Annotated in this window: 47 protein-coding genes and 2 pseudogenes (2 of these 49 only partly in view); 23 read left to right on the top strand and 26 right to left on the bottom strand. The window is 39.3% G+C overall.

Features of this window, described 5'->3' with window-relative positions; all coding sequences use genetic code 11:
- The 3 genes in view from sapC to CZ809_RS07040 are tightly spaced (at most 1 nt apart) and all read left to right on the top strand, a layout consistent with a single transcriptional unit that may run on beyond the window.
- On the top strand, positions 1-419 hold the 3' portion of the coding sequence (sapC, locus tag CZ809_RS07030; protein ID WP_080156719.1) for a putrescine export ABC transporter permease SapC. It extends 469 nt beyond the left edge of the window; 419 of the gene's 888 nt are visible here — the last part of the coding sequence; the start codon falls outside the window, past its left edge; its stop codon occupies positions 417-419.
- 1 nt (position 420) lies between these two features.
- Entirely contained in the window at positions 421-1,419 is a 999-nt protein-coding gene (locus CZ809_RS07035) for a peptide ABC transporter ATP-binding protein (RefSeq protein WP_080156720.1), read from the top strand.
- Entirely contained in the window at positions 1,416-2,240 is an 825-nt protein-coding gene (locus CZ809_RS07040) for a peptide ABC transporter ATP-binding protein (protein WP_080156721.1), read from the top strand. Before CZ809_RS07035 ends, CZ809_RS07040 begins: the two co-directional genes overlap by 4 nt.
- Before the next feature lie 77 nt (positions 2,241-2,317).
- On the opposite strand, the gene pyrF is transcribed toward CZ809_RS07040, so the two are convergent.
- From pyrF to aroA, 7 genes are all read right to left on the bottom strand, one after another.
- On the bottom strand, positions 2,318-3,028 hold the full coding sequence (gene pyrF / locus CZ809_RS07045) for an orotidine-5'-phosphate decarboxylase (RefSeq protein WP_080156722.1): 711 nt from the start codon (positions 3,026-3,028) through the stop codon (positions 2,318-2,320).
- A gap of 153 nt (positions 3,029-3,181) precedes the next feature.
- Positions 3,182-4,351 (bottom strand): lipopolysaccharide assembly protein LapB, encoded by a 1,170-nt coding sequence (gene lapB, locus CZ809_RS07050; protein WP_080156723.1) that lies wholly within the window; start codon positions 4,349-4,351, stop codon positions 3,182-3,184.
- 6 nt (positions 4,352-4,357) lie between these two features.
- Positions 4,358-4,642 (bottom strand): LapA family protein, encoded by a 285-nt coding sequence (locus CZ809_RS07055; RefSeq protein WP_080156724.1) that lies wholly within the window; start codon positions 4,640-4,642, stop codon positions 4,358-4,360.
- Between the two features lie 128 nt (positions 4,643-4,770).
- A complete protein-coding gene (gene ihfB, locus CZ809_RS07060; protein ID WP_036795301.1) occupies positions 4,771-5,061 on the bottom strand; it encodes an integration host factor subunit beta in 291 nt (96 codons plus the stop codon).
- Between the two features lie 80 nt (positions 5,062-5,141).
- Positions 5,142-6,812 carry a 30S ribosomal protein S1 gene (rpsA, locus tag CZ809_RS07065; RefSeq protein ID WP_080156725.1) on the bottom strand — a complete coding sequence of 557 codons (1,671 nt, stop codon included), beginning with the start codon at positions 6,810-6,812 and terminating at the stop codon, positions 5,142-5,144.
- A gap of 124 nt (positions 6,813-6,936) precedes the next feature.
- Positions 6,937-7,614 (bottom strand): (d)CMP kinase, encoded by a 678-nt coding sequence (gene cmk, locus CZ809_RS07070; protein WP_080156726.1) that lies wholly within the window; start codon positions 7,612-7,614, stop codon positions 6,937-6,939.
- Positions 7,615-7,826: 212 nt separating this feature from the next.
- Complete coding sequence (gene aroA, locus CZ809_RS07075) at positions 7,827-9,107, bottom strand: 3-phosphoshikimate 1-carboxyvinyltransferase (RefSeq protein WP_080156727.1); 1,281 nt, start codon at positions 9,105-9,107, stop codon at positions 7,827-7,829.
- 173 nt (positions 9,108-9,280) lie between these two features.
- On the opposite strand from aroA, the gene CZ809_RS07080 reads away from it, so the two are divergent.
- A complete protein-coding gene (locus CZ809_RS07080; protein WP_080156728.1) occupies positions 9,281-9,709 on the top strand; it encodes a nucleotide triphosphate diphosphatase NUDT15 in 429 nt (142 codons plus the stop codon).
- Between the two features lie 129 nt (positions 9,710-9,838).
- On the opposite strand, the gene CZ809_RS07085 is transcribed toward CZ809_RS07080, so the two are convergent.
- Positions 9,839-10,969 carry a DUF5666 domain-containing protein gene (locus CZ809_RS07085; protein ID WP_080156729.1) on the bottom strand — a complete coding sequence of 377 codons (1,131 nt, stop codon included), beginning with the start codon at positions 10,967-10,969 and terminating at the stop codon, positions 9,839-9,841.
- A 100-nt stretch (positions 10,970-11,069) separates the two neighbouring features.
- Between CZ809_RS07085 and CZ809_RS07090 the strand changes: the two genes are divergently transcribed.
- Genes CZ809_RS07090 through CZ809_RS07100 form a run of 3 tightly spaced genes read left to right on the top strand, consistent with a single transcriptional unit; the run spans position 11,070 to position 13,500 of the window.
- The gene (locus CZ809_RS07090; protein ID WP_080156730.1) at positions 11,070-11,741 is read left to right on the top strand and encodes a response regulator transcription factor; all 672 of its coding nucleotides are present in this window, start codon (positions 11,070-11,072) and stop codon (positions 11,739-11,741) included.
- The gene (locus tag CZ809_RS07095) at positions 11,710-12,957 is read left to right on the top strand and encodes a sensor histidine kinase (RefSeq protein ID WP_080156731.1); all 1,248 of its coding nucleotides are present in this window, start codon (positions 11,710-11,712) and stop codon (positions 12,955-12,957) included. The genes CZ809_RS07090 and CZ809_RS07095 overlap by 32 nt, the downstream gene beginning before the upstream one ends.
- Positions 12,958-12,975: 18 nt before the next feature.
- Complete coding sequence (locus CZ809_RS07100) at positions 12,976-13,500, top strand: lipocalin family protein (protein ID WP_080156732.1); 525 nt, start codon at positions 12,976-12,978, stop codon at positions 13,498-13,500.
- A gap of 58 nt (positions 13,501-13,558) precedes the next feature.
- Here the strand turns inward: CZ809_RS07100 and CZ809_RS07105 are convergent, their stop codons facing one another.
- The 5 genes from CZ809_RS07105 to gyrA all read right to left on the bottom strand — a co-directional run bounded on the left by CZ809_RS07105 (position 13,559) and on the right by gyrA (position 20,599).
- Positions 13,559-14,284: a sulfite exporter TauE/SafE family protein gene (locus tag CZ809_RS07105; protein WP_080156733.1), complete on the bottom strand. Its 726-nt coding sequence runs from the start codon at positions 14,282-14,284 to the stop codon at positions 13,559-13,561.
- A gap of 131 nt (positions 14,285-14,415) precedes the next feature.
- Positions 14,416-16,422, bottom strand: a complete 2,007-nt coding sequence (locus tag CZ809_RS07110; RefSeq protein WP_080156734.1) for an EAL domain-containing protein — start codon at positions 16,420-16,422, stop codon at positions 14,416-14,418.
- A gap of 160 nt (positions 16,423-16,582) precedes the next feature.
- The gene (gene serC, locus CZ809_RS07115) at positions 16,583-17,665 is read right to left on the bottom strand and encodes a 3-phosphoserine/phosphohydroxythreonine transaminase (RefSeq protein WP_080156735.1); all 1,083 of its coding nucleotides are present in this window, start codon (positions 17,663-17,665) and stop codon (positions 16,583-16,585) included.
- Positions 17,658-17,807 carry a hypothetical protein gene (locus CZ809_RS21165; RefSeq protein WP_159447939.1) on the bottom strand — a complete coding sequence of 50 codons (150 nt, stop codon included), beginning with the start codon at positions 17,805-17,807 and terminating at the stop codon, positions 17,658-17,660. The genes serC and CZ809_RS21165 overlap by 8 nt, the downstream gene beginning before the upstream one ends.
- A gap of 125 nt (positions 17,808-17,932) precedes the next feature.
- Positions 17,933-20,599: a DNA topoisomerase (ATP-hydrolyzing) subunit A gene (gene gyrA / locus CZ809_RS07120; RefSeq protein WP_080156736.1), complete on the bottom strand. Its 2,667-nt coding sequence runs from the start codon at positions 20,597-20,599 to the stop codon at positions 17,933-17,935.
- A 489-nt stretch (positions 20,600-21,088) separates the two neighbouring features.
- Between gyrA and CZ809_RS21250 the strand changes: the two genes are divergently transcribed.
- From CZ809_RS21250 to yfaE, 5 genes are all read left to right on the top strand, one after another.
- Positions 21,089-21,232 carry a hypothetical protein gene (locus CZ809_RS21250; protein ID WP_162841596.1) on the top strand — a complete coding sequence of 48 codons (144 nt, stop codon included), beginning with the start codon at positions 21,089-21,091 and terminating at the stop codon, positions 21,230-21,232.
- Positions 21,233-21,393: 161 nt separating this feature from the next.
- Positions 21,394-22,104 (top strand): bifunctional 2-polyprenyl-6-hydroxyphenol methylase/3-demethylubiquinol 3-O-methyltransferase UbiG, encoded by a 711-nt coding sequence (gene ubiG / locus CZ809_RS07125; protein ID WP_080156737.1) that lies wholly within the window; start codon positions 21,394-21,396, stop codon positions 22,102-22,104.
- 511 nt (positions 22,105-22,615) lie between these two features.
- The gene (nrdA, locus tag CZ809_RS07130; RefSeq protein ID WP_080156738.1) at positions 22,616-24,883 is read left to right on the top strand and encodes a class 1a ribonucleoside-diphosphate reductase subunit alpha; all 2,268 of its coding nucleotides are present in this window, start codon (positions 22,616-22,618) and stop codon (positions 24,881-24,883) included.
- A gap of 44 nt (positions 24,884-24,927) precedes the next feature.
- Positions 24,928-26,061, top strand: coding sequence for a class Ia ribonucleoside-diphosphate reductase subunit beta (gene nrdB / locus CZ809_RS07135; protein ID WP_080156739.1), 1,134 nt, complete (start codon positions 24,928-24,930; stop codon positions 26,059-26,061).
- Entirely contained in the window at positions 26,058-26,354 is a 297-nt protein-coding gene (gene yfaE, locus CZ809_RS07140) for a class I ribonucleotide reductase maintenance protein YfaE (RefSeq protein ID WP_080156740.1), read from the top strand. Before nrdB ends, yfaE begins: the two co-directional genes overlap by 4 nt.
- A 72-nt stretch (positions 26,355-26,426) precedes the next feature.
- Here yfaE and adiA read toward each other — a convergent pair whose 3' ends face one another.
- From adiA to CZ809_RS07160, 4 genes are all read right to left on the bottom strand, one after another.
- Positions 26,427-28,718, bottom strand: a complete 2,292-nt coding sequence (gene adiA / locus CZ809_RS07145) for an arginine decarboxylase (RefSeq protein ID WP_080156741.1) — start codon at positions 28,716-28,718, stop codon at positions 26,427-26,429.
- A 54-nt stretch (positions 28,719-28,772) separates the two neighbouring features.
- A complete protein-coding gene (gene potE, locus CZ809_RS07150; protein WP_080156742.1) occupies positions 28,773-30,095 on the bottom strand; it encodes a putrescine-ornithine antiporter in 1,323 nt (440 codons plus the stop codon).
- 302 nt (positions 30,096-30,397) lie between these two features.
- Positions 30,398-31,240, bottom strand: a complete 843-nt coding sequence (locus CZ809_RS07155) for an META domain-containing protein (RefSeq protein WP_080156743.1) — start codon at positions 31,238-31,240, stop codon at positions 30,398-30,400.
- A gap of 208 nt (positions 31,241-31,448) precedes the next feature.
- Positions 31,449-32,666: a CinA family nicotinamide mononucleotide deamidase-related protein gene (locus tag CZ809_RS07160; RefSeq protein ID WP_080156744.1), complete on the bottom strand. Its 1,218-nt coding sequence runs from the start codon at positions 32,664-32,666 to the stop codon at positions 31,449-31,451.
- Between the two features lie 423 nt (positions 32,667-33,089).
- Between CZ809_RS07160 and CZ809_RS07165 the strand changes: the two genes are divergently transcribed.
- Both CZ809_RS07165 and CZ809_RS21365 read left to right on the top strand, forming a co-directional pair.
- Positions 33,090-34,304 (top strand): aromatic amino acid transport family protein, encoded by a 1,215-nt coding sequence (locus tag CZ809_RS07165; protein ID WP_080156745.1) that lies wholly within the window; start codon positions 33,090-33,092, stop codon positions 34,302-34,304.
- 182 nt (positions 34,305-34,486) lie between these two features.
- A pseudogene (locus CZ809_RS21365) lies at positions 34,487-34,735 on the top strand (IS1595 family transposase); the annotation flags it as partial.
- A 20-nt stretch (positions 34,736-34,755) separates the two neighbouring features.
- On the opposite strand, the gene CZ809_RS07170 reads toward CZ809_RS21365, so the two are convergent.
- Positions 34,756-35,703 carry an FAD:protein FMN transferase gene (locus CZ809_RS07170; protein ID WP_080156746.1) on the bottom strand — a complete coding sequence of 316 codons (948 nt, stop codon included), beginning with the start codon at positions 35,701-35,703 and terminating at the stop codon, positions 34,756-34,758.
- A gap of 56 nt (positions 35,704-35,759) precedes the next feature.
- Complete coding sequence (locus CZ809_RS07175) at positions 35,760-38,777, bottom strand: flavocytochrome c (RefSeq protein WP_080156747.1); 3,018 nt, start codon at positions 38,775-38,777, stop codon at positions 35,760-35,762.
- 485 nt (positions 38,778-39,262) lie between these two features.
- On the opposite strand from CZ809_RS07175, the pseudogene CZ809_RS21370 reads away from it, so the two are divergent.
- Both CZ809_RS21370 and CZ809_RS07180 read left to right on the top strand, forming a co-directional pair.
- A pseudogene (locus CZ809_RS21370) lies at positions 39,263-39,452 on the top strand (transposase); the annotation flags it as partial.
- A 145-nt stretch (positions 39,453-39,597) separates the two neighbouring features.
- Positions 39,598-41,562: a putative bifunctional diguanylate cyclase/phosphodiesterase gene (locus CZ809_RS07180; RefSeq protein WP_080156748.1), complete on the top strand. Its 1,965-nt coding sequence runs from the start codon at positions 39,598-39,600 to the stop codon at positions 41,560-41,562.
- A gap of 49 nt (positions 41,563-41,611) precedes the next feature.
- Here the strand turns inward: CZ809_RS07180 and CZ809_RS07185 are convergent, their stop codons facing one another.
- Both CZ809_RS07185 and cysB read right to left on the bottom strand, forming a co-directional pair.
- Entirely contained in the window at positions 41,612-42,811 is a 1,200-nt protein-coding gene (locus tag CZ809_RS07185; protein WP_080156749.1) for a methyltransferase, read from the bottom strand.
- Positions 42,812-42,934: 123 nt separating this feature from the next.
- A complete protein-coding gene (gene cysB / locus CZ809_RS07190) occupies positions 42,935-43,909 on the bottom strand; it encodes an HTH-type transcriptional regulator CysB (RefSeq protein WP_080156750.1) in 975 nt (324 codons plus the stop codon).
- A 425-nt stretch (positions 43,910-44,334) separates the two neighbouring features.
- Here cysB and CZ809_RS07195 point away from each other — a divergent pair, with 425 nt between their 5' ends.
- Together CZ809_RS07195 and miaE are read left to right on the top strand one after the other, a co-directional pair.
- Positions 44,335-45,096 (top strand): DNA repair protein, encoded by a 762-nt coding sequence (locus CZ809_RS07195; protein WP_080156751.1) that lies wholly within the window; start codon positions 44,335-44,337, stop codon positions 45,094-45,096.
- A gap of 93 nt (positions 45,097-45,189) precedes the next feature.
- Positions 45,190-45,993 carry a tRNA isopentenyl-2-thiomethyl-A-37 hydroxylase MiaE gene (gene miaE, locus CZ809_RS07200; RefSeq protein ID WP_080156752.1) on the top strand — a complete coding sequence of 268 codons (804 nt, stop codon included), beginning with the start codon at positions 45,190-45,192 and terminating at the stop codon, positions 45,991-45,993.
- Between the two features lie 72 nt (positions 45,994-46,065).
- On the opposite strand, the gene topA is transcribed toward miaE, so the two are convergent.
- Positions 46,066-48,717, bottom strand: coding sequence for a type I DNA topoisomerase (gene topA, locus CZ809_RS07205; protein WP_080156753.1), 2,652 nt, complete (start codon positions 48,715-48,717; stop codon positions 46,066-46,068).
- 616 nt (positions 48,718-49,333) lie between these two features.
- Between topA and CZ809_RS07210 the strand changes: the two genes are divergently transcribed.
- Positions 49,334-49,591, top strand: coding sequence for a DUF2498 family protein (locus tag CZ809_RS07210; RefSeq protein WP_080156754.1), 258 nt, complete (start codon positions 49,334-49,336; stop codon positions 49,589-49,591).
- A 65-nt stretch (positions 49,592-49,656) separates the two neighbouring features.
- Here CZ809_RS07210 and sohB read toward each other — a convergent pair whose 3' ends face one another.
- A complete protein-coding gene (gene sohB, locus CZ809_RS07215) occupies positions 49,657-50,718 on the bottom strand; it encodes a protease SohB (protein ID WP_080156755.1) in 1,062 nt (353 codons plus the stop codon).
- Between the two features lie 264 nt (positions 50,719-50,982).
- On the opposite strand from sohB, the gene CZ809_RS07220 reads away from it, so the two are divergent.
- On the top strand, positions 50,983-51,744 hold the full coding sequence (locus CZ809_RS07220; protein ID WP_080156756.1) for a YciK family oxidoreductase: 762 nt from the start codon (positions 50,983-50,985) through the stop codon (positions 51,742-51,744).
- Positions 51,745-51,826: 82 nt separating this feature from the next.
- On the opposite strand, the gene rluB is transcribed toward CZ809_RS07220, so the two are convergent.
- The 3 genes from rluB to rnm form a co-directional block, all read right to left on the bottom strand.
- Positions 51,827-53,005, bottom strand: a complete 1,179-nt coding sequence (gene rluB, locus CZ809_RS07225; protein ID WP_080156757.1) for a 23S rRNA pseudouridine(2605) synthase RluB — start codon at positions 53,003-53,005, stop codon at positions 51,827-51,829.
- A gap of 309 nt (positions 53,006-53,314) precedes the next feature.
- The gene (locus CZ809_RS07230) at positions 53,315-53,935 is read right to left on the bottom strand and encodes an L-threonylcarbamoyladenylate synthase (protein ID WP_045035658.1); all 621 of its coding nucleotides are present in this window, start codon (positions 53,933-53,935) and stop codon (positions 53,315-53,317) included.
- Positions 53,932-54,825: an RNase RNM gene (gene rnm / locus CZ809_RS07235; protein WP_080156758.1), complete on the bottom strand. Its 894-nt coding sequence runs from the start codon at positions 54,823-54,825 to the stop codon at positions 53,932-53,934. Before rnm ends, CZ809_RS07230 begins: the two co-directional genes overlap by 4 nt.
- Positions 54,826-55,405: 580 nt before the next feature.
- On the opposite strand from rnm, the gene CZ809_RS07240 reads away from it, so the two are divergent.
- The 3 genes in view from CZ809_RS07240 to trpD are tightly spaced (at most 11 nt apart) and all read left to right on the top strand, a layout consistent with a single transcriptional unit that may run on beyond the window.
- The gene (locus tag CZ809_RS07240) at positions 55,406-56,908 is read left to right on the top strand and encodes an anthranilate synthase component 1 (protein WP_107275449.1); all 1,503 of its coding nucleotides are present in this window, start codon (positions 55,406-55,408) and stop codon (positions 56,906-56,908) included.
- 10 nt (positions 56,909-56,918) lie between these two features.
- Entirely contained in the window at positions 56,919-57,548 is a 630-nt protein-coding gene (locus tag CZ809_RS07245) for an aminodeoxychorismate/anthranilate synthase component II (RefSeq protein ID WP_080156760.1), read from the top strand.
- Positions 57,549-57,559: 11 nt separating this feature from the next.
- Positions 57,560-57,671 carry the beginning of an anthranilate phosphoribosyltransferase gene (gene trpD / locus CZ809_RS07250; protein WP_080156761.1) on the top strand. It continues 899 nt past the right edge of the window, so 112 of the gene's 1,011 nt are visible here — the first part of the coding sequence; it begins with the start codon at positions 57,560-57,562; the stop codon falls past the right edge of the window.

A 57,671-nucleotide genomic window follows, 5' to 3' on the forward strand; every position in this document is an offset into this window, starting at 1 on the left:
AAACTCACATATTACTCGCTATTTGGCTCGCATTAATTCCACGCTTCATTCGTGCTGTGTATACCGCTGTGCACATTGAAGTCGCAAAAGATTACATTATTGCAGCGCGCCTTGATGGTGCAAATAACTTTTATTTGCTTTATAACTCGATACTACCAAACATTCTAACCACTATAACCACTGAAATGACACGGGCTATTTCTGTCGCGATTATGGATATTGCAGCACTGGGTTTCCTTGGTTTAGGTGCACAAGCGCCACAACCAGAATGGGGAGCGATGCTTGGTGATTCAATCGATCTTATTTACCTTGCGCCATGGACAGTTACTCTACCTGGACTTGCAATTATGTTTAGCGTCTTAGTTGTTAACTTAGTCGGTGATGGTATGCGCCAAGCACTTAACGCGGGAATTGATTAACATGCCATTACTCGATATACGTAACCTCACTATAGAGATTGACACGCCACAAGGGATGGTAAAAGCAGTTGATCGCATGAGCCTAACCATTAACGAAAGTGAAATTCGTGGTTTAGTGGGAGAATCAGGCTCAGGAAAAAGTTTAGTTGCTAAGGCTATCGCTGGTGTATGTAAAGATAACTGGCGGGTTAACGCTGACCGTATGCGCCTAGGTGATGTAGATTTACTCGCCTTGTCCCCTCGTCAGCGACGTAAAATTGTAAGCCGTGAAATTGCAATGATTTTTCAAGAGCCTTCAACTTGCCTTGATCCCTCAGAGCGTATTGGTGAACAGTTAGAAGAAGCAATCCCGTCATCATCATTTAACGGCCGTATTTGGCAGCGTTTTCATTGGCGCCAAAAACAAGCGATCGCACTACTGCATAAAGTCGGTATTAAAGAACATAAACGGATCATGCGTAGCTATCCTTATGAGCTAACCGATGGCGAGTGTCAAAAAGTGATGATCGCAATGGCGATTGCGAACCGTCCTCGACTGTTAATTGCAGATGAACCAACCAACGATCTTGATCCTATCACTCAAGCACAAATCTTCCGTTTACTCAGCCGTATGAACCAATTAGGTAACACCACAATTCTACTTGTTAGTCATGATCTCACGACCGTGACCCAATGGGCAGATAGAATAACCGTAATGTATTGTGGCCAATCGGTAGAATCAGGCACATCAAAACAACTGCTTGAATTACCACATCACCCTTATACTGCGGCACTGATGCGCGCAATGCCTGACTTTTCACTTGGCATTAGCCATAAGTGTAAATTAGAAACATTACCTGGTTCTATTCCCCCACTGCAGCATTTACCAATAGGCTGTCGTTTAGGGCCGCGCTGTCCTTACGCACAACGAAAATGTGTTGAAGTGCCACAGCGTCAGAAAATTAAAGGTCATAAATTTAGCTGTCATTTCCCGCTAAATATGAAGGATGACAACAAATGAGCTCATTACTTGAAGTTGTAAATCTAAAGAAAGATTACCATTATCGTTCTGGCTTATTCCGTCGCCGCACTATTGAAGCGGTAAAACCAGTTTCATTTCAGCTTAATGCCGGCGAAACAATCGCACTATTAGGTGAGAATGGCTCAGGTAAATCAACATTAGCTAAAATGCTTGCTGGCGTGATCACGCCCACAGAAGGCATTGTACGCGTTAATGGTGAGCTACTTCATCACCATGATTATCAAACTCGCTGTAAACTGATTCGAATGATTTTTCAAGATCCAAATACTGCGCTAAATCCGCGCATTCAAATTGGACGTATTCTTGAAGGCCCATTAAAACGAAATACGAATATGACCCCACAAGCACGTGAGCGACGTATTATGGATACCTTAAAACGGGTTGGTTTACTGCCAGAGCATGCTTATTTTTACCCTCAAATGCTCGCGACAGGACAAAAACAACGTGTATCTCTCGCTCGTGCATTGATATTACAACCTTGTATTATTGTCGCCGATGAAGCATTAAATGGTTTAGACATGTCAATGCGTTCACAGATGATAAATCTGCTACTTGAATTACAAGAAGAGATGGGTTTGTCTTATGTTTATGTATCGCAGCATATGGGAGTGGTGAAACATTTCAGTGACAAGGTCATGGTTATGCAAGATGGTGAAGTGGTTGAAAAAGGACGAACCGCTAACGTGTTTGATAATCCGAAGCATTCATTAACCCAAAAACTCCTTGATAGTCACTTTAGCTCACCAACCCGAGAAAAAAGTACTCGAATACTTAATAGCACCCCTAAAATTAGTTATTAGTTATAAAAATAACGCCAGTATGCTCACGTTATTAAGGTGAAAAATACTGGCGTTATCGTTTGCTTAATACATTAAATTTATACCAATGTTTTATTGATTGCGGCTAATACTGCTGCAGGATCGCTTGCCTGAGTAATAGGACGACCAATCACTAAATAATCAGATCCAGCAGCGACAGCTTCAACTGGCGTCATCACACGACGCTGATCACCCGCTTCACTTCCTACAGGACGAATGCCAGGTGTTACTAACTTAAATTGTTGCCCAAGTTTAGCTTTTAATAAACTCGCTTCTTGTGCAGAACAAACAACACCGTCAAGACCACTATTTTTAGTCAATGTCGCTAAGTTTAATACTTGTTGTTGTGGCTGACATGCAATGCCAATACCCGCTAAATCACTGGCTTCCATGCTGGTTAACACTGTAACACCAATTAACAATGGACGATCTTTACCATACGGCTCAAGGATTTCACGTGATGCCGTCATCATGCGTTCACCACCACTCGCATGCACATTTACCATCCATACACCTAATTCAGCAGCAGCTCTTACAGCTTTTGAACAGGTGTTTGGAATATCATGAAATTTTAAATCCAGAAATACAGAATGGCCCCGATCATGCAATTGACGCACGAAATCAGGGCCAAAAAAAGTAAACATTTCTTTGCCGACTTTTAAGCGACAACTTCCCGGCTCAATACGATCGACAAAAGCGAGTGCCTCATTATGATTATCATAGTCAAGGGCAACGATTACTTTAGGGTCTGTTACTTTAGCGTCTAGCATTGAGGCTCCTATTATCTCTAAATATATCCACTGAGCGGTTATCCCACCGCCGGCAGGATTTTACATCAATTGATTAAATTTGATAGCTACAACTACAAAAAAACCAGTACATTACTGCACTGGTTTTAATATGATATAAACAAACGGTGGCAATTATTCACCATCAAGTCCTCGAATTGGCTTTATTTGTCCCCAGCTTTTACAAGAAGGACATTGCCAATACAAAGCATGCGTTGCAAACCCGCATTGACGACAACGGTAACGAGGTTTTACTTTAAGCTGCTCACCAACTAAGTGACGTAAGCTGGTTAAACTTTCTTTTGCACGACCTTCTTCAGCTTCATCAAGATGGTATTCCATCAACTGATAAAAGCCTTTCATAGTTGGATTTTTTTGAAGTTGGCGTGTCATAAAAGATTGCGCCGTTACAGCACCATCGTGTTTTGCTATTTCATCAGCGAGCATGAGTTCTGCACTCGCCCCTGCTTTTTGATCAACACAATGCTGTAAATACTTAAGCCATGCGGTTTGATTATTCATCGCCTCATAGCACTCAAGTAACAGAGGCAAAGCTTCACCAACAAACTCAATATCTTGCTCTGATATCCGCTCTAATGTTTTTGCCGCTTGCTTATATTCTTGTTGTTTAACCTGAATTTTGGCAACAACAATGGATGCGCGTACACAATGTTTATCTACTGATAGTGCTTTTTTTAATAGCTGAATGGCTTTATCTTGATTTTGAGCGCTGAGCTCAAGCATCGCAAGTTCACACCAGTAATGGGCAATATCATGCTTTAATTTGGTCTTGCCTAATTTCACCAACTGAGTGGCCATTTCAATGGCTTTTTCCCACTCACGGGTTTGTTGGTAAATAGCTAATAATTGTTGTAAGGCTGGCTTACGATAGTCTGGCTCATCCAACAACTGTTCAAAAATACGTTCAGCGCGATCAAAAAAACCAGCGACCATATAATCTTTAGCTAACTGCTGTAATGATAAGTTACGTTGCTCAATCGATAAATTCGGCCTTGCTATCAAATTCTGGTGAATACGAATGGCGCGATCAACCTCTCCTCTGCTACGGAATAGATTTCCTAAAGCAAGATGAGTATCAATAGTTTCACTGTCAACCTGAAGCAATTCAATGAACAGGTCTACTGCTTTATCAGACTGATCTGATAACAGCATATTAAGACCTGTTACATACTGGCGAGATAAGTGGTCAGACTTTTCTTGCTTTTGGTTACTTGCGCTCCTGTTACCCATGTACCAACCATAAGCGGCAGCAATAGGTAAAAGTAGGAACAACAATTCAAGCATTAATTCTTATTCCTTAATAGGCTGAGCACGAAGCTGGTCAAGTTCTTGCTGCTGCTTCGCTACTTTCTTCGTTAAACGATTTTTAGCAAATCGTGCTTTTAGGTATAAAGTACCACAAATTACCCAACCAATAACAAAGCCAGCACCAAATGCTGTTCCTAATAACGTAGAAAGCTGAAATTCACCCTGAGCAACTAAATAATCAAAATTAACCATTATTTGATTTTGCGCACCAAGAGCCAGAGTGATCAAAAAGGCAGCTACTAGAACAATAATTCCTAAAATCTTCATCGTGAATCCTCTCACTAAATCTAAATTATAATTACTGATTATGCAGTAATTTTACCGATCAAACCATGATCTATAGACATAAAAAAACGGCATACAGAGTGTATGCCGTTTTTTTGTTCTATTCGCGGTTAAGCAGCTATCGATGCATTAACACGGTCACGTAATTCTTTTCCTGGCTTGAAGTGAGGAACGTACTTGCCGTCCAACTCAACTTTATCACCTGTCTTTGGATTACGGCCAACGCGAGGAGCACGGTAATGCAAAGAGAAGCTACCAAAGCCACGGATCTCAATGCGATCACCTTCTGCAAGTGTGTTCGCCATATGTTCAAGAATATCCTTGATTGCATCTTCTACCTGTTTGGCAGAAAGATGTGTTTGTTGACTACACAGTCTTTCAATTAATTCAGACTTTGTCATAAACACTCCGTTTTAGTAAGTTTCTCAATAGTATAGCCGTTTAGAGGGAAAAAGCTAAAGCGATTTCCCTCAACGCTCAATTATTCGCCTTTAGCAGCTTTGAAAGCGTCAGCCATAGCGTTACCAAACGCAGCATCGTCTGCTTTGTTTAGTGTAGCCATTGCTTCTTGCTCTTCAGCAACGTCTTTAGCACGTACAGAAAGGTTGATTACGCGGTTCTTACGGTCAACGCCAGTGAACTTAGATTCAATAGCATCGCCAACTGCAAGAATTAGAGTTGCGTCTTCAACACGGTCTACAGATGCTTCAGAAGCGCGTAGGTAACCTTCAACACCTTCAGCTAGCTCAACAGTTGCGCCTTTAGCGTCAACAGCAATAACTTTACCAGTTACTAGAGCACCTTTCTTAGTGTCAGCTACGAAGCTGTTGAATGGGTCTTCTTCGATTTGCTTAACGCCTAGAGAGATACGCTCACGCTCTGCGTCAACTGCAAGAACTACTGCAGAAATTTCGTCGCCTTTCTTGAAGTCACGAACTGCGTCTTCACCAGAAACATTCCAAGAAATGTCAGATAGGTGAACTAGACCGTCGATGCCGCCTTCAAGACCGATGAAGATACCGAAATCAGTGATTGACTTGATCTTACCAGTTACTTTGTCGCCCTTAGCTTGCATTTCTGCAAATGACTGCCATGGGTTAGCTTTACACTGCTTAAGACCTAGAGAGATACGACGACGTTCTTCGTCGATATCAAGAACCATAACTTCAACTTCGTCGCCCACGTTAACAACTTTAGATGGGTGGATGTTTTTGTTAGTCCAATCCATTTCAGAAACGTGAACAAGACCTTCAACGCCTTCTTCGATTTCAACGAAGCAGCCGTAGTCAGTAAGGTTAGTTACGCGACCAGTAAGCTTAGTGCTTTCTGGGTAACGCTTAGCGATTGCAACCCATGGATCTTCGCCAAGTTGCTTAAGACCTAGTGATACGCGAGTACGCTCACGGTCGAACTTAAGAACTTTAACGTTGATTTCATCGCCAACATTAACGATTTCAGAAGGGTGCTTAACACGCTTCCAAGCCATGTCAGTGATGTGTAGAAGACCGTCAACACCGCCAAGATCAACGAATGCGCCGTAGTCAGTAAGGTTCTTAACGATACCTTTAACTTCCATGCCTTCTTGTAGAGAAGCAAGTAGCTCATCACGCTCAACACTGTTCTCAGACTCGATAACAGCACGACGTGAAACAACAACGTTGTTGCGCTTCTGGTCAAGCTTAATTACTTTGAACTCAAGTTCTTTGTTTTCTAGGTGAGCAGTGTCACGAACTGGACGTACGTCTACTAGAGAACCTGGTAGGAACGCACGGATGCCGTTAAGTTCAACTGTGAAGCCGCCCTTAACTTTACCGTTGATGATACCAACAACTGTTTCAGCATCTTCATAAGCTTTTTCAAGCTGGATCCAAGCTTCGTGACGCTTAGCTTTCTCACGAGAAAGCTTAGTTTCACCAAAACCATCTTCGATCGCGTCAAGAGCAACGTCAACCTGAGCGCCAACTTCGATTTCTAGTTCGCCAGCAGCGTTCTTGAATTCTTCAGCAGGAATAGATGACTCAGATTTTAGACCAGCGTCAACTAGTACGTAACCGTTTTCGATAGCGATTACAGTACCTTTAACGATTGCACCTGGGCGAGTTTCAACTTGGTTTAGCGACTCTTCAAAGAGTTGAGCAAAAGATTCAGTCATTTAATTAATCTTCAATATGATAAACAACCATGGGTATCCTACCGCATGGGGTTGATAATAAAGTCAGTTATCATCCGTGACACCGACGTTATTTAGCCGCTTACGCGACTAAATATGGATTCGTTTATTTTAGCTTAACATCAACATATGCCAAGACTTTTTCAAGCACTTGTTCAATTGACATCTCAGTTGAGTCAAGCACTAAAGCGTCATCAGCAGGGCGTAAAGGCGCTACAGCACGATTGCGATCGCGGTAGTCTCGCTCCTGAATTTCGCTTAAAAGGCTGCTAAAACTAACATCTAAGCCTTTTTTTTGCAACTGATTCATACGACGAGTTGCACGTTCTTCAGCACTGGCATCTAAGAAGATCTTCACTTCCGCGGATGTGAATACAACTGTACCCATATCACGCCCGTCGGCAACCAAACCCGGTTGCTCATTAAATGCACGCTGACGGCGTAATAATGCTTCACGCACGCGTGGTAATGCTGCAACTTTTGATGCTGCATTGCCTACTTTTTCAGTACGAAGTGTATCAGAAACATCTTCACCTTCAAGAATAACTCGAACCAATTCACCTTCAGCAACAAACTGAACATCAAGATGTGCAGCGAGAGGGACTAAAGCATCTTCAGATTCAGTATCTACGCCATGATGAAGTGCTGCAAGTGCAAGAACACGGTAAATAGCACCGGAATCAAGCAGATTCCAGCCAAGCTTTTCTGCTAACAGCATACATAGTGTGCCTTTACCTGCACCACTAGGCCCATCAACAGTAATGACTGGAGCATGAGTAGACATAAGTTTTCTCCGAATAGGTGTCCGTAATAGCAGCAACTTAACCTTAATTAAGGTTAGCCATCAAACGGTGGCACATTATACGGAAAAAAATCTAAGATTTATAGGGTTATTCCCTTTTCTATCATACCTTTTTACACTAATTAAAAACTCTGAGTAATCCTATAAGGCAACTATAGATGTAAACTTAGAAATCAATAATTAATCATTCAACGCTACACACTTAAACCTTGAAGTCTAGTGAAGTAATCAGGGAATGTTTTTGAGGTACATTTAGGGTCATTAATAGTGACAGCTGTATCACTTAATGCCACCAGCGAAAAACACATTGCCATGCGATGATCATCATAAGTATCAATTTCAGCATGTTTTAATTGTGCTGGCGGAGTGATCACAATGTAATCCTCGCCCTCTTCCACTTCTGCACCCACTTTACGTAATTCTGTTGCCATAGCAGCAAGACGGTCGGTCTCTTTTACACGCCAATTATACACATTGCGAATTGACGTTGTTCCTTTAGCAAACAAGGCTGTGGTTGCAATAGTCATTGCAGCATCAGGAATATGATTAAAATCCATATCAATTGCTTTTAATTCACCACAACGCGCAATGACATAATCATCACCCCATTCAATATTCGCCCCCATTTTGGCAAGTGCATCTGCAAATTGAATGTCACCTTGAATACTGTTTTTACCAATACCGGTTACTTTTATCGCGCCACCTTTAATCGCAGCTGCCGCTAAAAAATAAGATGCCGATGATGCATCACCTTCAACCAAAAACTCACCTGGTGATTGATATTGTTGAGCCCCTTTCACCACAAATTGTTGGTAATCACGATTCTCAACTAGAACACCAAACTGCGCCATAATATGCAATGTAATATCAATGTAAGGCTTTGAAACCAAATCACCTTTAATATTAATCACGGTATCTGCCTGAGCCAAAGGCGCTGCCATCAAAAATGCCGTGAGAAATTGACTTGAGATAGAACCATCAATTTCAACTTCACCACCAGATAACCCAGTACCTACAATTTTCAGTGGTGGATAATGGTCATTTTCTAAATATTCAACACTAGCGCCAGCACTGCGTAATGCATCAACAAGATGGCCAATCGGACGTTCTTTCATTCTTGGCTCACCCGTCAGCGTATACTCTCCCGCACCTAAACACAGTGCGGCAGCCAATGGGCGCATCGCTGTTCCGGCATTACCTAAATATAATTCAAGCGGCTGTATCGCGGTAAAAGCATGACCTAAACCGTCAACTTCACATTCGGTCTTATCTGCCGACAAACGATAATTTACACCAAGTTGCTGTAATCCATTCAGCATATGACGAATATCATCACTGTCTAACAAATTGGTTAAACGTGTTGTTCCCTGTGCTAAAGCGGCTAATAACAGTGCGCGGTTTGAAACACTTTTAGAGCCAGGGAGATTGACTTCACCATTTACTTTTGCAATCGGCTGTAAGGTTAAACTTTCCATTGATTATTCTTCCAATCCTAATTTTTTCTTGTCTAGCAGAGTACCCAATAATGTCACAGTTATCTAGCGGCAGTTTTTTTAAATTTTATCGCCACTATTGAACATTATGCCAGTATCTACACCACAATTACGGTAAAGTGCTTGTATATAGCAACAATAATCTTGAGGTCATAATGAGTGCAATAACCCCCATGGTTGGAATTGGCGTTATTATCGTTAATCAACATGGTCAAATCTTAATTGGCAAACGTAAAAATAGTCATGCACCTTATTACTCTATACCTGGTGGACATATGGAACTAGGTGAGACCTTTAGTCAATGCGCTATTCGTGAAGTGGAGGAAGAAACAGGGCTCACCATCTATCAACCACAAGTGATTGCTGTAACCAATAATCTTGCTACCTATTCAGAATCAGGCAAGCACTATATCAGCGTCGCCTTACTTACTACTGAGTTCAGCGGTGAATTAACATTAAAAGAACCAGATAAATGTGAAGGATGGCAATGGGTAAATCCAACTCAAGTCCCTTCGCCACAATTTGATGCCAGTGAGCAGTCAATTCGATGTTACTTAGAACAACGGTTTTGCATCAACGAGTAGTCACTATAAATAAACCAACCGTTCTAAAACGCAAAAAGCGCCTGAGCAATAGGCGCTTTTGGTTCGAGGTTCGAGGTTCGAGGTTCGAGGTTCGAGGTTCGAGGTTCGAGGTTCGAGGTTCGAGGTTATTTAATCACGTTCTATTTCACGTGCAATTTTTTTACCGTTAATAATTATACCTTCAACTTCAATGCGTTGGTCATGAAGGTTATCTTCATTTAAGCCGTCATCAAACTCAGTATAAGCATCAATATGGATCAAGTTTCTATTTACAGTAAAGGTGCCTTTATCAGCAATACTTGATGCTATGCCTTTATCTTCAAACTCGCGCCATTGATTACCAGTCTCACCATCGAAGTCATTTTCAAATTCTATCTCACGAGCAATACCATTTACGGCAGTAACTTCAACCATCACCCCAATATTTAAATTTGCTTTCGTGCCGTCTTCAAAATAAGTTGAACCTGTTACCATAAAACGACCGCGAGCGTTTAATTCAAACTGAGACTTATCATTACTAACCCAGGTTACAACACCTTCGATTTCATTATCATTATCAGATGCATCGTAAGTTTCAACGTCCACTTCAGAGGCGTCAAAGGTGTCACCAACCATTTGACCTTTAACTTCTACCCACTGACCATTTTGTAATGTTGCATTATCTTCAATTCTAGCATTGCTATAATCAACATTTGTTCCAGCACCAAGATTAAATTGAATATCCGTCAAATTCGAAATTTGCCCTTCAATCTCATAATGATTAGCAATACCTTCATGCTCAAATTTCACCACTGAAAGTACTTTATAGCCCAAACCAGTTTCAGTCGCTTGGGGTAATGATGACACCATCACCCAATCATTAACGTCAATATTTTGATCAAGACTAAAGGTTAATGTTGCGCCATTAATGACAAATGTTGAGTTAGCACGATCAATATGAGTAACCATACCAACCATAGTTGGCTCTAATTGCACTAAAGCACCGGCTTTTGATGAAGTAGAAATAGCTACCATCATATTTTTTTGCAGATCTTTTATTGAGTACTGAGTATCCGCACCATACGCGACAGATGCCACATCGTAACTATAACCGTTAACTTCAATGGTGTTCGCTGAAACATTCACTGCATTAATTGTACCTTGAACGGCTAGAGGCTTGGTCTCAACAGGTGGCTGAGGTGAACCACTATCATCACCGCCGCCACCACCACAACCCGTAAGAATTAGACCAATCAGTGCTGCCAGTGTGATTTTGTTCATGAATACAGACCTTTTTATTAATAAATTATGAATATTGTTTTATTGGTAAGTATACTAAAACGCCAAACGTGAAATATTCGTGAAGAGTCTAACTAAAAAGATGAAAATTCTTATTGTTGATGATAACCATCAAATTGTTGAAACGATTGCCGATTACTTAGAGCTAGAAGGGATGACGGCAGATTGCGCTTATCATGGTCAAGCCGCGTTAACTTTTATTGAAAATAACCATTATGACGTCATCATCATGGATATTATGATGCCTAAAATAGATGGTATTGCTGCCGTTCAAAAAATTCGTAACGATCTATATTGTGGCACTCCTATTCTCTTTTTAACCGCCAAAGATACCCTAGACGATAAAGTTGCCGCTTTTAAAGCTGGTGGTGATGATTATTTATTAAAACCTTTTGCAATGGAAGAACTGTGCCTACGACTTCGTGCCTTAGCTAACCGTGGGCCTCGTCAAGATATTGGATTATTAAAATATGCCGATCTGGTGATGAATAACCGCAGTGATGAAGTCAGTCGTGATGGGAAAACGATTAAACTTAGCCGCATTCAATTTAAAATTCTTAAAGTTTTATTGCATCACGCTCCTAATATTGTGACTCGTCAGCAAGTCATTGACGCGGTCTGGGGCGAAGAGTCCCCCTCTAGCGATGCCCTGCGCAGCCATATTTATGGCTTACGCAATGCCATTGATAAAAACTTCACTACTTCACGATTAGAGACGATTCATGGACAAGGTTACCGCATCAAAACTGCCTAGTTTTCCTAGTATTTATCGAAAAGTCAGTTTAAGTTTTGGGTTAATGACTTTTGGCATGTTTATTTTATTCTGGGCTGTTATTTATGTCGCAGAAAACCAACTAGAAGTGATCAGTCTTCATCATTGGCTAGATAAAGAATCAAGCCAATATGTTATCGACTATAAAACAATGGGTGATGATGCACCGCTGCCAAACAATAGTGAATTTAAGAGCTATTGGAGTGAACGTTCGTTACCTGATTGGCTAAAAAGATATAACCAACCCGGGTTTTTTGAACATTTACGAGGTACTGAAGATAAACATTTTTTAGTGTTTGATCATCCTTCAGGTCGTGGGCTAATGTACGTTGTCTATCAAGATGATGCCGATGATTACCTTGATGATTATGAAGATAACCTGCATTATTTCACGTTTATATTTGGCTTATTATTATCATTCGTCATGGGAAGCTATAGTTTTTATTTTATACGCTCACTATCGCAACCATTAGCAAAAATAGATCAAAAAATTCGTCAAATGCCCCCTGACCAACCCAATTTTGAAGTTGAAACTCAATTTCGTGAAACGCGAAAGATTGAACAAGCATTACTTGATAGTAAAAATAACATTGCTGGTTTTTTTCGACGTGAAAAAGAATTTAGCCGTTTTGCATCCCATGAGCTAAGAACCCCGATAATGATCATTCAAGGTTCGACAGATTTACTCAATAAAGTTCCCAATCAACCTAATGTCGCAAAAAAAGCCATCAATAGATTATATCAAGCCAGTGCTGATATGCGGATACTCACTGAAACCTTCTTATTATTAGGTAAAGAATCGATTGAAAGCCATCACTTTAGTCACTGTGATTTAGCACATGAACTCCGCCAACAATTATTGATAATGGAACCCTTATTTGCCAAACAGGATGCCAGCTACTATCTTGAGATCAATCACTCAGCCACAATTAGTGCGCCGTCAAGTTTCATCACTATCATTATTAATAATCTGATAAAAAATGCCTTTAGCTATAGCATTGGCGATATAGAAATAAAACTAGCCCATGATCGCCTTACTATTATCAACCGCCATGATGGTAATGAAATTTATAATCAGGGCTATGGCTGTGGATTAGTGATAGTGCAGAGAATTTGTGAACGTATGCAATGGGCATTTACAGTGACAGATAATGAGGTAACATTTACTGCTGAAGTGGTTTTTTTAGCTTCAAAATAATCAAATAAGGAGGAAGGGATGCTTACTTATATAAAATGGTTTTGTGGCGTTATCTTATTAAGCATAACGGCAGGCTGTACAACAGGAAAACCCAATAATGTTCAACCAGTGACTAATTTTGATATCAATCGTTATTTAGGACAATGGTATGAAATAGCACGATTAGACCACAGCTTTGAACGAAACTTAGATCAAGTTACCGCCATTTATAGTTTAGAAACTAATAATACAATTAAAGTTATAAACAGTGGTTTTAATAGTGTTAATCAACAATGGCAACAGGCACAAGGCAAAGCTAAATTTGTTGACCAACCAAATCTTGGCCATCTTAAAGTATCTTTCTTTGGCCCTTTTTATGGCAGCTATATTATCTTTGCACTTGAAGATGATTATTCAGCCGCATTAGTCAGTAGCTATAATTACGACTATCTATGGATATTATCACGAAGCAAAAAACTCGATCCTGTGATACTCGAACGTTATCTTAATCGCGCTAAACTTGCAGGATTTGAGATTGAGAAGCTCATTTACCCACAGCAATAACAGAGAAATCAGTAACGACTAATATTCATCAATACATTAGGCATTACTGTGCTAATGCCTAATTAAAAAGATGAAAGCCTTGTGATAATGCAACAACCGCAGATAACGAGCAAAGTCCTAACACACCATATTGCATTACTTGTTTTTTAACTTTATTACGCACACGATAAGCAAGCAAGCTCGCTATAATAGGTGCAGGTAACAACCAGACAATCGTATTGAAATCAGCCATCGAAAAACGGCCAGAGAAATGTAGCGCAGTCAGTGATACAATATTCGTCAAACAAAAAAATGCAGCTAAGTTTGCTCGAATTTTTTCAGGTTCTTCATTTTGCATTAGTAAAGCAATAACGGGTCCACCGATACCTGTAGTGGTGCCAGTGATCCCTGAAATAAAACCACCAATAAATAAATTACGAGGTGTGGGAGCTAAACGTAACTTTGCAAAGCTCAATATAACCGCCCCTAATACCGTTACACCCAGCATAATTTCCAATTGATCAGTAGAGATCACCATTAATACATAAGCGGCAATAAAGATACCGGGCAAACGCCCTAAAAAAGCAAAAACCAAAAAACGAAGCGATAAAGCGTGACGATATTGATACCACACAATTGCGGACATAAACATGCCAATAAAAATGATTGCGCACGGCATTAATCGTGGTTCAAGCAGAAGAATAAAAGGACCAACAAGGACCCCCATACCAAAACCAATCGTACTCTGAATGAAACACCCGCCAATAAAAACCAGCAAGCAAGTAATAAAAATAACAGGATCCATAACATTCTTATAAGGGGAAATTCCCTTTTAGATCCTACACTTTATTTTTACCCATAAAGAACAATTAACACTTAACAAATGCAAGCTTAGATTGATAAGCACTCTTATCAAGTTTTGCTTAAGTGACTGAGCTAAACATTTTTAAACCATGTTAAAGCATCATTAAATGCCATCGGTTTAGCAAAATAGAATCCTTGGCAGATATGAATACCACACTGCTGCACAAACTGTTTTTCTGCTTCGTTTTCAACCCCTTCAGCAACTAATATACAACCTGTCACTTCACTTATTTTAGCCAGCAGCTGATATAAGTTTTTTTCACGATCGTGTTCGATATTGCCCAATAAAGCGCGATCTAACTTTACTTTATCAAAGTTAAACTTCAATAAATGAGGGAAAGACGCATAACCCGAACCAAAATCATCAATGGCAACCGTTATTCCTAATCCTTGCAATACCTCAATATTTTCTGATACCTGTTTGTCATCTTCAAGTATGGCTTCTTCTGTTATTTCTATTTCTAAATTCAACGGTGAAATAGAATAAAAACTTAAGCGTTCCACAAGATAGGCAATAATATGTTTATCTGACATTGTTTCAGCAGAAATATTAACTGCAATTTTGCAGCCATTATCAAGAGGCATTTTTTGCATGTCTTTTAGCACTAAATCAATAACCATTTTATCCAGTTGCTTCATCGCTCCGATTTGTTGAAAATCTTGAATAAATAATGGTGGTAATATTTTACCATCGACATCTTTATAACGAATCAGTGACTCAAACGATAATCCTTTATCATCATTTAAATTAATTTGAGGTTGATAAAACATCACAAACTCACCATGACTCAACATACGACTAACACGGCGGCTAATATCATGCTTACTCACATAACTCGCCATGGCTTGATTCACATCACCCAAAAATGATTTAAGCGTACTACGTCCAAGCTCATATTGCTGACTTATCGAGGTATTATTAGAACGACTTTTCCCTGCATAATGCAGATAAAATGGGCGGTAAATAATAATCCCAATAACAACCACAATTACCTGTAATATCACGCCAGAGACACTGTGCTGAGTGGCGACATAACCACTAAGAAAAGGAGGTGTCATCCATTCCACAATGGTTGTCACTGGGTGTACTAATCCAGATGATATCGCACCATATACCACCACAAAACTTACCAAAGGCACGCAAACAAAAGGGACAATTAATATTGGATTAAAAATAATCGGCAAACCAAACAGTAATAATTCATTGATATTAAAAATAACCAACGGCAATGCTGATAGTGCTAATGTGATATGTCGTCTTTCTTTTGAAAATAATAAAATACAAAACAGCAGACTGATCATATTTCCAGAGCCGCCCATCGATAAGAAAGCATCATAAAACCCCTGCCCTAGCACATTTAAAGGGGCTTCTCCTGCTTGCCAATCAGCAATATTTTGTTGAGTAACTTCAAATAATTGCTGCTTTGTTCTAAAAAGAAAATTATGTCCATTAATACCAATTGCACCTAATAAACCCAAAATAAATTGATAGGCTAAGCCGCCATAAAACGTCAATGGATTTGGAGCAATATAATTATGTATATTTTGACTAAACGAGATCACAATCTTAGTTAATTCTTCTAACCCTACGGTTAATAAAAGAAAACAAAAAAAATGTAATACATGCTTATACAGCGTACTAACAAAATCTAATCGAGAAGGATCGAGCGGAAAAAGACGAAAGGAAATACAGCATGATGCAGAAATAATAGCTGAAAGCAGTGCCACAAGTGGGTTATTAGGCAACCCGTTATGATCAGAGACTAAGCCATTGGGAACGGAGACTGCAATTAATAGTAATAGTGAATATGGCACAACAACCATAGCATTAACGCCATGTTTGGTGGCCAGATAGTAACTAGTGATTAAGCATAGTGCTATCGGGTAGATACCAATTAATAAATTAGAAAAATAAAAAAAATGATTAGCTAATTCACTTAGCTCAACCCACTTTAACGCATAACCAACAAATAATGTAATTGCATTACAAATAATTAAAGGCAGTAACAATAAAAAAACAATAGAAATATCACGGATATAATCGTTGTAATATGATTTTAATATTGATCTTTTGCTCATATATTCACAGTCACAATAGAAGGGGTCTGGATTATATAGAGCAATAGTAAATGCTCAAGCAAAAAGAGTGTAACGAGTTATTACTGTTCTAAAATAAAGCTAAAAAAATACACACATAATGTGTGTATTCTACCTAGCAATAGCGTTTAGCGTTTAGCGTTTACGCATTATTTTTTTCAAACTTCTGCATAAAATCAACCAATGCTTGTACGCCCTCTAAAGGCATCGCATTATAAATTGAAGCACGCATACCACCGACAACACGGTGGCCTTTCAATGCTTTTAAGCCAGCGGCATCGGCTTGAGCTAAAAATGCCTCATCAAGATTCGAGTTTTTCAATTGAAATGGTACATTCATGATTGAGCGGTTATCCGCATGAACATTATTAATGTAGAAATGAGAGTGATCAATAAAATCATACAATAATTTTGCTTTCGCAAGATTACGTTGTTCCATTGCAGCCACACCACCTACACTTTTAAGCCATTTAAATACTTCACCCGCTAAATACCATGCGAACGTCGGTGGAGTATTAAACATCGATTCTTTATCAACCAATACCGTATAATCTAAAATACTCGGTAAAATTGATTTAGCTTTGCCTAATAAATCATCACGCACAATAACAATGGTTAATCCTGCAGGACCAATGTTCTTTTGGGCACCAGCATAAATAACACCATATTTAGAGACATCAATTTGGCGAGATAAAATAGTGGATGACATATCAGCGACAATCGGTTTGTTCGTTATCGGTAAATCACGAATTTCTATGCCATCGATAGTTTCATTTGGACAAAAATGCACAAACGCAGCATCATCAGAAAGTGACCATTCTGTTGCAGGTAAAATGGCTTTTTTGCCCTCTTTTATACAGGTGATATCAACATTATTAGGCTGACAATATTTTGCTGCTTCTTCAACAGCACTGTGAGCCCAAAAACCACCATCCATATAATCTGCGGTGGTTGCTTCACCTAATAAATTAAGAGGCACAGCCGCAAATTGACCACGAGCGCCACCATGACAAAATAAGACATGGTAATTAGCAGGAATATTCAGTAAATCACGTAAATCTTGTTCTGATTGAGCGGCAACCGCAAGAAACTCTTTACTACGGTGGCTGATTTCCATAACGGAAGTGCCTAAACCCTGCCAGTTAATTAATTCTTGCTGGGCTTGCGCCATAACATCTGCGGGAATCATTGCCGGACCGGCACAAAAGTTATAAACCTTATCCATAATGTTGTACTTGCTCCTGCTCGAGTGACAAAATAAAAATTAACTGCTTCATAAAGCTAATAGCATCACAATCGGTACTACTTTTAGCATTACAAAACAGACAGTAAAGATAAATCTCAACATTGTGACAGATATCATTCATTTATTTTTACACCTTTATTGCGTAACTTTAAAGTGTTAATTAGCGATTCGTTGTTTATAAATATGTAGGCAAAAAAAAACGCAGCCATTTGGCTGCGTCTTGTTCAGAATAAAGCACTATAGGGCTTACTCTTGCTCGGTTGAATCACCTGATTCTGCATCTGTTGCTGGTAGTTCTGTATTTTCAACAGTCTCACCATCAACTAATTCAGCATCTTCAATTAATTCAACTTCTGCTGGCTCATCAATACGCTGTAAGCCAACAACTTTTTCGTCTTCAGCAGTACGAATAAGTGTAACACCTTGAGTATTACGACCTACACGGCTAACTTCAGCAACACGAGTTCGAACTAATGTACCACCATTGGTGATCATCATAAATTCGTCGCCGTCTTCAGCTTGAACAGCACCAACAACGCTACCGTTACGCTCAGAGACTTTAATTGAAACTACACCTTGAGTGGCACGGCTCTTCGCCGGGTACTCAGCAAGGCCAGTACGCTTACCATAACCATTTTCAGTTACTGTAAGAATATCACCTTCGTTGTGTGGCACAATTAGTGAAACAACTTTATCGCCTTCTGCAAGTTTGATACCACGCACACCAGCCGCAGTACGACCCATGCCGCGAACACCACCTTTCGCATTGCCTTCAGCATCAATCACTGGGCTTTCGTAGAAACGCACTACTTTACCGTATGCTGAGAACAGCATGATATCGCAGTCACCATCAGTAACATCAACACCAATCAATGAATCGCCTTCGCGTAGGTTTACGGCAATAATACCGGCACTACGAGGACGACTAAAGTCGGTTAATGGCGTTTTCTTCACCGTACCATCAGCGGTTGCCATAAAGACAAACTTGTCTTCTGTGTATTCACGCACAGGAAGAATCGCAGTAATACGCTCATCTTCTTCTAGTGGTAAAATATTCACAATTGGCTTACCACGAGCAGTACGGCTCGCTAATGGTAATTGGTATACCTTCAGCCAGTACATACGACCGCGGCTTGAGAAACATAGAATCGTGTCATGGGTGTTAGCTACCAACAAACGTTCAATGAAGTCTTCTTCCTTCATGCGCGTTGCTGCTTTACCTTTACCACCACGACGCTGTGCTTCGTAATCGCTTAGAATTTGATACTTAACATAACCTTCGTGAGAAAGCGTAACAACAACATCTTCTTTAGTGATCAGATCTTCTAAATCAATATCATTGCTTGCCGCTGTGATTTCAGTACGACGTTCATCGTTAAACTGTTCTTTCACTAGCTCTAATTCTTCACGGATCACTTCCATCAAACGCTCAGAGCTTGATAGAATAAACATAAGCTCAGCGATTTCTTCAAGAAGTTGCTTATATTCTTCAAGAATTTTGCCGTGCTCAAGACCCGTTAGCTTATGTAAGCGAAGGTCAAGAATAGCTTGTGCTTGTTGCTCAGTTAAGTGGTATAGATTATCACGAATACCAAATTGCTCTTCTAGCCAATCTGGACGCGCAGCATCAGTACCTGCACGCTCAAGCATCGCTGCAACATTACCTAACTGCCAGCCACGAGCAACAAGTGCTGCTTTAGCTTCTGCTGGTGTATTTGCATTACGAACTAATTCAATAATTTCGTCGATGTTTGCAAGAGCAAGCGCTAAACCTTCAAGAATATGAGCACGATCACGCGCTTTACGCAATTCAAAAATAGTACGACGCGTCACCACTTCACGGCGGTGATTAACGAAGCACTTAATCATTTCTTTAAGGTTAAAGATCTTTGGTTGGCCATTATCAAGCGCAACCATGTTGATACCAAATGTTGTTTGCAATTGCGTTTGAGCATAAAGATTGTTCAGAACAACTTCACCAACCGCATCACGCTTACATTCGATAACAATACGCATGCCGTCTTTATCAGACTCATCACGTAATGCGCTAATGCCTTCAACTTTTTTATCTTTAACAAGCTCAGCAATTTTTTCAATCAAACGCGCTTTGTTAACTTGATAAGGAATCTCATGAACAATAATGGTTTCACGACCATTCTTTTCAGTTTCGATTTCAGCTTTGGCGCGCATGTAAACTTTACCGCGACCAGTATGGTAAGCATCAACAATACCTTTACGGCCATTGATCATCGCAGCAGTTGGGAAGTCAGGGCCTGGAATATATTCCATTAGCTGATCAATAGTGATGCTCTCATCATTGATATACGCTAAACAACCGTCAATCACTTCGCCAAGATTATGGGGTGGTATATTCGTTGCCATACCTACCGCAATACCAGAAGAACCGTTCACTAATAAGTTAGGGATCTTTGTTGGTAAAACAGCTGGTATTTGCTCGGTTCCATCATAGTTAGGAACGTAATCAACCGTTTCTTTGTCTAAATCAGCCAATAATTCATGGGCAATTTTAGACATACGGACTTCGGTATAACGCATCGCAGCGGCAGAGTCGCCATCGATTGAACCGAAGTTACCTTGACCATCTACGAGCATGTAGCGAAGTGAGAACGGTTGCGCCATACGTACAATAGTATCGTATACAGCACTATCACCGTGTGGGTGATACTTACCGATAACATCACCTACCACACGGGCAGATTTCTTATATGCTTTATTCCAGTCATTGCCTAGCACATTCATCGCGAATAAAACGCGGCGGTGCACAGGCTTAAGGCCATCACGCACATCAGGAAGAGCACGACCAACGATAACTGACATCGCATAGTCGAGATAAGAGCTTTTCAGCTCCTCTTCAATATTTATGGGCGTGATCTCTTTTGCAAGATCGCTCATGGAGCCAATATCCCTCAGGTAATTTCTGTCGTATTTTTATACGTGCAAGGTGCAATAATATAGCATATTTCAGCCCTAATAGGCACACCTTTCACGACTTATGTTATGAGTAATTTAGCGGAATTTATAGAAAACAGAAACAAACATCGTCACATCTGAGGATTAATCACACATCACTGTTTATTTATTGTTCATTATACCAACTATCTTAAACTACTCTTTTTAACCTACAGAGTATGTAACCATTTGTAAAAACAAGATGTAACACCGCTTTATATATGGAACAGCTTAAAATTAACAAAATAAAATCAAAAATGCGACATTTGACCATTTATTCATCATTAATATTGCGCACACTATTGTCGATGATAAAACATAAGTACCACGAATATATTTTAATACTAGTAAAGATGTTGATGTTACAAATAACAATATCATTCAATTGAACATTCTATGCCACATTCGCATAGAGTCACTGAGGATAAAGTCATGGGTACAGCAATTAATGTGATTGGTCTATCAATCATTATTGGTAAATACATTCTAATGCTCATACTTGCGATTACCACCCTATTTGGCGGTATTTTCTCACCTGAACTCATTCCTGCAACAATTAGCAGTTTTAATGAGTAATTTGTGATATCGCCAAGTAATACTACTGTGCTTGGCGAGCCGCATCCTAACGATGATGGTCATCAGATTTTTCTATTTGTGTTTACTACAGTTATTCTTTGCATCGACTCGTTTATTTCGCATAATAGCCGTTATCAATTAAGGAAAATGGCACCACTAAAATGACCAAATCACGTAATGTTGACCTTGCAGAAATCGAAAAGTTTGAACAAATAGCTTCGCGTTGGTGGGATCTTGAAGGTGAATTTAAACCGCTTCACCAAATTAACCCTTTACGTTTAAATTATATCATTGACCATGCTAATGGTTTATTTGGCAAAAAAGTCCTCGATGTGGGTTGTGGTGGTGGCATTTTAGCTGAAAGCATGGCGATTGAAGGCGCCCATGTAACTGGACTTGATATGGGTAAAGAACCATTAATGGTCGCTAAGTTACATGCTTTAGAAACAGGTGCCAAACTTGACTATGTTCAATGTACGGCAGAAGAGCATGCTGAGCATCATCACCAAGCTTACGATGTCGTTACCTGTATGGAAATGCTTGAACATGTTCCGGATCCCGCATCGGTCATTGCTTCATGTGCAAAAATGGTCAAACCTGGCGGGCATGTGTTCTTTTCTACATTAAACCGTAATATTAAATCATATTTATTTGCAATTGTTGGCGCTGAACATGTCATGAAACTAGTACCGAAAGGTACCCATGATCATCAAAAGTTTATTCGCCCATCAGAACTCATCGCTATGGTAGATAAAACACCATTACAAGATCGTCATATTATTGGACTTCACTACAATCCTCTGACTAACATCTATAGTCTAGGTAATAACGTTGATGTGAATTATATCGTCCATACAATTAAACCAATGTAATTAATCCCGACTAATGTCACTATCAATATTAAAGGAGATCAGTTTTTCTCCTTTAGCTACATTCTACTAACAAACACCAAGCCTTTATTATTCTAGTGACCAAAAAAAACCAGTAAGATCAAGGGTTATTAATATCTTATTTAGCTAAAAATTCACCATTTCACTGACTCAAATTCGTTCTAAAAAAGCAATAAAAATAAATTTTATTTATCTAAAAAAATAACTGAAAAAGCATTGATTTTTACTATCTATTTGATGCTATTCGCTGCATCAGTGAGTTGGTACTAACTTTTTTATTGAAATCCCCATGTTATCCACAGCTGCTCAAAAAATACCATCTTGCAAAACCACGCATTCACCACTATCTTGTAAGCACTTTCGCTCAACACCCCAACATGTAGTGTTTTTGCCGAATAACAATATTTAAAATAAAGATCACATTCTTTGCTAATCTAATAGATAAATTGCAAAAAAATATCATCTGCAAGGAAAACTGGGAAAATAATAACAAATGACTCAACAACTAACAGTTACCAAGCGCAACGGCCGTAAAGAACTTATAGATCTCGACAAGATCCACCGTGTTATAGACTGGGCTGCAGAAGGCCTAGAAAATGTCTCGGTATCCCAAGTCGAACTCAAGTCACACATCCAGTTTTATGACGGTATTCGTACTGATGATATTCACGAAACTATCATTAAAGCTGCGGCAGATCTGATCTCAGAAGAAACGCCAGACTACCAATACCTTGCTGCTCGATTGGCAATTTTCCACCTTCGTAAAAAAGCCTATGGTCAATTTGAGCCACCAACATTATTTAACCATGTAAAAAACTTGGTTGAAAAAGGTAAGTACGATAGTCATCTACTTGACGATTACACCGAAGAAGAATTTGCAGTGATGGATACGTTTATCGATCACTGGCGCGACATGAATTTTTCTTATGCTGCGGTTAAACAACTTGAAGGTAAATACCTCGTTCAAAACCGAGTATCTGGTGAAATTTTTGAAAGTGCACAATTCCTGTATTTATTAATTGCAGCTGCATTATTTAATAAATATCCAAAAGAAACGCGTCTTGATTACATTAAGCGTTTTTATGATGCTTCATCAACATTCAAAATTTCATTACCTACACCGATTATGTCTGGTGTACGTACACCTACACGTCAATTTAGCTCATGTGTATTGATCGAATGTGATGATAGCCTTGATTCAATTAACGCAACAGCAAGCTCTATTGTACGCTATGTATCACAACGGGCAGGGATTGGGATTAATGCAGGTCGAATTCGTGCACTAGGATCTGAAATCCGTGGTGGTGAAGCATTCCACACTGGTTGTATCCCTTTCTACAAATACTTCCAAACAGCAGTTAAATGCTGTTCTCAAGGTGGTGTTCGTGGTGGTGCAGCAACATTGTTCTACCCTATTTGGCACCGTGAAGTTGAATCACTATTAGTGTTAAAGAATAACCGTGGTGTTGAAGAAAACCGTGTTCGTCATATGGACTACGGTGTACAAATCAACCGTCTAATGTATACCCGTTTGATCAAAGGCCAGAATATTTCATTATTCTCTCCTTCTGATGTTCCTGGGCTATACGATGCGTTTTTTGCAGACCAAGTTGAATTTGAACGCCTATATAACTTGTATGAGCAAGACGACAGCATCAAAAAACAATCGATCAAAGCAATCGAATTGTTTTCATTATTGATGCAAGAGCGTGCTTCAACAGGTCGCATCTATATTCAGAACGTTGACCACTGTAATACGCACAGTCCATTTGATCCTGCAATAGCGCCAATTCGTCAATCAAACTTATGCCTTGAGATTGCATTACCAACCAAGCCATTAAAGAATGTTGAAGACGAAAATGGTGAGATCGCATTATGCACATTATCTGCATTTAACTTAGGTGCGATTGATAGCTTAGATGACTTAGAAGAACTAGCAGAGCTGACGGTTCGTGCACTTGATGCACTATTAGATTATCAAGACTACCCATTACCAGCAGCACGCCGTTCGACCATGAATCGCCGTACTTTAGGTGTTGGTGTAATTAACTTCGCTTACTACCTCGCTAAACATGGCGTACGTTACTCTGATGGTAGTGCGAATAATCTAACCCATGAAGCTTTTGAAGCGATTCAATATTACTTATTGAAAGCATCGGTAAATTTAGCCAAAGAGCAAGGTCCATGTCCGTTATTTAACGAAACGACCTATGCCCAGGGTATTTTACCTATCGATACTTATAAAAAAGAAATCGATAATATTTGCAGTGCCGACTTACATTATGATTGGGAAACATTACGCGAAGAGATCAAAACTCATGGTCTGCGTAACTCAACCCTTTCTGCACTTATGCCATCAGAAACATCATCGCAGATTTCAAATGCGACTAATGGTATTGAGCCGCCACGTGGATACGTTTCCGTTAAAGCATCGAAAGATGGTATCCTCAAGCAAGTTGTTCCTGAGTTTGCTAAATACAAAGACAACTATGAGTTACTTTGGAACATTGGCAGCAACGATGGCTACCTACAACTTGTTGGCATTATGCAGAAGTTTATTGATCAGGCTATTTCAGCAAATACGAACTATGACCCAAGTAAGCAACCTGGCGGCAGAGTTCCAATGAAACTGCTATTAAAAGATCTGCTAAATGCTTATAAATTAGGTGTTAAGACACTGTACTACCATAACACTCGCGATGGCGCAGCAGACAGCCAAAGCGATCTAAGTGATGATGATTGTACAAGTTGTAAAATTTAAATATTAAAAGGGAGCCGATGGCTCCCCTTTGATTTGAGGATATCATGGCCTACAGTACTTTTTGTCAAACAAGCAACGATCAACTTAAAGAACCAATGTTCTTTGGGCAATCTGTTAATGTTGCGCGTTATGACCAGCAAAAATTTGAAATTTTTGAAAAACTTATCGAAAAACAGTTATCTTTCTTTTGGCGTCCAGAGGAAGTTGATGTATCGGGTGATCGCATTGATTACAATAATTTACCCGATCATGAAAAACATATTTTCATCAGTAATTTAAAATACCAAACATTACTTGATTCTATTCAAGGACGTAGCCCAAACGTCGCATTATTGCCAATCGTTTCACTGCCAGAATTAGAAACATGGATTGAAACATGGTCGTTTTCAGAAACGATCCACTCACGCTCTTACACACATATTATTCGTAACATTGTGAATAATCCGTCGATTATTTTTGATGATATTGTTCGTAACGAACACATCATTAAGCGTGCTGGTGACATTTCTAAATACTATGATGATTTAATCACAGCAACCAATGACTATCATCGTTACGGTGAAGGTCAGCATTCTGCCGATGGTATTGCTTTCACTGTTGATTTACATGAAATCAAAAAGAAACTGTACTTGTGCCTAATGTCAGTCAATGCATTAGAAGCGATCCGTTTCTATGTCAGCTTTGCATGTTCATTTGCTTTTGCTGAACGTGAAGTGATGGAAGGCAATGCGAAAATTATAAAGCTAATTGCACGTGATGAAGCATTACACCTAACAGGTACTCAACATATGTTGAACTTGTTGCGTAATGGCCATGACGATCCACAAATGGCAATCATTGCAGCAGAATGTGAAGAAGAATGTTTTAGCATCTTTAAAGCCGCAGCTGAGCAAGAAAAAGAGTGGGCTGAATACCTGTTCAAAGATGGCTCTATGATTGGCCTAAACAAAGAGATTTTGTGTCAATACGTTGAGTACATCACAAATCTACGTATGGCAGCAGTTGGTTTACGCTCTGCTTATGATGGTGCCAACCAAAATCCAATTCCATGGATCAACTCTTGGTTATCGTCAGATAACGTACAAGTTGCACCTCAAGAAGCCGAAATCAGCTCCTATCTTGTTGGTCAAATCGACAATGATATTAGCGCTGATGATCTTGGTGACTTTGAGTTGTGAGTCAACTAACCATTACGGTTAACGGTATTAAGGTTTGTGGTAATCGCCACGAACCTTTATTAACCCAGTTAGAAAAAGCCGGTATTAAACCTGAATATCAATGTCGCAATGGCATGTGTGGCGCTTGTCGTTGCAAACTCGTTTCAGGCACAGTAACTCAACCAGAAACATTGGCTTTTGTTGGCCCAAATGAAGTTTTAAGTTGTTGTTCAATACCACAACAAAATATTGAAATTAATTTTGATTACCAATTAAATACTCAACAACCTTTTAAAACTAAAATAGCCCTTTAACGTTATCTGATTATTTAGATCAAGATGAACAATAAAGAGCTATTTTTTATTGTTTGTAAGTGGTGTAACTAACTACTTCACACACATTACATGATAAACACCATCTTCAACTTCAGTCCCTTCCGTTTCATGTTCAAAGCCTGGGAATTCTTTATCCCAAATTTCTAAACTGTGCAAATAACCGATTTGAGGGCTATTGGCATCACCAAAGTTCTCACCAGACATTAGCATCGGAATACCCGGTGGATACGGAATAACAGCATTTGCAGCAATACGCCCTTGCAGTTTATTGGATGGCACCATTTCTACATTATCATCCACAATAGCTTCAAATGCAGCACGAGGAGTAATATCCGCTTTGGGTAACGTCGAATAAGCCGCATTCAACATTTCTGATGGGGTATGGGTTTTTAAATAAGTAAACATTTTGTCACCCAAATCTTTCAGCCCTAAATCACCATACACTTTCGGATGACTCGCAGCCAAATCAGGTAACACTGATTTTAATGGGGTATTGTTGTCATAATGGGTTTTAAAACTCAGCAAGGTATTAACTAAAGTCGCCCACTTACCTTTGGTTATCCCCATTGAGAATAAGAACATCACTTGAAAATCCGTGGTACGGGTTGGCACAATACCAAAACGGGTTAAATATTGGGTCACTAACGCGGCGGGAACACCAGTATCAAGTAACTTGCCATCATCCCCCATTCCTGGCGCTAAGATACTGACCTTAATCGGATCGAGCATGCACCAATCTTTAGGAATATCGTCAAAACCATGCCACTTATCACCCGGTTTCATGATCCAAAAATCTTGTGTTGTTGCTAATAATTCTGCAGGAGCATCCTCAAAACCATATTCAATCCCAGTATCAGGATCAATAATAGATTCTGCATTCCATGGTTTAAAGAACCAATCACCATCAGCGACAAACTCACGGTGTAAACGTCCCATTGCCTGACGATAATCTACCGCTTCTTTGATAACTTCATTGGTTAATGATTCACCACGGTTACCCGCCATTTGTGACACTGCAATATCATTTGAAACACTAATAGCATATAGTGGCGATGTAGTTGCATGCATCATGTATGACTGATTAAAGCGTTCAAAATTAATATGATCTTTACCATAGCGTACATGAATCCATGATGCTTGAGAAAGCGCATTTAATAATTTATGGGTTGAATGAGTGGCAAAAACCGTTGGCCCGTCATCTGGCATTTCTTGAGGCTCACCTCGCATAGCAAAATGATCGGTATAAATAGGGTTGAAACGTGCATAGCCATACCATGCTTCATCAAAGTGAATACGGTTACTACTCTCACTTAAAATATCTTGTGCACGCTTTGCGTTGTAACATAAACCATCATAAGTACAATTTGTAACAACAGCATATGTGGCCATTCCACCCGCAAGATCTTTTGTTAGTTCGCTACTTTGTGCCGATTTTTTTAACCCTTCAGGTGACATTTGATCGGGATAAATCGGACCAATAATGCCGTAGCGATTTCGGGTTGGCACCATATAAACAGGCAATGCCCCGGTTAACATCAACCCCTGTTCAATCGATTTATGGCAATTTCGATCACAAATTGCGAGCGTATTTTCGCGCATACAAATCTGCATGATAGTGCGATTAGCACCTGAAGTACCCGTTACCAAGGAATAAGATTTATCAGCACCAAAGACTTTGGCGGCATAGTCTTCACTTTCACCAAAAGCCCCCGTATGATCAAGTAATGATCCTAAAGAACCTCGCTCAATCCCCATATCTGAACGGAACAGCCCTTCACCATAATAATTATAAAACCGCTGACCTTCTGGTGTTTTAAGAAAACCGACACCGCCCTGATGACCGGGAGCTGCCCATGAATATTCATGAACACTGTCATATTTCATCATGGCATTTGCCAATGGTGGTAATAGCTGATCACGGTAACGTTGCATCGCTGCAATCGCACGCCCAGCCATAAAATCAGAGGTATCTTCTAAAATCCATGCAAACTCACTCACTAATGACATCAAGTGACGATCAACGGTTAAGGTCATTTTCTTACGTTCCGCGAGTAAGAAAACAGGGACTCCTTGTTGGCGTTGGTTTAATTTTTCAATCAAAGAAAAGAACATATCATTCTCTTCTTGTTGCTGCCCCGTCATGCTCGATGTCAACATAAAGCAATCAATGGCCATATTAACGTTTAGCATCGAATAACAATCATCGTAAGTAGATGCTTTGGCAACAATAATCGATTCATCTTCAAATTGTTCAACTAATCGATCGATAGCATTTGCAACCACACCTGTAGCTTGAGAGTTATCAAAAATTAGCACTCTCATATGCTTACCATAATTCAACATATACAATCCTTTAATATCAGAATAATAATTAAAATTTCGTTAATACTATAAAATTCACGATGACACTTTATTATTTAACGCTTCTCGACTAGCAATAAACCCATAGAAGAAATAACCAATTAAAGTGATGATAGCGCCATAAAATACCGCTTCCTCACCAGTAGAATAAGCACCATATATACTATAGAGCACTGCTACCGACCCAATAATAATACCGTTCTTATATTCTTTTTGATCAACATTACTTTGTCTCATAATTATTCCGAGCGCTGTTAATGCTAATACATAAGGCACCATATTTATAAATACGGCTAAATTCACTAATACGTTAAATTGCTTTAATAGTGTTGGTGAAATAGTCATAACGGCAAGTAACAATTCAAAGGCTAGCATAATCATCATGCCTTTAAATGGTGCGTCATACTTATTTACATCACCAAAGATTTTAGGGAATAAACGCATATCTGCGGCAACTTTCGATACTTGAGCATTAGTAAATTGCCAACCTAGTAGCGATCCTACACAAGCCATAATCGCCATAGCCGTAATAATTTCACCAACCAATGGACTAAACATTTGAGCAAAAACAAGTCCAAAAGGAGAGTCCGATTTTGCTAAAATCTCATTAGGAATAATTCCTTGAATAACTGTTGTAGAAGCAATATAAGTCGCCGCTGAAAACACCGTGGCCAACATACATGCAAGAGGAACATTACGTTTGGGGTTTTCTACTGTACCTGAGTTAGCACCTGCGGATTCAATACCTAAAAAAGCCCACAACGTCAGTGCCATACCTGAATATATCGCACTACCAACCGAGATATCATGCGGGTTCCAAGCTTCTTCAAAAACTTTTGCATCAAACCAAAACCAACCAATAATTGATAATCCCAGTACCGGAATGATAATACCCCACACTGTAATTGTAGATATTTGCCCGGTGATCTTAGCGCCTTTCACATTGGCAAACATAGTAATAATTAAAATGGAAATCACACCGACAAAAGTATGAATCGGAGTTTCTTTTAACCACGGAATAAAGTATTCCAAGTAACCAACACACGACACTGCAATAGCGACAGCACTAATAACAAGACACACATAGTAAGTATAAGAGGCAATAAAAAAACTGGATTTACCATGCGCTTTTTCAGCATAAGCAGACATACCGCCATCGTCAGTACAATACATACCACATTTAGCAAATGCATAGGCAATGGCTAAAGCTCCAATGGCTGTAACAACCCAAGCAAGTAGTGCGATCCCTCCTGTGGCAGCTAAACTGGAGGGCAATAATATTATCCCCGATCCCATCATATTAACGGTAACTATGGTCGTTAATCCCATTAGTCCCATTTTGTTACTATTTGAACTCATAGTGTAAACTACCTTATAGCTTAATTAATTATATTTAAAACCATATTATTAAAATGGTATTATCCATCACTGTGTTATATCGAAATAAGTATAATTTAAAAAATCAAGGTAGGTTTTTTTGTTAATGATATATTCTTATATTTTGACAAATATATAATTAAATAATATTTTTTTTGCGCATTTGAATTTTTTGAACTAGGTTAATTTGTTAATTGTTTAATAATCAACAATTAATACCCACAAAAAAAAAGCGTATAAAGGTAAATTTCCTTTATACGCCATAGTATATTTTTATTAAGTTTTTATTTTATTTTAAATGTCGCAATAATATCAGCGTTATTATTTTTAATACTTAATATATTATTATTAATGCTGTAGCTAGCAAATTCAGGTAACGCAGCTAAGAATGCTTGCTCTAACTCCATTCCTTCCATACACATTTTACGCGTTGACGCAGCTTGACCTACTGTTAGCGTTGTTGCTGTTTGTGCTTCTAATGCACCATGGAAATTATTACAGCCAGAAAAACCACTAACGCTATTTGTTGTAGCATCAAACTGAATAAAGGCATTATTACCACCAGCACCAGGCTGTACCGTTTGACCAGATAATGTCACTAGTTGCCATTGTGGACCAGCAAGTGTTGGTTGATTAGCTTGCGGAGCAGCATTCTGTGGGGGAGCTACACGATCTAATTTAACTTCTAATGGTTGTTTTGCATCAGTTGCAAACGGATCCATAGCCGACGTTGAAGTCATGATTAATTTATCATCAACTTTTACTGTGGCACGTACATTATAACGGTGATTCGCTTGTATTTTATTTGCGTCATAATTTAACGTAACGGGATAAGGTGGCGCACCTGCAATATCCATTGATTCAGTACTCAATGTTACTGATGGTGCATCTGCAAGAGACACATCTTCAAGAGCAACATTCAGCACCGCACCTGGTGGTAACATACGGCGATCTAAATAGATAACACTGACTTCTAATGGTTTCATATCGGCTTTTTCTGCTTTAACAACAGCTGTAGGTTGCTGAGGGGCCTTTACCGTTGCTTCATTATCATTACATGCTTGAAGCATCAGTGCTGATAATATTACTGATGTTGCTAATACTACTTTTTTTAGTTTGAAAGCCATTATTTTTCCTTAAATTTACATATGCTTATTTGAAGAAATTACGTTGCTTATTTTTGAGTGACTCATCATCAATATAAGCTTATTTTTAATTGTACAAGCGATGATTAGCCACTAAGTTGATTGAATGTTAGCACTTATCTTTGCAATAATACAGCATTCAAAATAACAAAAAAGCATACATAGTCGCAGTAATTATAAAATAACCATGCTATAGATGCTCACTTGCAACACGATCTAGTGACTCATAACACCCAAATATTTCTTTGCCTTGTAAATAGCGGCGCAACATATCAAACATAACCGTTGAGATGATCCAACGTCGATTATAATTACTATATTGACGCTTAAATATTAGCTGCTGACACCAACAACCATCAGGCGTTGTAAGGCCTAACATAAACCCACCTTCCGTTGATGATGGTCCTGTTGTTAATGTATATGTTGCAGGTGCATGCAAATGTAATCGTTGACCTCGTAATGCTATCAATGTTGAGAATTCAGCAGCACACGCATTATCGTCAATATCATCAGCCATCACTTCACTCACCGCTAATCGAGCACTCAATGAAGGTACATCTTGAAGCCAATTAATTGCAAATCCACCTGAGCTTTGTTCTGATAATGCTAACGTTGCATCATCAGCTAATAAGTCAGCAATGGCGTTCAGTAAACCCTCGCCTTCACCTACAACATTATCACCAAGCAGTTCAGCCATTTGTGCCAACAATATCGGCACCTGAGTGTCATTTTGTGGTGCAAATAATTTTATTTCGATAAAAGGTAATGATGAGCGATAACCTAAGCTGCATGTTTCAGGCAACGTTAACGCTTGAAACAAATCACTAATACCCGATTCAGATAGGCCATAAGTGTACAGACGATGACAAACTTTACTATCTGACACAGTAAACATAGTTTTCAAACGCGGCAAAATTTGTTCACTCACCATAATCTTAAATTCACTCGGTACACCCGGAGTGAAAAATAACCATGCACGATTTAACTGCATCATAAACCCACATGCAGTACCAACAGGATTATCAATTAGCTCAGCACCTTCAGGTAACATCGCTTGTTTAAGATTAGCAGCAGGCATAACACGTCCTACTTGTTGATATTTGGCTGTCATTTCAGCCACCCAAGCATTTGATTGTTCCAAACCAACATTGGCAGCCATTGCCGCAGACGCTGCTGTAAGATCATCTGATGTTGGCCCTAAACCACCATTCACAATCACAATATCAGCACTAAGGCTGCACATTTCTATTTCTTTGGCTAATGCTTCATAGTTATCACCCACAGTAACTCGGCGTGTCATCGCAAAGCCTTGTTCAAAAAACTGTGCCGATAACCATGCCGCATTAGTATCGGTAATATCGCCATACAATACTTCTTCACCTGTACTGATCATCACTACACTGAGCATGGTTATTATGTCCTATAAAAGATTATGAATTAATTACAGTTTATGCTGAACATCACGCCATGGACAGAATATTATGCATCATCATTATTATTGATTTATTTTTCACATCACCAAACTAAGTGTAAACAAATATTGACACAATAAAGATAAGTTGACAGTCATAATCTCTATCGTTAATGTAGCACTTAGCAGCAAATTACCGTTAATTTACGATTATATTCAGCTTAGAGAGAGTAAACGTGCGAATTACCCATCCTAATACAGCCTATCGATAGCCACAGTGGCTAAATCTAGGTGTAAACATTTTATAACACTTCATCTCGATTATGCCATTGTGGCCTGCTTTATATATAGGGAGCGACCACAGGTGTATTTATACCCCCTCCCAAGTTAAATTTTTATCCTTCAGGGAGCGACATAATCATGTCTTTAAATAAAACATTCGGCAGTATGCTGATTATTGCAGGCACCACGATAGGTGCAGGTATGTTAGCCCTTCCTCTGGCATCTGCTGGGTTAGGATTTACCACCGCCACTATGATTATGGTGGGTATTTGGGCATTAATGACCTACACCGCATTATTAATGCTAGAAGTCCATCAACATGCAGATCCTTCTGCAACTTTAAATACGCTCGCTTACGAATTATTGGGTCGTAAAGGGCAAACCATCGCAACATTAGCAATGTTTTTCTTATTCTACGCATTATGTGCCGCTTACATTGCTGGTGGTGGTAGCCAATTAAGTGAAAAATTATCAAGCTGGTCAGGCACGACAATTGCTCCTCAAATTGGTGCCGTTATTTTCACGATTGCGATTGCCAGTGTAGTATCAATCGGAACACACAGTGTTGATATGGTTAACCGTGTTCTATTTACAGCAAAAGTCATTGCTCTTGCAGTCATGTTGGGGTTATTACTGCCCTACGTTCAAGGACAGCATCTGGTTGAGATGCCAGTAGAAAAAGGATTAATTCTGTCAGCCTTGCCTGTTATTTTCACTTCTTTTGGCTTTCACGGTAGCATTCCTTCAATTGTTCGTTACATTGGCATTGATATCAAAGCATTGAAGAAAATCATGATCTTTGGATCTGCATTGCCACTCACCGTATATATCTTATGGCAGTTAGCCAGCCAAGGCATTATGGGGCAACCACAATTAATGGCGAATAGTACGCTTGGTGCATTTATTGGTAGCTTAAGTGAATTACTTCATAATCCAATGGTGGGACAATCAGTTTCTATCTTTGCAGACCTTGCTCTAGCAACATCTTTTCTTGGTGTAAGTTTAGGTTTGTTTGATTTTTTAGCTGACACACTTAATCGTGGTAATCATCTTTCAGGCCGTGGGCAAACCGCTTTAATCACATTTTTGCCTCCACTAGCTTTTGCTGTGTTCTACCCTCAAGGGTTTATTATGGCATTAGGTTATGCTGCTATTTCCCTCGTGATTTTGGCTATCTTTTTACCTGTAGCGATGGTTCGTGCACAACGAAAAGCACAACATGCAACAAATACTGTATCAGGCTATATTGTTAAAGGTGGTTCATTTTCTTTGGGGATAATAACCATTATCGGTATTATTATTATTACCGCTCAGTTATTGCAAATGGTTGGAGTAATACCAGCTGTTGGTTAATTATATTACTTGATTATTACTATTTTAACAGTAATCGTCAGATAGGCTCCTATACTTTAATATATTGAAGTATAGGAGCAACGTCATATTTAAAAATATAATCTAATTTCAGGAAGGCCTATCTATCTGCAAATTTATACGAGCGAAAAAATGATATAAATAACGTTTATTTAATCTACGTAAGAAATGGGAAAACGCTCCATCTATATGAAGCTACATTTCATTGAGTAGATACAATGGCTGTTAAAAGCTCGATAAAAGAGACATATCACGCGATTAGAGAACAACATATTCCTCTTCACCTTGATCAGTTCTGTTTAAGATTTAATTATCGGCGCCAAGTTAACGATATATTCAATTCACTGATTAAATGCGGTACACAATCACCACCAATACCAAAGAAGTTATTAACATTGACTGAGTCACAATGATAATCAAGTAAGACTAAACATTATTTATATTTAACAACGCGACCATTATCAGTGAGTCCATTCGTTATAAATACTTTACCTTGATTTGAGATCAATACAGCTTCAATATCAGCCTGATGATTAAGGTAAAAGAGAGCATCATCTATAGAGGGTAAAAAGCCTGCGGTACTCCATATTTCACCATCAACAGACAGCTTTGAAATAATCGTCACACTCGCGATATTGCTTGAGATAGGCCTCCCTGTTTGTCCATCAAGAAGGTGATGGTATCGCTGACCATTGTATTCAAAATATCGTTCATTAATGCCAGACGTTACCATTGAGTAATCTCGTAAAGGTACAACTCGACAGATATCACCACGCGAAGTAGCCAGCGGGTTTTGAATACCAACATTCCATGTTTGAGAGATATTCTCAGGCGAATAACCAATGGTCAGTACATTACCACCAAGATTAATAAAGCCGTGCTCGACCCCGTTAGCAGTAAGAAAATCTTTTATCCGATCAGCAAAATACCCCTTGGCGATAGCACCTAAATCTATCTGCATACCAGCTTGAGAAAGGTATACCGACTGATAGTCATCATCTAGGATAATTTTCGATGGATCAACAAGTTGTAATTTTTCCGCAAGCTCCGCATCAGTGGGAAACTTGGCATCTTTAAAACCGATATGCCATGCTTTTACCAGTGGTCCAATCGCCACATTAAACGGATTTAGAGGATCGACACTGATCGATTTTGATTTCTTAATCAGCGCATAAAGATCCGGCTTTACACGGACAGGTCGAATGCCTGCGTGGTTGTTGACGCGCATAAGTTCAGATTGCGCCTGATTAACCGTAAAACGTTGAGTAAACTCTTGAAGTTGCAGATAACATTCTTTGATCAACCCTTCACCACGTTCATTATGAATCACAAGATCAATAAAGGTTCCCATCATAGTAAAACGCGTTTTATAACAGTGCATTAAGTCTATACTCGTTAAATAGTAAAAAGGGAAGCACATGCTTCCCTTTTGTCTCATTAAACGCGGTTAGATACGCTATCACCGGCTATACGGCCATACGTGAAGATATCTATCAACGCATTACCACCTAAACGGTTACCAGCATGAATACCACCTGTTACTTCACCCGCGGCATATAGCCCAGAAATTGGTGCCCCTGTTTTATCCAATACACACGCTTTAGTATTGATCTTTAAGCCACCCATCGTATGGTGAACCGATGGCTTACGTGGCGTTGCATAGAACGGTGCTTTTTCCACTTTTAAGCCAAGTGCACCTTTGTGGAATTCAGGATCACGCCCTTCATCAACGTAGCTGTTATAACGGCGAATTGTTTCTATTAACGCTTCCGTCGGCACATTAATTTTCTGAGCTAATTCTTCAATTGAATCCGCTTTAATAATAATACCTTCTTCGATCTCACGCTCAATGGTTTCATCTGTGGTGTTAGCCGCCGTTTTACGGATAGCTTCATCGGCAATCATGTAAACCACACCGCCATTATCGAAGAACGAGCGAGAAAGCACGTCTCGACTTTCACATTCATCGACAAAGCGCTTGCCTTGATTGTTAACAAAAACAAAGTTTTCAGGTGGAACAATAAGACCTGTTAATAACGCACCAGATTTAGGATCACCAATAGGCATTAACTGAACATATTCCATACCCACTAAATCGGCACCTACTTTTTCACCGATTTCAATACCATCACCAATAAGTGCTGGTGAGTTGGTTGTTTTAATATCATCAGCAATCTCGTTCCAGTAGTTATTGTATTTTTGCAGCATTTTCGTATTTGCACCAAAACCACCAGAAGCCAGTACAACACCACAATTAGTGGTCAATACATATTTTGTACCGTCTGAATGAGTTGCTTTAATACCAACTACTTTTCCATCATCAACAATCAATTCTTCAGCTCGCGCATCCGTAATGATATGTCCACCTTGGGCAATCACTTGCTTTTGAAGTTTTTCGACAAACTCAACACCTTTAGGACGATTCGGTTTGTGCGCACGGCGCCATAAAGCACCAACAGCGATATCCACCATGCCACGGTTAAAGTCGATACCTTTTTCAGTTAACCAATCAATCGATTCCATCGCACGACTTGTTAACGTCTGTACCAAATCGTATTGACCGTGAATTAACTCACCATTAAGATTAGTGCGTTTACCACCTAGGTATGTCTGAATTAGGTGCAGTTCAACTGAATCAAACAGGTAATTTTTCCCACTTTCAGTATCAAGGAAATAATTTGCCAATTGATCTTTCAGTGTACGGAAATCGGCAAGATATTCTTCTGCAATATCTGACTCAGGTGTAGCGACAATCGCTTTAAGGTAATCCACTTCACCAGCAATCGCAGGGAAATCTTTTACCCACTTAGGCTCTGCTGCATTCACCCAACCGCCTGTACGTACAGTGTTACCACCAACAGCAGGGAATTTTTCAAGCAGAATAACAGATTTGCCATTATCTAAAGCGGTAAGCGCTGCACTTAAACCTGCGCCACCGCCACCAACAACAACAACATCGACAGTTTTTTCGATAACTTCTGTTGACCATTCAACCGCTTCACGTGCTTTACAACGAAGCGCTTCAGAGTTACCACCCGCTAAATCAACAGCATCAGATACACCGTCAATAACCGCTTGGCTACTCACTGTCGCACCAGAAATTACATCAATATTGAGAGTTTGGCCTTCCATAATCTGTTGCGGAATACGCTCAAACGCAGGGTTAGCAATACCGTCTGACTCTTTTGAAGAATCAACGATAATATCGAGGATCTTGTCGTCTGAGAACGTCACTGTTACCGGTAGTTTGCCATTGTGCCCGTAGCCATAAGCGATGTACTCACCAGGCTCAAAGCTGATCTCAACGTTTTGTAATTCTTTAATACGCTGATGCTTTAATGCCTCAGCCTTACTATCAACAATCATGTAGTCCATGATTTCCCAAAGTGGTGTTGGGATCTTTAGTTGATATTGTTGCTCAATATCAGCGAATTCGGCACATTCTTCACCATTGATCGCTTTTGTCGCCCATGTTGGCTCAACAAGGAAACCTTTACCCACACTCACCATGTCGTAGCCTTGCGCTAACGCTTGATTAGCATCAGAACGCTGAGCGATACCACCAACACCTATTACAGGGATTTTGGCAACATTTTCAGACTCAAGCGCATGGTATTTACGAATAAGTAGTTCTTTATCTTCAGGGGTTACAATCGAATTGCGAGCATAATTCCCCATAGAAAAATGAAAATAATCAAGACCACTCATCGCCAACTTATCAAGCAAGTACATGGTATCTTCGAAACGAATACCAGGCTCTTCGATTTCTTCAGGAGAAAAACGGTAACCAATAATAAAATCATCGCGTTGATGATCAGCGACAACTTTTTTCGCTCCATTTAAAACAGCAAGAGGAAATGCAGTACGCTTTTCAATATCACCGCCCCATTTATCATTTCGACGGTTTGAGTGCGGAGAGAAGAACTGTTGAATAATGTATGTATTAGCGCCATGGATCTCAACCCCATCAAAACCCGCAACGATTGCACGATTAACAGCATTAGAAAAAGCGTCAATCATAAAGCCAATTTGCTCTTTCGTCATCTCAAGTGGTGTTTCTGCATTATCACGAAGCGCAGCAATAGGGCTTGCAGAAATAGGTTGATGACCACCATTGTATTCGCCGTTTGCCATACGACCAGCATGATAGATCTGAAGAATGGCCTTTGAGCCTTTCTCTTTAATTGCTGATGCTAACTTCTTAAGCCCAGCGATCTTACTATCGGTATTGATGCCCAATGCACCGGGAAATGCTCTTCCGTAATTTTCGACAAACGCACTTTCAACAATAACTGCACCAGCATCGCCTGAGCGAGCAGCATAATAGTTGATCATTTCTTGCGTAACACCGCCATCAAAAAAAGCAGATTGAATGGTCATAGGTGCCATAACAATGCGATTTTTAAGTTTTGCTTGTGATAAGCCTAATTGAATTTCATCTGTTAAATTATTCACTGATTCATATTCCAATATAATTTAATACTTATATAAAAAATCACTAAATATACAAATAGCTTTAAGTGATTTTTGAAATAAGAACTGAAGCAATTAAGTAATAATGAATAAAATTACTACAGGGATAGCTTATAGTAAAATGATACATCTGCATTTAATTCATGCACAATATTCATAAACCCATTAATATCTACCATTCTAAATTAACATTAAAAATCAAATAAAAACAAGGCAACACAAGCCGGCTATTAGCATTATTTAATAGCCATAATTAAATAATCTTCCATGTATTAACAGCTTGTAATATATAATTAAAACAACATCTAATAACATAATCCAAGTTCATAAAAGCATCTCTATGCTCGAATTTATGCAAATATACATAATTAAAAAACAATGTAGAGAACATCATTTAATCTGTATTAAAATAATAACATTCTCTATTAATATGAAGCCACATTTCATGGATATATATTATAATTAGTCATATTAAAAATTCGATAAAAGGGACATATCACGCAATTAGAGAAAAACATATCCTCGTTATCTTGGTGAATTCTGTTTTAGATTTAATAATCAGTACCTAGTTGAAGACATCTTCATACACTGATTAAATATCGTGCAAAATCAACACTGATACCAGAGAAATCATTAACCTTGGCTAAATATCAATAGTAATCATCGGTTATATTAATAAATACAGTATTTATATATCAAAACATGGACTAATATCACGTAGTTATCATAATATCATGTTTAATTTTTCCATTTCAGCTACTATTTTAAAACTAACACCTTAATAAAAAGAAAGAAGTTGGAGATGGATCCATTCTCACCGCTCTATTATCTCCAAAACCCAATCTGGGTATTTGATGTTGATAATAAAAAAATTCTATGGGCAAATGATAAATCATTACGTTTATGGGAAGCGACATCTATTGAAGAACTTTTAAATCGTGATTTAGGTCAAGATATGTCTGCAGCCGCCGCTGCAACATTATTAGAATACCAACAAACATTTAAATTAAATAAAACAATTAAAACATGGTGGCGATTCAATCCTAAACAAATAACTAAAAATATGTTGTGCTTATTTTCAGGTATTCCACTAACTGATGGCCGCATGGCTATGCTTGTAGAAGTGATTGCTGATGAATCCTCTCTACGTCGAGATTTGGCCTTTTCTGATTGTTCAAACTTAGCTCTTTTGTTTAATGGAGATGGCACTTTCATTAGTTCAAACGCTGCATTTTCAAGTTGTTACGGTGAAAATTTAGTTGATCTTTCAGAGTTCATTGGTGATATTGCCATTGCACAACAATGGCTAGAAAATGCTAAAAAAAATAACAGTTTTAAGTGCAATCGATTATGTTGGACAGGTCAACGCCACAATTGGTTTGATATTGAAGCAAAATGGTTAAACGATAATTCACAATTATTATTACAACTAGTGAATGTCACCAAAGATAAAGAAAAACTGAATAAAGAAAAATATAATGCTGAGCATGATTTTCTAACAGGATTAATGAACCGACGTGGTATTTCTGCTGCATTAAAAGCTAGTCATCACCATCGTTCCCATTATAGTTTATTATTTCTTGATCTTGATGGTTTTAAACTTGTTAATGATTCTTATGGCCATGCTGCAGGCGATAAATTACTTCGAGCAGTCGCTATCCGTCTATTAAACGTCGTGAAAGATAAAGGTCTTGTCGCTCGTTTTGGTGGTGATGAATTTATAATTCAAATAGAGAAGCGTAATTATACCACCATCGAAAACTTTACCGATCAAATAATAAAAACATTAAGTCGCCCTTTCCATATTAAAGATATTGGTGAACTCTCTATCAGCTGCAGTATTGGTACTGCAAATTATCCCGATGACGCTAATAATTTTGATACGCTTATCACTCAAGCAGATATGGCAATGCACCGGGCAAAACAAAGAGGCCGTAATTGCTATTATCCTTTTTTACAAGAAATGGCCGATGCGCTATATCGTAAAATGACCTTACGTCATCATTTATCTCAAGCTCTCGAAAACCATGATTTTGAACTATATTATCAGCCAATTATTGATTTAAATAGCCAACAATTAAAAGGATTTGAAGCATTAATCCGTTGGCATGATGAATTACTCGGTCAAGTTTCACCAGCAGAATTTATTCCATTAGCTGAAGAAACGGGCCAAATAGTACCGTTAGGGCTGTGGATATTACACAGTGCCTGTCAACAACTAGCCTATTGGACCCAACGGTATGCTCAGCCATTTATTATTAGCATTAACCTCTCACGTGCACAATTACAGCCAAATATTGCCCAGACAATTGAACAAATCATTCGTCAATATAATGTCAATCCATCTCAGCTTGCTTTAGAGATTACTGAATCTACCATGCTACAAGATTATTGTGAAACCAAGCCCTGCTTAGATGCATTAGCTGCAATGGGAATTGAACTCTATTTAGATGATTTTGGTACAGGCTATTCTTCTTTATCACAATTACATGAGTTACCAATTAGTACGGTGAAGCTTGATCAAAGTTTTATCCAGGGCGAACACTCCAGCAATAAAGTAATCATTGAAGCAACCAAAGCTATTTGTGACAAACTCAATTTAAAAATAGTGGCAGAGGGGGTAGAAACGCAGGCACAGCTTAATTATATCAACCAATGTGGTTTTGATTATTGTCAGGGATATTTCTTTAGCAGACCTCTGCCAGTTTATGAACTTGAAGAAAAGTATTTTCACACCCCTGAAATGAGCATGGCCGCACAATCATAGTAATATACTATTCCCTATCATTAATTTGATAGGGAACCTACTGTGTCGTCTAGGCGATATCCCGTCGCTCAGCATGAATTAATAAATTACGTGGCGTTATTGGTTTATCACAAAAAGTACCAAGCACAACCTCATAACCCTGCTCTTCAAGAAAACAAACGCGATCAAGTGCTAGCCAAATTTCAAGTGGTCGTCGAAATAATTGTCGAACTAATTCCATTCGTTCAATAATAGCAAATCGTTTTTCACCTTGGCGCTGCCACTTATCAAAATTAATATTCTCAGGTAACTGTACACCTCTTCTTGCGGCAGCCCACACACAAAAGGCTTCAAACCCTTGGTTAAGCAATGCTTTTTGTACATTTGGTACAGAAAGGTATGTCTCAGTTTGGCTAACTTCTCGCTGTAATAAATCAAATCCTAATCGAAAGCTCACTTCCACAAAGCGCAGTTGCTTAACTCGATTACCTGCTGTAACGGTTTCTTGCAAAGGAAGTCGTAAATCATGCTTAGATAGAACCAAGGAACTTGTTTTCGCAATCGTAGACATTGGTTGATAATGTGATTGACGAATGAGGTGATAACAGCACGGTGAAATACTCACTGCTGCCCCTTTATTAGCAGCGACCCGTTGCAGTAATGATACATGCAAATCACCACAAGCATGTAATGCAACTGCATGTTGGCGAGTCGTGATTGCGTTATCACTCTCACGACTAAATGCATCTGCATGAATAAAATTAATCGCTAACCCCAATTGCTTTGCCGCTTTTTCGCCATCAATGCATAATTGTGATTGCCATTCAAGGCTCGTCACTGGCTGTTGGTGCGATGCTGCCAATACACGTCCTAGATACCCCTTACCCGCACACCACTCTAACCATGGCAATCCTAAAGGTGGTAACACCTCATTGAAGGCGATAATTTGCTGCCACTTACGACCAGGAATACCACTATCAAACCCTTGTGGTACTGATCTGTCAGTACGCGTTAAAGGTTGGATTTTACTAACAAGTTGAGTTAATGCTTCTGCATCATCAATCCAGGGCATTAGAGCTGTTGTTAAGGCATTGATATCATAACTTAATACCTGTAACTGGTTGTCATCTAAAGCTGTTAACCATTGGCAAAATGGCAAATTTTGATGCCAAACAAAGCCACGTTCAACAAAAGGCATAAACTGCCAAAATTGCCTGTTTTTTACCAATAAAGCATCGAGATGACGAAAAAGCTCAACGTAGTTAGACATAAACAACCATTAACCGACCTAAAATTGGGGGCTAGTGTATATCAAGCTTACGTTTGACACATTAACCAAATAAAAAAACCGCTATCACTAGCGGTTTCAATGATGTTAATAACAACTCAGACGTTATCTAACCGGTAATTCCATTGAAGCAAACATATCATTTATTTCTGCAGCATTTTTTAATGCGATAGCCTGATCAACAACATTACGAGTAAGATGAGGTGCAAAACGTTCCATAAAATCATACATATAAGTACGTAAGAATGTCCCTTTTTTGAAACCTATCATCGTCGTACTTGAATCAAAAATATGACTCGCATCCAGAGCAACTAAATCATCATCAGCGTTAGGGTCCATTGCCATACTTGCAATAACACCGACACCTAGGCCTAAACGAACATAGGTTTTAATCACATCAGCATCTGTTGCCGTAAATACAATTCTTGGTGTTAGACCTGAACGGTTAAATGCACTATCAAGTTCAGAACGGCCAGTAAAGCCAAACACATAAGTCACTAATGAATAAGCAGCTAAATCGTGAATAGTAATAGTAGGTTTAGTCGCAAGAGGATGATCTTTACGTACCACAATTGAGCGATTCCAATAATAACAAGGCAGCATAATCATATCTTGATATAAATGTAGCGCTTCTGTTGCTATAGCGAAATCAGAATTTCCTTTACCCACAGCATCTGCAATTTGACTTGGCGTTCCTTGATGCATGTGTAATGAAACTTTAGGAAATCTCGTTGTAAAACCTTGAATCACATCAGGCAATGCATAGCGTGCTTGAGTATGTGTCGTCGCAATATTTAGCGTTCCCATTTCCGGATGAGTATGCTCACTCGCAACCGCTTTAATACTTTCAACACGAGATAAAATATCACGTGAAATGCGTACGATATCTTCGCCAGCTGATGTTACTTTCGTTAAATGTTTACCACTACGTTCAAAAATCTGAATACCTAATTCATCTTCCAATAAACGTACTTGCTTACTAATACCCGGTTGAGACGTATATAAACTCTCTGCGGTAGATGAAACATTGAGGTTATGATTTACGACCTCAACAATATAACGTAATTGTTGTAATTTCATGGTCTCGCCCAATCAATAATCCGTTACCTTTCATACTTAGTCCTAAAATCTTCAACTGATTTTCATCTCAAAGCATGATCGTGCAACCATGTAATAAATATTTTATATATTGAATTAACGTTGTTTCATAGTATTTATTTACTTTACACCATAAAAATACTATTTCATCATCAAATAAGCATGAAGCAATGTTAAAACTTTATATTCCAAGTCTTTTTTATTGCCGGAAAACAACACTCATTGTTACGTTGTAATGCTGCATGTTGAAGTAATTTCAGCATAAAAACAAAGCATTTAAATTAAAAAACCATATCTTTCTCTATCACGTTATTTAGTTAGCATTTTTTACTAACAAACTACCACCAAACAACGAGATAGTGTATCTTCCTAAGTAATACATCAACCATGGAAGATAGACACACTTTATGAGTATCCCTCTCGTTATTGGCTTAATCAGTCTTCTGCTAATTCTAGTTATTGGCTACAGCATTATCATTCAATACCGGCAACGGCTAGAAAATGCTAAACAGCAAGAATTGGCAAAGCAAGTCGCAATCATTGACGCCACAGAAGAACTCATTAGTAATGCGAGTCATTTACCTTATAGTAAAGAGCTCTTAGTTTGTCTCAATAAACGCATTCTTTATGCACTTGAAACTATTGCTGAAGTTGACACTAAAGATCGTTCATTGAAACAACGCATCCATCATGTAACCGAACAAATATCACATTTAGAAACACACTTTGATCAAACCAATGTTGTCCCTTTCCAAGTGCCTAATTCAGATCGCCAAGCCATTGGTATGTTACAGCTCGTAAAGCGTTTAAAGAGTGTAATTAAAGGAGAGCATGGTAAAGGTCGTATTGCCACTCAAGCCTATGTGCTTGAAAATACGCGCTTAGAAAACATGCAATTAAGAATTAATATTGAAAACGTCGTTAAGCGCGCTAATGATGCTCGCTTAAAACGTCAATTTGGTACAGCTAAACAATTACTAAAGAAAGGGATTGATGTTCTATCTTCTCGTAATGATGAGTATGCAACAAAAGCGCAGCAGAAACTTCAATACATGCTGAGTGAAATTGATAATAATATGAGTGTCAGTAGTGAACAAGAACGACAACAATTACTCGACAAAGATAATGATGAATTAGATGTGTTATTTCAGCCAAAACGGAAATGGTGATTTAATTCTCTTTGTCTTACACTAGCTCAACGATAAAGGTCGCCATCGCGGCCTTTTTTGCGCCTTCAATAACTATAAATAAAGACATGCCTTATGGATAACGATAACACTCAACAAATGGTTAATAAATTACTCAAGCCTATTAACCAATTTCTTCAATGTGAAACCCCGGATAGCTGGATCAATGAAGCTATTAAGCCAGAGAACCTGATCCCATTATTGGTTGATCACTGTAATTGTGAATTAAAAGCAAGTCAGACTGCGATGTTTATGGTGCGTAAATACGCGGTTGACAAACAGAGTGGTGAAGCACTAATGGCATGGGCAAAACCTTATGAAGATTTTGTTTACGGTGGAAATAACCGCTCAACAGCCCAGTTTCACAGTAAAAAAAATGGCCTACTCGCCCCACTAACACCGCGCAGTGATTTTTATCATGGCCAAGAATTAATCGATAAAATGGTACGATTAATTAAAGAAGAGTTTCATCATTTTGAGCAAGTGTTAGAGATCATGGATAAGCGTGGTATTCCTTATAGTAACCTTCATGCAGGACGTTATGCTAAAGGGTTAATGAAAGCCGTACGTACTCATGAGCCAGCAACCTTAATTGATAAACTGATTGTAGGTGCATACATAGAAGCACGCTCTTGTGAGCGATTTGCCAAACTTGCCCCTTATTTAGATTCCGAATTAAGGAAGTTTTATATCTCGTTATTGCGCTCAGAAGCGCGCCATTATCAAGATTACCTAACTCTGGCTGAAAAAATTGCAGGAACAAACATTGCCGATCGCATTCGAGTGATTGGTAATAAAGAAGCGGAATTAATTACCACTCCTGATGATACGTTTCGTTTTCATAGTGGTATTCCTATCACCGCTATAGCTTGTGTTTAAAATCATAAGATCACTAACACCTACAAAAAAACCGCCAAATTTGGCGGTTTTTTTTAATCACAGAATAACGAATTACTCTTCTTCTGCTGATTTTTCTTTTTTAGGCTTTTTACGCTTATCGGTAATTTCCCACTTACCGTCCACAAATAAACCCGTCCAGCCTGTTGGCTTACCGTCTACTTCTGAACGCACGTAATTCTCTTTAGTTTTACGTGAGAAGCGAATCACTGTTGGTAGACCATCAGGGTCAGCCACAGGCGCATCAGTTAAGTATAAGAACTTAGGTGATAGGCGTTCTTTAAAGCGTACAAGCTCTTCCACTAACGGTGCACGTGTTTCACGTGACTTAGGGAACGTACTCGCTGCCATGAACAAACCAGATGCACCATCACGTAAAACGAAGTACGCGTTGGTGTCTTGTGTACATGGAATTTCTGGCAAATGTACAGGATCTTCTTTTGGTGGCGCAACTTCGCCATTCTTTAGAATCTTACGGGTATTCTTACACTCTTCGTTAGTACACCCCATGTACTTACCAAAACGACCGTTCTTCAGTTCCATATCAGAACCACACTTGTCGCATTCAATCAGCGGGCCTTCATAGCCTTTAAGCTTGAACTCACCTTTTTCAACAATGTAACCATCACAGCTTGGGTTATTACCACAAACGTGCAGCTTACGATCTTGATCAATAAGGTAAGCATCCATTGCCGTGTTACAAATAGGACAACGTTTTTTAGCGCGTAATGCAGCTGTTTCAACGTCTTCCTCTAGAACATTAACAATGCCTTCTTCACTGCCTAAGTTGATCGTTGTTTTACAACGCTCTTTAGGTGGCAATGCATAGCCAGAACAACCAAGGAAAACACCTGTTGATGCAGTACGAATACCCATAGGTCGTGAACATGTCGGACATTGAATATCCGTTAGCACGATATTATTAGGCTGCATACCACCTTCTGCTTCATCTAGCTCTGCTTTTTGAAGCTCGGCCGTGAAATCAGAGAAGAACTCATCGAGTACTTTCTTCCAGTTTTTCTCACCTTCAGCAATTTTATCTAGATTACCTTCCATACGGGCAGTAAAATCAAAATCCATCAAATCAGGAAAACTATTGTCTAAACGGTCAGAAACAATCTCGCCCATCTTTTCAGCATAGAAACGACGTTGATCTACACGTACATAACCACGATCTTGAATGGTTGAAATAATCGACGCATACGTTGATGGACGACCAATGCCACGCTTTTCAAGTTCTTTCACCAATGCCGCTTCTGTAAAGCGTGCTGGCGGCTTAGTAAAGTGCTGCTTAGGCTCAAGTTGCTCTAACTTCAGTACATCGCCTACGTTAACTTCAGGTAATGTTGTATCTTCATTTTTACCTGACGGGCGCTGTACTAATGTCCAACCAGCAAAACGTAAAGTACGGCCTTTCGCTTTTAGCAAGAAATCCCCTGCTTTAACGTTGATAGTACTTGAGTCATATTTTGCTGGCATCATCTGACAAGATACAAATTGACGCCAAATTAAGTCATACAACTTAACTGCATCTTGATCCATGCCTTCTAAATTTTCAGCCTTCACTTCTACGTTTGAAGGACGAATTGCTTCGTGCGCTTCTTGCGCATTTTTCTTACTGCCATAAACATTGGCATTTTCAGGTAAATACTCATTACCATACTCATTACCAATTAGCTCACGCGCTGCTTCAACGGCCTCTTTTGAAAGGTTAGTCGAGTCAGTACGCATGTAAGTAATATAACCCGCTTCATATAGGCGCTGTGCAAGGCCCATAGTGCGCTTAACACCATAACCTAGACGTGTACTTGCCGCCTGCTGAAGTGTAGAGGTGATATAAGGCGCAGAGGGCTTGCTGCTAGTTGGGCGATCTTCACGCTCAATCACTTCATACGCTGCTTTTTCAAGTAGTGCATGGGCAGCCATCGTATCGACTTTATTTTCAGGACGGAATGCTTTACCCGCCTGTTGTGCAACCATTAACCGTAAAGCGTCTTTGCCTACCGTTAGTGTATCTGCATGAATATCCCAGAACTCTTCGGGATCAAATGCATTGATTTCATGTTCGCGCTCAACAATCAGTTTTACCGCAACTGACTGTACACGACCAGCAGATAGACCACGGGCAACTTTTTTCCACAATAGTGGTGATACCATGAAGCCAACAACACGATCGAGGAAGCGACGTGCTTGTTGCGCATTCACGCCATCAATATTCAATTCACCTGGTTGTTCAAATGCTTGTTGAATAGCATTTTTAGTGATTTCGTTAAAGACAACTCGTTTATAGCGTGATTCATCGCCACCGATGATCTCACGAAGGTGCCACGCAATGGCTTCTCCTTCGCGGTCTAAATCCGTTGCGAGATAGATACAATCAGCATCTTCAGCTAATTTTTGAAGTTCACTAACAACTTTTTCTTTGCCAGGAAGTATTTCATAATGCGCATTCCAATCATCATAGGGATCAACACCCATTTTACTGATTAGCGCTTTACGATCTTTCTTCTGTTTAATTGCTGCTTTTTCTTCAACACTCAACCCTTTAGTCGATGTTGCTACAGCTTTTTTACCGCCACTGCGGGCGCCCGTTGGCAAATCACGTACGTGACCAACGCTTGATTTTACAATGAAATCCTTACCCAAGTACTTATTGATTGTTTTCGCCTTGGCTGGGGACTCCACGATAACGAGAGATTTACCCATAATGACCCTATTACGTCCTCGTGCTCGCTAATTCTAAAAATATAAATAACTGCTTAGCTAATCATTAGCGCCACAACATTCGACCAATCTCATTAAGTCACTAATCGAAAAATTTAAGAGCAGTGAATTAATATGATGAGTTACAATTTGAGAATGATACATATTTGCAATTAATTATTGCACTTCATTTACGTAAAATACTCTTTACATATTGGGCTAGAAAACAAGAAGGTCAACTGCTTTTTAATTAATTTCGTCTATTTGGTTGTACCTTCCGCACTTGTTATTAAGTTGTGAATATTCAAAAAGCAACATTTACAGCCCTTTCAACGTACTGATAATCAAAATGATAAAATTAAAATTTACCTTATATGACAATCACTTTGATGCTTTATTGTCTCTGCAATAACAAAAATCCGCATCATCAATATCATTGATATAGAATTATTTGGTCAGCTTTACTAATTTTTTTTGCATTTAATCACAGTATTTATGCTTTTTAATATAATACCCGCCCATATTTGAATAGATATTAACCAATTAACAACCCTGTTATTTGTTTTCTCATAGCAACTTACTTAGACTGTGTTTATTCTACTATCAATGAGTATTTATCATGGCTAATAAAGCTGAAATTTCGATCAATGAGCTATTAATGATCGCCAATCAAATCATTCAAGATCACAAAGATTACGTTGAAGGTATGCGCGCGACATCAGTAATAGAAAAAGATGGCGTATTAATCTTCAAAGGCGAGTACTTCCTTGATGATGAGGGCTTACCAACGGCTAAAACAACGGCTGTATTTAATATGTTTAAGTTCTTGGCTCATAAGTTATCACCAGAGTTCACACTAAACACATTACTTGTTTAAGCAAAATTTAAACAAAAAAACCCGCGATCACGGCGGGTTTTTTCATCTCTCGGGGTTAACCATTATTACATAAATGGACGCTGACCACGCGCAACCCACTTCATTAATAACGTATCTGCCGCTTCACTTGACGCACCAGAAAGCTTCTCGATTAACTTCTTGCGACGTACATATTTAACCTGTAATACTTCACGCGCTTTACAAGCTTCGGTGATCAAATCATCACTGGTGCTAATCTGATCCACTAAGCCTAATTCAAGGGCTTGTTGACCAAACCAATGCTCACCTGTTGCCACTTTATTTAAGTCAAGTTCAGGGCGATGAACAGCAATAAATTGTTTAAATAAACCGTGTGTTTCTTCAATCTCTTCTTTGAATTTTTCACGCGCTTTATCTGAGTTTTCACCAAACATAGTTAAGGTACGTTTAAACTCACCTGCCGTAATTTGTTCAAACTCAATATCGTTTTTCTTCAATACCTTACTAAAGTTTGGTAGTTGTGCAATAACGCCAATAGAGCCCACAATAGCAAACGGTGCTGAGACAATTTTATCCGCAACACACGCCATCATATAACCACCACTTGCCGCGACTTTATCAACAGCTATCGTTAACGTAATACCAGCCGCTTTTAAACGGTCAAGTTGTGATGATGCTAAACCATAAGCATGTACCATACCGCCACCTGTTTCTAAACGTAGCAATACTTCATCACCTTCAATTGCAATGGCTAAAATAGCGCTAATTTCTTGACGTAATGACGAGACTTCACGTGCATCAATACTGCCGTGAAAATCAATAACAAATAAACGAGGATCACGGGTTGTGGTTAAATTACCATTTTTCACCGCTTGTTTTACTTCATTTTGGCGCGCTTTATCTTGTTCTTTATCTGATTTTTTATCCGCTTTATCACGGGCTTTTAATAATGCTTTGTCAAATAAATGAGATTCTAACTGCTCAACGGTCTCTTTATATTGTTCAGTCAAATCGGTAACTTCTAGTTCACCTTTTTGAGAACCATGACGACCATTTAACGCTTTTGTTAATACCAATACACCCACAATCGCAATAACAACTGTCGCTATTTTGGCGAAAAACAAACCATATTCAAACAAAAATTCCAAGATTCAATCCTCTATTAGGCAAGAAAAAGCGCCATAATTTATTGTAAAAATGTACTAACTATCGCCATTCTTAGTTCGATTTATCTTTATAATAAATCAATATCATCGACACGATATTCACATAAAACTACATTCTCTCAGAATATAAATTCTGATATGTTTTAGTAGTAATCGATATTACAGTCAAGCTCAAGACTTGATGCGTTCTTAGATGAAAAAACACTCAAATATCGACAAAAAGACACTATTTAAAAGGAAGCTACTGTGGATTATCAAATTGCTGCGGATAATTTAAAAGATCGCGTGATATTAGTAACTGGGGCTGGTGATGGTATCGGCCGAGAAGCCGCACTCCAATATGCTGCTCATGGTGCGACCGTGATCCTGTTAGGCAGAACTGTCGCTAAGCTTGAAGCTGTTTATGATGAAATAGAAAAAAATGGCAGCAAGCAAGCCGCGATTATTCCATTAGATTTAATGGGTGCAACTAAACAACACTACATTGATATGGCAAATACCATTCAGCAGCAATTTGGGCGCTTAGATGGCGTACTACACAATGCAGGATTATTAGGCGCATTAAGCCCACTTGATCATATTGAAGAATCTGTTTTTGACGATGTGATGCAAGTTAACGTAAAAGCGCAATTATTACTTACTCAGGCAATTTTACCATTAATCAAACAGTCACCAGATGGTCGAATTATCTTTACCTCATCCACCGTCGGTCATATTGGACGTGCTTTTTGGGGAACCTACGCAATATCTAAATTTGCCACAGAAGGCATGATGCAAGTCTTAGCCGATGAGCTAAGTGATACTTCAATTAAGGTCAATGCCATCAATCCGGGTGGAACCCGTACAGGTATGCGAGCACAAGCCTTTCCCGCGGAAGATGCTCGTTTACTCAAAACACCGTTAGATATTATGCCACTTTACCTATATCTAATGGGACCAGAAAGCCGCCATATCTCAGGGCAATGTCTTGATGCTCAGCGTAAGCCCGGCATTAGCAATGAACAATAAATAGTAGTTATAAAAAAGCCGACATCGCTGTCGGCATTTTAATATCAATCGTGCACTTTATGCATTAGTCGCGTTTAAACAATTACTTACGTGTACGAGGTTTAGCTGGCTTATTTGCTAATGGGTTACGACGATTTGCCGCATTGCCAGAAGGCTTACGCTTGCCAGAACCATTTTGTGGCTTATCTGATGAATTATAAGGCTTCTTCTCATCATCTCTTGGCTTACCTGCAATATGTACAGGTTTACCTTTAGCGCGATCTGAACGAGGTTTAGCATTATCACGACCTGTTGGTGCAGGTTTAGCACGGCCACGACCACCACGTTGCTCTTGTTGTTGTGAATCAACTTCAGCATTACGACTTGAGCTTGATGGTGCGCGACGATCATTATTACGACCGCGACGACCACCCGTACCCGTTGTTTCTACACGCTCTTCATGACGACGAACAGCACGACGAATTTGACGAATACCTTTTTTACGCTTCTGACCTTCAACCGTTAATACTGTTTCAGTTTCAGGTGGTAGCTCAACGGTAGCACGAAGTTCATTCACTTCTTTTAGTTCTAGCTCGCTCCAACCGCCACGAGGCATGTCTTTCGTTAAGTAAACATCACCATAACGAACACGTTTCAGACGGCTAACCGTTACACCCTGAGAATCCCATAAACGACGAACCTCACGGTTACGGCCTTCAGTGATCACTACGTAGAAAGTATGATTCATACCTTCACCGCCAGAATAAACAACATCTTCAAAGCGTGCTACGCCGTCTTCCAGCTCAACGCCTTTAACGACATTCTTAATCATCTGCTCGTTTACTTCACCAAATACACGCACCATGTACTCACGTTCAACAGTACGGCTTGGGTGCATTAAACGGTTAGCTAATTCACCATCAGTAGTGAAAAGTAATAAACCTGAGGTGTTAGCATCTAGACGACCAACAGAAACCCAACGGCCTGTTGTTAGACGTGGTAAACGATCAAAAACAGTACGACGACCTTCAGGATCATGACGAGTACATAACTCACCTTCTGGCTTGTTGTAGGCCAAAATACGGCAGATTTCTTCATCTGACGAAATTAATGCAATATTGTGGCCATCAATGCGTACACTAACGCTAAGATCATCAAGACGATCGCCAAGTTTAGCAACAACACCATCAACGCTCACACGGCCGTTTTGGATCATCAATTCGATTTCACGACGTGATCCTTGTCCTGCACGCGCTAATACTTTTTGTAATTTTTCGCTCATTGTAAACAAACCTTTGTCGCCTTCACAGGCGTCGAAATTCTCATCAAAGTCCTCTTCTCAGTTCTCTTTTTATTGTTGCAATGATTGCGCAAAAAAAGAAAGTGAGGGGAAATAATGCGAATAGCAATAATTTGGATTCTAGCGTGATAATCAATTATCTATCATGCTAGATATGTAGCCGATTATTATCGCAAATCTAACGGTTATTTACCATAAAAATAGCGATAAAAAAAACGTATCATAAACAATATGATACGTTTATAAAAATGCATATACCGCCAATGCATTTACTGTGGAAATTAAACGATTTTATTCAAACGGCGTAATATCACCAGCACCAATACGTACAATATCAATGTTACCGTCACTAAAATCGATAACGGTTGTTGGCTGCTCACTGAGATAACCACCGTGCATGATTAGATCAACAGCATGTTCTAATTGGTCACGAATCTCATCAGGATCCGCTTCTGTGGTCTCTTTACCAGGTAAAATCAAACTGGTCGACATCATCGGTTCACCCAAAGCTTCAAGCAGCGCTAAAGCAATATTATTATCAGGAACACGAATACCAATCGTTTTACGCTTAGCGTTCATTAATCGACGTGGGACTTCCTTGGTGCCTTTAAAGATAAAGGTATAAGCACCTGGAGTATTATTTCGCAATAAACGAAACGCAATATTGTCAACGCGGGTATATAACGATAGTTCAGATAAATCACGGCATAACAAGGTAAAATTATGCTTATCGTTTAAACGTCGTATTTGACAAATACGCTCCAGCGCTTGTTTGTTTTCCATCTGACAACCCAGAGCATAACCTGAGTCGGTAGGATAAACCACAACCCCACCATTTTTAATAATATCAACCGCTTGATTGATTAAACGCGTTTGCGGTGTTTCTGGATGAACATAAAAAAACTGACTCATTTTTCCTCCTTCGAGGCAGATAACTCCGTGGTTATTTCTGCCTCTACTCGCTTTTTCTCTACCGTCCAATTCTGCCATAACGGCACTACATCTTTCGGTAACCACAAATTGCGGCCTAATTCGGTCCATGGGGATGGATAATGAAAATCAGACCCTTGTGAAGCGAGTAAATTATATTGGATGGCGTAATCCCCAAAAGTACGTCGTTCTTGCGGTGCTTGTTGAGGTTGAGCAACTTCAATACCGTCGCCTTTTGCGTCAATAAAATGCTGAATTAAGCGCTTGATCCATTTTGCCGTCATTTGGTAACGACCGGGATGAGCAATAACAGCTTGACCACCAGCGGCATGAATCACGGTTACAGCATCGGCAATTGAGCACCAACTTGGTGGCACATAACCAGGATTACCTCGGGTTAAGAATTTCTTAAACACCGCCTGCATAGTTTTGGCATAACCTTGTTCAACCAACCAACGAGCAAAATGCGCACGCGTAATCGAAGCGTCGCCCGCTAATGCCATCGCACCTTCAAAAGCACCTGGCATTTTGTTCTTTTCTAACCGTGCGCCAATCTCTTTTGCACGTGCAAGTCGATGTTCGGCTTGGGCGTTAATAAATGAAATTAACTCAGGATGATTAGGATCTATATTAAGCCCAACAATATGAATATCAAAGTTTTGCCACACCGTTGATATCTCAATACCATTAATTAATGTAATCGGTAATTGTTCTTGTTCAATAACAGCATGCGCTTGTGCTAGGCCATCAATCGTATCGTGATCGGTAATTGCCAACACATCAACCCGCATATCCACGGCGCGTCGAACAAGATCTTGCGGCGATAAGCGGCCGTCTGACGCTGTAGTATGACAATGTAAATCAAACAACATAACTTTACTTCTTGACTTTGTTTTTATGAACTAGTTTACTAGTACGTAATTACTAGGAATGATATGGCTTCTAACATCATAACCTTTAGCTAGTTTAAACCAATTCACCGCTATACACCTTGGTAATCCTTGGATATAGCAGCAGACAAATAGGATAGCGCCATGTTACAGCAAATTAGTACACAACGACCGCCTTTCTTGATTATTTACGAGTGGCAAGCAATGTTATGGCAACGGTAAAATACAGTAACATTCTGTACTTTTACTCAAGCCTATCATTATCGAAGGCTTTTTTTTGGTCCTCTCCATATAGCTAATCACAACCCAATGCATTGATTATTATATATTTGACCAAAATAAAATATTGCAACACACTTTGTTAATAATTATCGGTAAAAGTAAAAAACTAGTCTTGCTCAAATACTCAGTTTACGCCACTATCGAACAATGAAAGCAGGATTGTATTGGTACAAACGGCAAGGAGAACGCTGTGACAACTCACTCTATTGGATCGCATATCTATAACACGACACCAGAAAATCAACATCCAATTAAGGTACTTAACCTTGATGTACCCTACATGGCTGACCCTACTGATGCTTATTTTACGCTCTGTGGTGATAGCCCTTGCCATCTATTATTAGAATCAGCCGAAGTCGATTCTAAGCAAGATCTTAAAAGCTTATTATTGATTGATGCTGCCGTACGCATTGTCTGTCGTGGTAAAGAGGTGATATTAGAAGCCCAATCTAACAATGGCCAACGCATCCTGCATGTTCTAAACAGCCATCTCAAGTCTGATATTAAAGCCACCTATAATGCTGATACGCTGCGGTTACATTTTCCAACCCATGTGCAGACGTTAGATGAAGACTCTCGCCTACGCCAAACATCATCTTTTGATGCATTACGACTGATTCAACATGCCTTTGATACCGAAAATCATCCTCGCGATGCATTATTCATTGGTGGTTTATTTGCTTATGATTTAGTGGCTGACTTTGAACCACTTATCGCCGTTGATGCGGACAATAGCTGCCCTGATTATATTTTCTATATTGCTGAAACATTATTGATTATCGATCATCAATATCAACAAGCACATTTACAAGCGACCCTGTTTGAGCATGATACCCCGGCAATTGCGGATGATCTTCAACAACGTTTAGTCACACTTAAAACCCGTTGTCTTAATCCTCAGTCATTACCCGTTGCACCCGCTATCACCACCTGTGTCCCCGTTCCAACAATAACGGATCATGATTTCAATCAAACCGTTGCCGCTTTGAAGCAATTTGTTATTCGAGGTGATGTATTTCAAGTCGTGCCATCTCGACAATTTAAGCTGCCGTGTCCCTCGCCACTGAACGCATATAAAGCATTGAAGATTGGTAACCCAAGTCCGTATATGTTTTATCTGCATGATACTGACTTTACCTTATTTGGTGCCTCTCCAGAGAGCGCATTGAAATATTGTACCCAGTCTAACCAAGTTGAAATTTACCCAATTGCAGGTACACGTCAACGCGGCAAAAACAAAGATGGTTCCATTAATCTCGACCTTGATACGCGTATCGAACTAGAACTTCGCTGTGACACCAAAGAAAATGCTGAACACATGATGCTAGTTGATTTAGCCCGTAATGATGTCGCCCGTATTAGCCAAGCAGGAAGCCGCCACGTAGCTGATTTATTACATGTTGATCGTTATAGCCATGTGATGCATTTAGTGTCGCGAGTCGTGGGTCAATTGCGCCATGATCTTGATGCCCTGCACGCTTATCAAGCTTGTATGAACATGGGAACGTTAACGGGCGCACCTAAAATTAGAGCCATGCAACTTATTCGTGAAGTTGAACAACGTCGCCGTGGAAGCTATGGCGGTGCGGTTGGTTATATTACAGGACATGGGGATATGGATACCTGCATTGTGATCCGTTCTGCTTATGTCGAAAACGGTATCGCCAGTGTTCAAGCAGGTGCAGGGGTAGTTTATGACTCCATACCCCAAGCTGAAACAGATGAAACCAAATCGAAAGCACAAGCGGTAATCAATGCCATTCGTCACGCCCACCAAGGTTAAGGAGCACAAGATGACCATCACGAAAAATTACCATAATGCCCATATTGTGCTGTTAGATAACTTTGATTCTTTTACTTACAACCTTGTTGATCAATTTCGAAGTCTGGGTTTTCCCGTCACGATTTATCGTAATCATTTATCAGCGCAACAAATCGAACACGCATTACTTGAACATAAAAATCCGGTATTAGTGTTATCACCAGGCCCTGGCGCACCAGCTGATGCCGGGTGTATGCCTGAACTTATTCAACGCGTCAAAGGCAAAATCCCAATGTTAGGTATTTGCCTCGGTCATCAAGCAATTGTTGAAGCTTATGGTGGTACCGTCGCCGGCGCTGGCGATATCGTACATGGTAAAGCAGCAATGATAACCCACAACCAACACCCTGTTTTTGGTCAACTTGCCAGCCCACTCACCGTCGCCCGTTATCATTCTTTAGTCGCAACCCATGTTCCTGCTAGCCTTGAAACGATTGCTGATGTAAATGGATTAGTGATGGCGGTCGTTAATGAACACGACAAAGTCTGTGGCTTTCAATTTCACCCAGAATCTATCCTTACTACTCAAGGCGCAGAACTACTTACTCATACACTGGCTTGGGTTATCAAAGCACCCACCACATGCCTAAATACCCATTAAGGAAGATGATGATGAACGCTACTATTTCTAAACTCGCTGACAAACTCTACGCTCAACACCCCTTGAGCGAAGAAGAAAGCCATATCCTCTTTGATGCGATCATCAATGGAGAAGTTGAGCCGA

The organism is Photobacterium piscicola (assembly GCF_900166965.1).
Taxonomy (GTDB): domain Bacteria; phylum Pseudomonadota; class Gammaproteobacteria; order Enterobacterales; family Vibrionaceae; genus Photobacterium; species Photobacterium piscicola.

Bases quoted from the DNA above. Each gene is read 5' to 3' on its own strand.
- nrdA (WP_080156738.1), top strand. From the start codon at position 22,616: ATGACTCAACAACTAACAGTTACCAAGCGCAACGGCCGTAAAGAACTT.
- rluB (WP_080156757.1), bottom strand. From the start codon at position 53,005: ATGAGCGAAAAATTACAAAAAGTATTAGCGCGTGCAGGACAAGGATCA.
- CZ809_RS07185 (WP_080156749.1), bottom strand. From the start codon at position 42,811: ATGTCTAACTACGTTGAGCTTTTTCGTCATCTCGATGCTTTATTGGTA.
- CZ809_RS07240 (WP_107275449.1), top strand. From the start codon at position 55,406: ATGGCTGACCCTACTGATGCTTATTTTACGCTCTGTGGTGATAGCCCT.
- CZ809_RS07085 (WP_080156729.1), bottom strand. From the start codon at position 10,969: ATGAACAAAATCACACTGGCAGCACTGATTGGTCTAATTCTTACGGGT.
- miaE (WP_080156752.1), top strand. From the start codon at position 45,190: ATGGATAACGATAACACTCAACAAATGGTTAATAAATTACTCAAGCCT.
- CZ809_RS07245 (WP_080156760.1), top strand. From the start codon at position 56,919: ATGACCATCACGAAAAATTACCATAATGCCCATATTGTGCTGTTAGAT.
- lapB (WP_080156723.1), bottom strand. From the start codon at position 4,351: ATGCTTGAATTGTTGTTCCTACTTTTACCTATTGCTGCCGCTTATGGT.
- CZ809_RS07090 (WP_080156730.1), top strand. From the start codon at position 11,070: ATGAAAATTCTTATTGTTGATGATAACCATCAAATTGTTGAAACGATT.
- rpsA (WP_080156725.1), bottom strand. From the start codon at position 6,812: ATGACTGAATCTTTTGCTCAACTCTTTGAAGAGTCGCTAAACCAAGTT.
- CZ809_RS07040 (WP_080156721.1), top strand. From the start codon at position 1,416: ATGAGCTCATTACTTGAAGTTGTAAATCTAAAGAAAGATTACCATTAT.
- gyrA (WP_080156736.1), bottom strand. From the start codon at position 20,599: ATGAGCGATCTTGCAAAAGAGATCACGCCCATAAATATTGAAGAGGAG.
- CZ809_RS07110 (WP_080156734.1), bottom strand. From the start codon at position 16,422: ATGAGCAAAAGATCAATATTAAAATCATATTACAACGATTATATCCGT.
- CZ809_RS07210 (WP_080156754.1), top strand. From the start codon at position 49,334: ATGGCTAATAAAGCTGAAATTTCGATCAATGAGCTATTAATGATCGCC.
- rnm (WP_080156758.1), bottom strand. From the start codon at position 54,825: ATGTTGTTTGATTTACATTGTCATACTACAGCGTCAGACGGCCGCTTA.
- CZ809_RS07180 (WP_080156748.1), top strand. From the start codon at position 39,598: ATGGATCCATTCTCACCGCTCTATTATCTCCAAAACCCAATCTGGGTA.
- CZ809_RS07170 (WP_080156746.1), bottom strand. From the start codon at position 35,703: ATGCACTGTTATAAAACGCGTTTTACTATGATGGGAACCTTTATTGAT.
- CZ809_RS07105 (WP_080156733.1), bottom strand. From the start codon at position 14,284: ATGGATCCTGTTATTTTTATTACTTGCTTGCTGGTTTTTATTGGCGGG.
- CZ809_RS07095 (WP_080156731.1), top strand. From the start codon at position 11,710: ATGGACAAGGTTACCGCATCAAAACTGCCTAGTTTTCCTAGTATTTAT.
- CZ809_RS07165 (WP_080156745.1), top strand. From the start codon at position 33,090: ATGTCTTTAAATAAAACATTCGGCAGTATGCTGATTATTGCAGGCACC.
- potE (WP_080156742.1), bottom strand. From the start codon at position 30,095: ATGAGTTCAAATAGTAACAAAATGGGACTAATGGGATTAACGACCATA.
- CZ809_RS07230 (WP_045035658.1), bottom strand. From the start codon at position 53,935: ATGAGTCAGTTTTTTTATGTTCATCCAGAAACACCGCAAACGCGTTTA.
- serC (WP_080156735.1), bottom strand. From the start codon at position 17,665: ATGGATAAGGTTTATAACTTTTGTGCCGGTCCGGCAATGATTCCCGCA.
- ihfB (WP_036795301.1), bottom strand. From the start codon at position 5,061: ATGACAAAGTCTGAATTAATTGAAAGACTGTGTAGTCAACAAACACAT.
- topA (WP_080156753.1), bottom strand. From the start codon at position 48,717: ATGGGTAAATCTCTCGTTATCGTGGAGTCCCCAGCCAAGGCGAAAACA.
- adiA (WP_080156741.1), bottom strand. From the start codon at position 28,718: ATGTTGAATTATGGTAAGCATATGAGAGTGCTAATTTTTGATAACTCT.
- CZ809_RS21250 (WP_162841596.1), top strand. From the start codon at position 21,089: ATGGGTACAGCAATTAATGTGATTGGTCTATCAATCATTATTGGTAAA.
- cmk (WP_080156726.1), bottom strand. From the start codon at position 7,614: ATGTCTACTCATGCTCCAGTCATTACTGTTGATGGGCCTAGTGGTGCA.
- nrdB (WP_080156739.1), top strand. From the start codon at position 24,928: ATGGCCTACAGTACTTTTTGTCAAACAAGCAACGATCAACTTAAAGAA.
- aroA (WP_080156727.1), bottom strand. From the start codon at position 9,107: ATGGAAAGTTTAACCTTACAGCCGATTGCAAAAGTAAATGGTGAAGTC.
- ubiG (WP_080156737.1), top strand. From the start codon at position 21,394: ATGACCAAATCACGTAATGTTGACCTTGCAGAAATCGAAAAGTTTGAA.
- CZ809_RS07035 (WP_080156720.1), top strand. From the start codon at position 421: ATGCCATTACTCGATATACGTAACCTCACTATAGAGATTGACACGCCA.
- CZ809_RS07055 (WP_080156724.1), bottom strand. From the start codon at position 4,642: ATGAAGATTTTAGGAATTATTGTTCTAGTAGCTGCCTTTTTGATCACT.
- cysB (WP_080156750.1), bottom strand. From the start codon at position 43,909: ATGAAATTACAACAATTACGTTATATTGTTGAGGTCGTAAATCATAAC.
- CZ809_RS07080 (WP_080156728.1), top strand. From the start codon at position 9,281: ATGAGTGCAATAACCCCCATGGTTGGAATTGGCGTTATTATCGTTAAT.
- CZ809_RS21165 (WP_159447939.1), bottom strand. From the start codon at position 17,807: ATGAATGATATCTGTCACAATGTTGAGATTTATCTTTACTGTCTGTTT.
- CZ809_RS07155 (WP_080156743.1), bottom strand. From the start codon at position 31,240: ATGGCTTTCAAACTAAAAAAAGTAGTATTAGCAACATCAGTAATATTA.
- pyrF (WP_080156722.1), bottom strand. From the start codon at position 3,028: ATGCTAGACGCTAAAGTAACAGACCCTAAAGTAATCGTTGCCCTTGAC.
- CZ809_RS07160 (WP_080156744.1), bottom strand. From the start codon at position 32,666: ATGCTCAGTGTAGTGATGATCAGTACAGGTGAAGAAGTATTGTATGGC.
- CZ809_RS07100 (WP_080156732.1), top strand. From the start codon at position 12,976: ATGCTTACTTATATAAAATGGTTTTGTGGCGTTATCTTATTAAGCATA.
- CZ809_RS07195 (WP_080156751.1), top strand. From the start codon at position 44,335: ATGAGTATCCCTCTCGTTATTGGCTTAATCAGTCTTCTGCTAATTCTA.